At 51.7% G+C, this 45921-nt stretch carries 42 protein-coding genes and 1 riboswitch; of the genes, 27 read left to right on the forward strand and 15 right to left on the reverse strand.

Annotated elements, in window-relative coordinates; all coding sequences use genetic code 11:
- Positions 1–430: 430 nt before the first annotated feature.
- Positions 431–1072: a ribosome biogenesis GTP-binding protein YihA/YsxC gene (yihA, locus tag BZG20_RS14785; RefSeq protein ID WP_046074455.1), complete on the reverse strand. Its 642-nt coding sequence runs from the start codon at positions 1070–1072 to the stop codon at positions 431–433.
- A gap of 149 nt (positions 1073–1221) precedes the next feature.
- Between yihA and BZG20_RS14790 the strand changes: the two genes are divergently transcribed.
- The 5 genes from BZG20_RS14790 (at position 1222) to hemN (ending at position 5714) form a co-directional block, all read left to right on the forward strand.
- A complete protein-coding gene (locus BZG20_RS14790; RefSeq protein WP_046074454.1) occupies positions 1222–1839 on the forward strand; it encodes a c-type cytochrome in 618 nt (205 codons plus the stop codon).
- A 669-nt stretch (positions 1840–2508) separates the two neighbouring features.
- Positions 2509–3150 (forward strand): class I SAM-dependent methyltransferase, encoded by a 642-nt coding sequence (locus tag BZG20_RS14795; protein WP_046074453.1) that lies wholly within the window; start codon positions 2509–2511, stop codon positions 3148–3150.
- Complete coding sequence (gene yihI, locus BZG20_RS14800) at positions 3147–3632, forward strand: Der GTPase-activating protein YihI (RefSeq protein ID WP_077579489.1); 486 nt, start codon at positions 3147–3149, stop codon at positions 3630–3632. The genes BZG20_RS14795 and yihI overlap by 4 nt, the downstream gene beginning before the upstream one ends.
- Before the next feature lie 13 nt (positions 3633–3645).
- On the forward strand, positions 3646–4140 hold the full coding sequence (locus BZG20_RS14805; RefSeq protein WP_046074451.1) for a DUF2489 domain-containing protein: 495 nt from the start codon (positions 3646–3648) through the stop codon (positions 4138–4140).
- Positions 4141–4340: 200 nt separating this feature from the next.
- On the forward strand, positions 4341–5714 hold the full coding sequence (gene hemN / locus BZG20_RS14810) for an oxygen-independent coproporphyrinogen III oxidase (protein ID WP_046074450.1): 1374 nt from the start codon (positions 4341–4343) through the stop codon (positions 5712–5714).
- 68 nt (positions 5715–5782) lie between these two features.
- On the opposite strand, the gene add is transcribed toward hemN, so the two are convergent.
- From add to glnA, 6 genes are all read right to left on the reverse strand, one after another.
- Positions 5783–6784, reverse strand: coding sequence for an adenosine deaminase (gene add / locus BZG20_RS14815; RefSeq protein WP_077579490.1), 1002 nt, complete (start codon positions 6782–6784; stop codon positions 5783–5785).
- Between the two features lie 85 nt (positions 6785–6869).
- Positions 6870–9422, reverse strand: coding sequence for an EAL domain-containing protein (locus BZG20_RS14820; protein ID WP_077579491.1), 2553 nt, complete (start codon positions 9420–9422; stop codon positions 6870–6872).
- A 111-nt stretch (positions 9423–9533) separates the two neighbouring features.
- A complete protein-coding gene (gene glnG, locus BZG20_RS14825; RefSeq protein ID WP_077579492.1) occupies positions 9534–10943 on the reverse strand; it encodes a nitrogen regulation protein NR(I) in 1410 nt (469 codons plus the stop codon).
- Complete coding sequence (gene glnL / locus BZG20_RS14830) at positions 10936–12000, reverse strand: nitrogen regulation protein NR(II) (protein WP_046074446.1); 1065 nt, start codon at positions 11998–12000, stop codon at positions 10936–10938. The genes glnG and glnL overlap by 8 nt, the downstream gene beginning before the upstream one ends.
- A gap of 109 nt (positions 12001–12109) precedes the next feature.
- On the reverse strand, positions 12110–12649 hold the full coding sequence (locus BZG20_RS14835) for a DUF4124 domain-containing protein (protein WP_077579493.1): 540 nt from the start codon (positions 12647–12649) through the stop codon (positions 12110–12112).
- Between the two features lie 112 nt (positions 12650–12761).
- The gene (gene glnA, locus BZG20_RS14840) at positions 12762–14171 is read right to left on the reverse strand and encodes a glutamate--ammonia ligase (RefSeq protein WP_046074445.1); all 1410 of its coding nucleotides are present in this window, start codon (positions 14169–14171) and stop codon (positions 12762–12764) included.
- Positions 14172–14684: 513 nt separating this feature from the next.
- Between glnA and typA the strand changes: the two genes are divergently transcribed.
- Complete coding sequence (gene typA, locus BZG20_RS14845; RefSeq protein WP_046074444.1) at positions 14685–16511, forward strand: translational GTPase TypA; 1827 nt, start codon at positions 14685–14687, stop codon at positions 16509–16511.
- Positions 16512–16578: 67 nt separating this feature from the next.
- On the opposite strand, the gene BZG20_RS14850 is transcribed toward typA, so the two are convergent.
- Positions 16579–17232, reverse strand: coding sequence for a DUF2959 family protein (locus tag BZG20_RS14850; RefSeq protein WP_077579494.1), 654 nt, complete (start codon positions 17230–17232; stop codon positions 16579–16581).
- A gap of 52 nt (positions 17233–17284) precedes the next feature.
- Between BZG20_RS14850 and BZG20_RS14855 the strand changes: the two genes are divergently transcribed.
- Genes BZG20_RS14855 through BZG20_RS14865 form a run of 3 tightly spaced genes read left to right on the forward strand, consistent with a single transcriptional unit; the run spans position 17285 to position 19631 of the window.
- Positions 17285–18253 (forward strand): virulence factor BrkB family protein, encoded by a 969-nt coding sequence (locus tag BZG20_RS14855; RefSeq protein WP_077579495.1) that lies wholly within the window; start codon positions 17285–17287, stop codon positions 18251–18253.
- On the forward strand, positions 18225–18659 hold the full coding sequence (gene dtd / locus BZG20_RS14860; RefSeq protein WP_046074442.1) for a D-aminoacyl-tRNA deacylase: 435 nt from the start codon (positions 18225–18227) through the stop codon (positions 18657–18659). The genes BZG20_RS14855 and dtd overlap by 29 nt, the downstream gene beginning before the upstream one ends.
- A gap of 27 nt (positions 18660–18686) precedes the next feature.
- A complete protein-coding gene (locus tag BZG20_RS14865) occupies positions 18687–19631 on the forward strand; it encodes a bifunctional GNAT family N-acetyltransferase/hotdog fold thioesterase (RefSeq protein ID WP_046074441.1) in 945 nt (314 codons plus the stop codon).
- On the opposite strand, the gene BZG20_RS14870 is transcribed toward BZG20_RS14865, so the two are convergent.
- The 4 genes from BZG20_RS14870 to hslR form a co-directional block, all read right to left on the reverse strand.
- Positions 19628–21472 carry an AsmA family protein gene (locus BZG20_RS14870; protein WP_077579496.1) on the reverse strand — a complete coding sequence of 615 codons (1845 nt, stop codon included), beginning with the start codon at positions 21470–21472 and terminating at the stop codon, positions 19628–19630. The two genes, BZG20_RS14865 and BZG20_RS14870, sit on opposite strands and share 4 nt — an antisense overlap.
- A gap of 128 nt (positions 21473–21600) precedes the next feature.
- Complete coding sequence (gene pckA, locus BZG20_RS14875; protein WP_046074439.1) at positions 21601–23229, reverse strand: phosphoenolpyruvate carboxykinase (ATP); 1629 nt, start codon at positions 23227–23229, stop codon at positions 21601–21603.
- 322 nt (positions 23230–23551) lie between these two features.
- Positions 23552–24427: an Hsp33 family molecular chaperone HslO gene (gene hslO / locus BZG20_RS14880; protein WP_046074438.1), complete on the reverse strand. Its 876-nt coding sequence runs from the start codon at positions 24425–24427 to the stop codon at positions 23552–23554.
- Between the two features lie 34 nt (positions 24428–24461).
- Positions 24462–24866 (reverse strand): ribosome-associated heat shock protein Hsp15, encoded by a 405-nt coding sequence (hslR, locus tag BZG20_RS14885; protein ID WP_101494489.1) that lies wholly within the window; start codon positions 24864–24866, stop codon positions 24462–24464.
- A 226-nt stretch (positions 24867–25092) separates the two neighbouring features.
- On the opposite strand from hslR, the gene gspC reads away from it, so the two are divergent.
- From gspC to cysQ, 14 genes are read left to right on the forward strand one after another with little or no spacing between them, the layout of a single operon-like run.
- Positions 25093–26019 (forward strand): type II secretion system protein GspC, encoded by a 927-nt coding sequence (gspC, locus tag BZG20_RS14890; RefSeq protein ID WP_077579498.1) that lies wholly within the window; start codon positions 25093–25095, stop codon positions 26017–26019.
- A 56-nt stretch (positions 26020–26075) separates the two neighbouring features.
- Positions 26076–28073 (forward strand): type II secretion system secretin GspD, encoded by a 1998-nt coding sequence (gspD, locus tag BZG20_RS14895; protein WP_198531504.1) that lies wholly within the window; start codon positions 26076–26078, stop codon positions 28071–28073.
- Positions 28070–29596 (forward strand): type II secretion system ATPase GspE, encoded by a 1527-nt coding sequence (gspE, locus tag BZG20_RS14900; RefSeq protein ID WP_077579500.1) that lies wholly within the window; start codon positions 28070–28072, stop codon positions 29594–29596. The genes gspD and gspE overlap by 4 nt, the downstream gene beginning before the upstream one ends.
- The gene (gene gspF / locus BZG20_RS14905) at positions 29596–30831 is read left to right on the forward strand and encodes a type II secretion system inner membrane protein GspF (protein WP_077579501.1); all 1236 of its coding nucleotides are present in this window, start codon (positions 29596–29598) and stop codon (positions 30829–30831) included. The genes gspE and gspF overlap by 1 nt, the downstream gene beginning before the upstream one ends.
- Before the next feature lie 27 nt (positions 30832–30858).
- Positions 30859–31293, forward strand: coding sequence for a type II secretion system major pseudopilin GspG (gene gspG / locus BZG20_RS14910; protein WP_077579502.1), 435 nt, complete (start codon positions 30859–30861; stop codon positions 31291–31293).
- Position 31294: 1 nt separating this feature from the next.
- Positions 31295–31861, forward strand: a complete 567-nt coding sequence (gene gspH, locus BZG20_RS14915) for a type II secretion system minor pseudopilin GspH (protein WP_158010048.1) — start codon at positions 31295–31297, stop codon at positions 31859–31861.
- Positions 31842–32219, forward strand: coding sequence for a type II secretion system minor pseudopilin GspI (gene gspI, locus BZG20_RS14920; RefSeq protein ID WP_227486554.1), 378 nt, complete (start codon positions 31842–31844; stop codon positions 32217–32219). The genes gspH and gspI overlap by 20 nt, the downstream gene beginning before the upstream one ends.
- Positions 32203–32841 carry a type II secretion system minor pseudopilin GspJ gene (gene gspJ / locus BZG20_RS14925; RefSeq protein WP_046074432.1) on the forward strand — a complete coding sequence of 213 codons (639 nt, stop codon included), beginning with the start codon at positions 32203–32205 and terminating at the stop codon, positions 32839–32841. The genes gspI and gspJ overlap by 17 nt, the downstream gene beginning before the upstream one ends.
- A complete protein-coding gene (gene gspK / locus BZG20_RS14930; RefSeq protein ID WP_077579504.1) occupies positions 32838–33842 on the forward strand; it encodes a type II secretion system minor pseudopilin GspK in 1005 nt (334 codons plus the stop codon). The genes gspJ and gspK overlap by 4 nt, the downstream gene beginning before the upstream one ends.
- Positions 33811–35055 (forward strand): type II secretion system protein GspL, encoded by a 1245-nt coding sequence (gspL, locus tag BZG20_RS14935; RefSeq protein WP_158010049.1) that lies wholly within the window; start codon positions 33811–33813, stop codon positions 35053–35055. The genes gspK and gspL overlap by 32 nt, the downstream gene beginning before the upstream one ends.
- Complete coding sequence (locus BZG20_RS14940; protein ID WP_077579506.1) at positions 35052–35546, forward strand: type II secretion system protein M; 495 nt, start codon at positions 35052–35054, stop codon at positions 35544–35546. The genes gspL and BZG20_RS14940 overlap by 4 nt, the downstream gene beginning before the upstream one ends.
- Before the next feature lie 3 nt (positions 35547–35549).
- Positions 35550–36296 (forward strand): type II secretion system protein N, encoded by a 747-nt coding sequence (locus tag BZG20_RS14945; protein WP_052708041.1) that lies wholly within the window; start codon positions 35550–35552, stop codon positions 36294–36296.
- A 42-nt stretch (positions 36297–36338) separates the two neighbouring features.
- The gene (gene nudE / locus BZG20_RS14950; RefSeq protein ID WP_046074428.1) at positions 36339–36893 is read left to right on the forward strand and encodes an ADP compounds hydrolase NudE; all 555 of its coding nucleotides are present in this window, start codon (positions 36339–36341) and stop codon (positions 36891–36893) included.
- Positions 36894–36896: 3 nt separating this feature from the next.
- Positions 36897–37709: a 3'(2'),5'-bisphosphate nucleotidase CysQ gene (cysQ, locus tag BZG20_RS14955; RefSeq protein WP_046074427.1), complete on the forward strand. Its 813-nt coding sequence runs from the start codon at positions 36897–36899 to the stop codon at positions 37707–37709.
- A 43-nt stretch (positions 37710–37752) separates the two neighbouring features.
- Here the strand turns inward: cysQ and sthA are convergent, their stop codons facing one another.
- A complete protein-coding gene (gene sthA / locus BZG20_RS14960) occupies positions 37753–39171 on the reverse strand; it encodes a Si-specific NAD(P)(+) transhydrogenase (protein WP_077579507.1) in 1419 nt (472 codons plus the stop codon).
- Positions 39172–39366: 195 nt separating this feature from the next.
- Here sthA and fabR point away from each other — a divergent pair, with 195 nt between their 5' ends.
- Entirely contained in the window at positions 39367–40002 is a 636-nt protein-coding gene (gene fabR, locus BZG20_RS14965; RefSeq protein ID WP_046074425.1) for an HTH-type transcriptional repressor FabR, read from the forward strand.
- A 13-nt stretch (positions 40003–40015) separates the two neighbouring features.
- Entirely contained in the window at positions 40016–40399 is a 384-nt protein-coding gene (locus BZG20_RS14970; protein ID WP_046074424.1) for a YijD family membrane protein, read from the forward strand.
- Between the two features lie 85 nt (positions 40400–40484).
- Here BZG20_RS14970 and trmA read toward each other — a convergent pair whose 3' ends face one another.
- Positions 40485–41588 (reverse strand): tRNA (uridine(54)-C5)-methyltransferase TrmA, encoded by a 1104-nt coding sequence (gene trmA / locus BZG20_RS14975; RefSeq protein WP_077579510.1) that lies wholly within the window; start codon positions 41586–41588, stop codon positions 40485–40487.
- Between the two features lie 125 nt (positions 41589–41713).
- Positions 41714–41942, forward strand: a riboswitch (cobalamin riboswitch).
- A gap of 33 nt (positions 41943–41975) precedes the next feature.
- On the opposite strand from trmA, the gene BZG20_RS14980 reads away from it, so the two are divergent.
- Positions 41976–43922: a TonB-dependent receptor gene (locus BZG20_RS14980; RefSeq protein WP_077579508.1), complete on the forward strand. Its 1947-nt coding sequence runs from the start codon at positions 41976–41978 to the stop codon at positions 43920–43922.
- Between the two features lie 61 nt (positions 43923–43983).
- Positions 43984–44811 (forward strand): glutamate racemase, encoded by an 828-nt coding sequence (murI, locus tag BZG20_RS14985; RefSeq protein ID WP_077579509.1) that lies wholly within the window; start codon positions 43984–43986, stop codon positions 44809–44811.
- Here the strand turns inward: murI and BZG20_RS14990 are convergent.
- The gene (locus BZG20_RS14990; RefSeq protein ID WP_046074421.1) at positions 44765–45247 is read right to left on the reverse strand and encodes an RNA-binding protein; all 483 of its coding nucleotides are present in this window, start codon (positions 45245–45247) and stop codon (positions 44765–44767) included. The genes murI and BZG20_RS14990 overlap by 47 nt on opposite strands.
- Positions 45248–45921 lie beyond the last annotated feature (674 nt).

A 45921-nucleotide genomic window follows, 5' to 3' on the forward strand; every position in this document is an offset into this window, starting at 1 on the left:
AAATTACGTAAGATACTTTTCAATACTGAGTGATTGATATACAGTTAACAACGTAGGGTACAGAGGTAAGATGTTCTATCTTTCAGACCTTTTGTTTCACGTTATTGGATTTGGCTGATTCAGCAGCCCCAGTCAGGATACTGACTGGGGCTTTTTTTATTGGCTAATCGTCAACGCGATGAGTCGACCCTGCCACTGCCTTTTTTGTGTTTTGCTGATTCGCATCATCCCATTCTTTTCAAAAAAATTAGAGTAATTACTTTAATTATGACTGGAGGCTTGGTTATAATGCGCACAGCTTCTTGTTCTTTATGTGTCTATGGGGGCTGATTGAGCTCGCTTACGCACAAAGATTCGCCGACTCTCGTATTGAGGGTCGGCTTTTTTTTATCTGCGTAAGCGACAGGTGGGCCCTACCCGTCCAAGAGGGTTAATCGGTTGGCTGTGGGTCGTCTGCGATCACCGGGGGTGTTTGTTGATACCAAGCGTCTAGTTTACGGCGCAATTTATCGACGCCCATCCCTTTGAGCGATGAGTACAACTCGACCTCAACATCCCCGCAAAAGGCCAGTGACGCTTCGCGGATTTTCATCAGTTGCTGCTTACGTGCCCCTGATTTCAATTTGTCGGCTTTGGTCAGTAGCACTAACACCGGTAAGTGAGATTCAACCGCCCAGTAAATAAGTTGCTGATCCAAGTCTTTCATCGGATGACGAATATCCATCAAGACCACTAATCCGCCAAGTTGATCACGTTTTTGTAAATATTCCCCCAGCGAACGCTGCCACTTCTCTTTCATTTCCAACGGGACTTGGGCATAACCATAACCAGGTAGGTCGACAATGTGACACCCTTCGTCCACTTTAAAGAGGTTAATTAATTGTGTGCGCCCGGGTGTCTTACTGGTCTTTGCTAGGCTCTTTTGGTCACAAAGACGGTTAAGGGAGCTAGACTTACCGGCGTTGGAACGGCCAGCAAACGCAATCTCTATCCCCGTATTATCAGGAAGATGGCGAATGTCGGGTGCGCTGGTAACAAACTGGGTGTTACGGTAATTAAGTGATTGCTCCACTGTTAACTCCGTCTCGTCTTGGTGTAGTAGACTGATTACTTTTGTGTGAATTTGTGTAAAATAACCGTGCTCGGTTTTTGATCGGTAATTGTACCATGACGGTAACTAAGTAGTGGTACTGGAAGCTTGATAATTATAAACGGAATGTCATGAAGAAATTAGCGCTAATATTGACTCTCCTCGCCAGCACTTCAGTCTGGGCCCAAGGAGATGCTGAAGCGGGCAAAGCAAAATCCAATACCTGTGTCGCCTGTCACGGTGCTGACGGTAACAGTGTTTTGCCTGATTACCCAAACTTGGCGGGTCAGCACGCCAACTATCTAGAGAAACAACTGAAAGAATTTAAGCTCGGCGCGCAAAGCGGCGGTGAGCAGGGGCGTTATAACGCTGTGATGGCTGGTATGGTGGCACCGCTCTCTGAGCAGGACATGGCAGACTTAGCGGCTTACTATGCAACCTTAACACCCAAGCCTGGCACCACACCCGAAACGGCTATCGAAGTAGGCCGTCAGCTCTACATGGCGGGCGATCCGGAGCGCGGTATTGCAGCCTGTACAGCCTGCCATGGTCCTCGCGGGAATGGCACCCCTTCTTCTGGTTTCCCGAAAATTTCTGGCCAGCCTGCGAAGTATCTAGCCAGTCAGTTGAAAATGTTCCGTGCCGGAGAGCGTCATAATGATATGAACAAAATGATGCGCTCGGTTGCGGCGAAACTGACGGACAAGGAAATTGATGCACTGTCTAACTACTTAGGCGGGCTCCACTAATAACCGAGCTGTCCAACGAAAACGGTGGCGTAATGTACGCCACCGTTTTTTTTATCTCTTCCATTTATGCGACAGTCTATGACGCTTGGCACGCATTTTGTCAGCACATCACTGATAGCGACAACGGCGACCTTCTGCGTAAGAGATTGGCTATTCTCTTGCAAGAAAAACACGTCATTTTTTGAAAGACATATTTTATGTTCATTTAAAATCAGTCAGTTACCTCTGTGTCTTGTTTCCTGATTCAATGTTTTATGGCTGGCATTCTAGGCAGTCGCGCTCATTGCGATATGCTACCACTATCAACAGGACGTTGGTCTTAAGGACAAGTGATTGAGCCAAGCAAGGCACATGAGCACCAGGACGGTCTGACCACAGGATGTGGATGTTGCCAAGGTAGGCGCACAAGGACGACGTGACACAGGATGTGTGGTGGGTGTCGAACGACAAGGACGCAGGAAGCGACTGACACGCAGGTATGCGACCCACGATAACAGGACGTTGATACTAAGGCGCCAAGCGCCATGAGTCAGGGATGAACAAGGTACCAGGACGGACACTATCCGCTTATTATCGCAAGCGCGATACGCGACAGGCTTTATGCCTGTCGCTTTTTTATTGACCCACTTTCTGCTACATTCGCGCCAGCTTTTGGCATAGATGAATGATATGCAGCATTGCCCTTTATGTGAGCACACAACAACCCATCTTTATCATACCGACAAACGCAGAGCGTACCTTCAGTGCGCGGCGTGCGCGTTGGTGTTTGTTGAGCGCCAGGCATTGCTCGCGCCTGAAAATGAGAAAGCTATCTATGACTTACACCAAAATCACCCTGAGGATGACGGTTATCAGCGTTTTTTATCGCGCGTGATCAACCCTTTACTCGACCGCTTATCGGTGCCAGCAAAGGGATTAGATTTTGGTTGTGGTCCTGGGCCTGTCTTGGCCAGTATGCTGCGAAACGCAGGGCATGATGTCGCCTGCTATGATCCCTTCTATGCGCCACAAACCGACGTACTGGATGCACATTATGACTTTATTACCTGTACGGAGGCCATCGAGCATTTCTATTGGCCAAAGGTGCAATGGCAGCAGTGGTTGTCGATGCTCAAGCCGGGGGGTTACTTGGGCATCATGACCAAGCTGGTTAAAGATCCAGACGCTTTTTCACGCTGGCACTATAAGAATGATCTGACGCATGTCAGCTTTTTTAGCCGATATACATTCCAGTTTTTAGCTCACCAAGCGGGGTTGGAACTGACGTTTATCGGCAACGACGTAATTTTAATGAGGAAACCAGAGTCATGACGCGTAAAAAGAAAACGCGCCGCGTAGGATCGGAAGGCCCGGCGCAATACGTAGATAAGAATCAGAACGAGCAAGACCGCATTGCGCGAATGCTGAAAAAGCAAAAAAAGCGTAAAGGCAAAAAAGCCGGCTCGCGTCATTCAGAAGAAGACAACAAGCAAGTGCATCGCAGCGGTGGAAAAAAGGACCCGCGCATTGGCAGTAAAAAGCCGATCCCATTGGGTACGGATGCAGAAAAACCTAAGCAACCCAAGCTCACACCAGAGCAAGAGCTCGCCAAGCTTGAGCAAGATCCACAATTGAACGTGTTGTTGGATAGAATTGAAAATGGCGAGAAATTAGGGGCGGGTTTACAAGCTTATGTGGATGAGAAGTTGGATCGGATTGAGGTGCTGATGGATAAACTGGGCCTGCTTGCCGACGATAACGAGTTGGATGATGACGACGACCTGCTGGCTAAATTTGAGCAACAGGACGATTAACAAGGAGTAACCGGTGCAGGAGTGGATCTGGATATTGGCAGGACTTGGGGCGCTCATTATTTTAGCGCTATCGGTTTACGCAGGCGTATTGCTGGCGAAGTTAAAGCGACAAACCAAGTGGCAAGCCGAGATGAAAGAGGCAGCGATCAACCAACGCAATGACAAAATCATTGAGAGTGTTGATGTGATTGCGTTTGCCGCACTACAGAATCAATGCGATTTATCGGAGGCTGCGATCCGTCTTTACATGATCATGGATCATCTACAAGGCGATAAACGGGTTGCGTTTGATAGCCGCTACCCGGCCTTGTTTGAACTGTATGAGGCGGTAAAAGATACCCCTCGCGGTGAGGCAAGGAAGGGATTGAAAAAGAATGAGCGCATGCGACTCGACTTAGACCGAGCCAAACATGAAGCGCGTTTGGAAGAGGCGATAAAAGTTGAGCTTGCGGAAATCCTCGCCTTCACCGGCGCGCGTCACATCCCTGATCATATCCTCACGCACTAAGTGTGACTGCCTGGAATGCAGCCTATCGTGGCTGCTTTCCTCTGTCATTTTGCCTCAATACCCTTATAATTATTGGGCGAAAATCGATCTCACCGACACTTTCGCAACACCAGTGCGGGTAGTGCTAAACACCTTACTCAAGGCTGTGGCACACTAGACGCTGTTACTCCTTTCCTAAGCGCTTTTGCGGAATGTAAGCCATGTCATCACCACAAATCATTTGGGATCAAGCCCTTATCAATAAGTACAACTATTCAGGGCCCCGTTATACGTCGTATCCGACGGCACTCGAATTTCATGAGGCGTTTGCGCCTGCGGAATTTGATATGGCGTGTAGTCAGTACCCTGAGCGCCCGTTGTCGTTGTATGTGCATATCCCGTTTTGCCACAAACTTTGTTATTACTGTGGCTGCAATAAAGTGGTGACACGGCACCAACACAAGGCGGATGAGTATCTAGATGCGCTTGAGCACGAAATCCGTCAGCGTGCTTTCTTGCTGGGTTCACGTCGAGTGACTCAGCTGCATTGGGGCGGTGGCACGCCCACCTTTCTCACCAAGGCGCAAATCTCCCGCTTAATGGGATTGTTGCGTCAAGAGTTTGGTTTTGAGCGCGATGCGGAAATCAGCATTGAAGTCGACCCGCGCGAAATTCCACTCGATATGCTCGATCACCTGCGGAGCGAAGGTTTCAATCGCATCAGTATCGGGGTGCAAGACTTTGATAAAAAAGTGCAGCAGCTGGTCAATCGCGAGCAAGATGAAGACTTTATTCACGCCTTGGTTGAACGTGCCCGTGAACTGGGCTTCCGCTCCACCAACCTCGATTTGATTTATGGCTTGCCCAGCCAATCTCCAGAGGGGTTTGCCAAAACCTTAGCGCAAGTTTTGACGATGCGTCCGGGTCGACTCTCAGTGTTTAATTACGCGCACTTGCCTAATTTGTTCGCGGCGCAGCGCAAAATCAAAGAAGAGGATTTACCGTCTCCGGACGCCAAGCTCACCATGTTGCAAGACACCATTAATACGTTAACAGGGGCAGGCTATCAGTTTATCGGGATGGATCACTTTGCTCTGCCTGATGATGAGCTGGCGGTGGCGCAGAGAGAAGGGCGTTTACATCGCAACTTCCAAGGCTATACCACGCAAGGTGACTGTGATCTGCTCGGACTCGGCGTATCGGCGATTTCGATGATTGGTGATTGTTACGCGCAGAACCAAAAAGAGATGAAAGCGTATTATCAGCAAGTGGATGCTGAACGCCATGCACTGTTTAAAGGCGTGATGCTTGAGCCGGATGATCGCATTCGTCGTGATGTCATAAAAGCGCTGATGTGTAACTTCACCTTAGAAAAAGCGGACATTGCGACACGTTACCAGATAGATTTTGATCAGTATTTTGCTGAAGATCTGGCGTTACTGCAGTGCTTTATTGATGACGAGTTGGTGCAAGTGACCGATCAAACGATTACGGTGACCAAAACAGGCCGTATGCTGATCCGCAATATCTGTATGAGCTTTGATGTTTATTTGCGAGATAGAGCGCGTCAGCAACAGTTTTCGCGGGTGATTTAGCCTAAAAAAACCGCCAAATGGCGGTTTTTTTACGGCGCGAGGCTCGTGTGGAGAGGCTCTACGGCGACCTATCGTGTTGCCGCGTGGGCTGTCAGTGCGGCTTTCTCGCTATCAGACAAGAAAGCAATCGAAAGACCATTTTCTTGCAATGTGGTGATTTGCGCAGGGGTTAAGCCTGCGGCAGGGGCAGCCACTTCATACTCATAGGGCAGCTCAATGCCTTCTACCGCTGGGTCGTCGGTATTCAAGGACGCCAAAATGCCATGGTCGAGGAATTGACGCACAGGATGTTGTGCGAGATCGGCAATGGTGCTGGTTTGGATGTTTGACGTCAGGCAAGTTTCGATACCTATCTGGTGTTTGGCCAAATAATCCATCAGCGCTGGGTCCTCTATTGCCTTGACCCCGTGACCGATTCGGGTGGCGCCGAGCTCATTGATTGCCTGCCACATACTGGCGGCGCCAGCGGCTTCGCCAGCGTGCACGGTGACTTGCAGGTCGCTGGCCCGTACTTTGGCAAAGTGCTCGGTGAATTGATCACCTGGTTGGCCCAGCTCATCACCGGCCAGATCGATGGCGACTAAGTGTGATTTTTGCGTCAGTAGCGCATCGAGCTCGGCCATACATGCTTGCGTGCCGAAAGTACGGCTCATGATACCAATCAAGTTGGTTTTCACGCCAAAGTCGCGGCTACCCGCCTGCACACCATCTACCACGGCTTCTACCACCCCTTCGAGGGGGAGCTGATGCTTCAGCGCCATGTAGTAGGGCGAAAAGCGCAACTCGGCATAATCAATTTGAGCGTTTAAGGCATCTTCTACGTTTTCGTAGGCGACGCGACGAACGGCATCTAAATCACCTAATACTGCCACGCCCCAATCGAGCTTAGACAGAAACGCGACCAAATCGGGTTCGGTCTCAACCACTTGCACATGTGGGCGCAATGACTCGATATCAGTAGCGGGTAGCGGCATCGCAAATTTTTGCCCTAATGCCAAAATGGTTTCGATACGAATATTGCCGTCTAGGTGGCGGTGTAAATCCGTCACGGGTAAGTCTTTTCTTATCATCATCGGTTCCCAGCAGGTGAGTTGGGGCTCAGTATAGCGAGTGACCTGCTCATCGTCAGTAGTCAGTGTGTCGATGGCGTGACAGCTATCGCGTGGGGAGCTTGTCCGTTACCCGTTCTGTTGGTTGCTCGGTGAGGGGCAGCGGTTTGGCAAACAAGAAACCTTGTGCAAAATGGCAACCGATGTCGCGCAGCCGCTCGGCTTCTTCCTGGGTCTCTATCCCTTCGGCCACCAGGTGCACATCCATGCCACGTGTCATGGCAACCACGGCTTCAATGATGCGTTGGTTGGTGCTGTTTTCAGTCATCGAGTGAACGAAGCTGCGATCAATCTTAAGGCTATCAAACGCCATTTGGTGAAGGTATGCCAGCGATGAATAGCCGGTGCCAAAGTCATCGATAGCAATTTTAATTCCCAGCGCACGGATTTTGGTTAACCCTGAAGTTGCCAAGTGTTCGTGGCTCATCAGCTGTGACTCAGTGATCTCCAAGGTTAAATTATCCGCTGGCAGTTGAGTACGATCCAGCACGCTTTGCAGTTTGTCGATAAAGTCGGCCGACAGTAGCTGACGAGCGGATAAGTTCACGTGTAGCTGATAATTGGCTGGCCATAAGCCTTTTTGAATCTGCGCCACGGTGTCATAGGCGGCTTGCTCAAGTACCTGCATGCCGATTTGATTAATCAAGCCACTTTGTTCGGCGACGGGAATGAATTCAGCCGGGGAGACCATGCCGCGTGTAGGGTGGCGCCAGCGCACCAAGGCTTCTGCGCCGCAGAACCGGCCATCAAGCAAGCGGACAAAGGGTTGGTAATAGACCTCAAACTGGTGATGCTGAACGGCGTGATGAAGCTCGAGGAGAAGCCGTGATTGCTCTTGAATCCGTGCCTGCATATTGGCTTCAAAGTACACGTACATCGCTGTTTCACTGCGTTTGGCTTCACTCAATGCGAGACCAGCGTGATCAAGGCCTTCATAGATGGCATTGCCAAAGGTGTAGCCAAAGACTACGCCCGCACATGCGTCGACCAGGACATCATCGTTGCCAATGGTGACGGGGCGCTTAAATAAACTCAATAACTGATCGACCAATGCCTCTGATTGCGTTCGGTTAGTGGTATTGGGCGCGAGAACGGCGAACTCATCGCCACGTACGCGTGCCAGTAGCATCCCAGAGCCATCGGAGAGGGCGCTGAGTCGATCGGCAATCGCGCATAAAAGCGTGTCCCCGCCTTCTTGTCCCAGGCTGTCATTAATATTACGAAAGCCATTGATCCCCAAAATCACCAAGGTATTGGGAGCGTGATAGCGTAAGCCCGTGGCCTGTTCAATCAAGCCTTCCCGCGTATAAAGTTGCGTGAGGTTATCTTGGCGGACTTGTTGGCGCAGCGCATCGAAAGAGTGCTGCAATTTGACCGACATATTGTTAAACGCTTCTTTGAGTATCGCGATTTCCCGCAGGCTTGCGGGTGTATTAATGCGGTAAGTCAAATTGCCGGATGCCAGTTTGGCTGCCGCTTCAGCGGTGTCTCTCAATGGGCGAGTCAGTTGGCGTATAATGAAATACACCACCGCAAGCCCGACCAGTGCCATGGCTACCACCAGATAAATACTGATTTCTTGCTGGCTAAGAAGGTTTTTTAACAGTAGCTGATCGGGCAGTGCGACCACCACATACCACTGATGCTGAAAGGGAGCGGGCATCGCCACTTTTTTAATGGTGCCATAAAAATGGCCCTTATCGGCAATATCGAAATTAAAGGGCTTGCCTAAACGGCTGGGGTCGGGCGGCCACGCATTTGCGACCTGGCTAATCGTATTGTCGAGGACTGGATTATGGGTAATATCAGGAAAATGTAAGATATTGCTGGGGCTCTCTTGGCCACTGTGGGCGACCATTCGGCCCTCATCGTCGACAATAAATAATGCCCCGCCGAGCTTTTGTTGACGTTCGCTGAGGAAGCGGTTAAACGCATTGAGCTTGATGTCGCTGGCGACCACGCCCCACACATTATCATCGACCATCACCGGGGCGATGGCCGATAAGGAGACTTCACCAACTTCATCGGCATCACGGTAAATGTCGGTCCAGCGCGGTTGCTCGCGATTAAAAGCAGGAATGTACCATGGTCGGATGCGTGGATCGTAATCGCTGTCTTGGTAAACGACGTTAGCGTTTGGCGTGCGGCCATCAAAAATACGCAGCGTGCCTTGGGTTGCGTCACTCTGCTCCATCAAAATATATTGACCCGCTTGGCTTTTGCGGTAGCCAAAATACGTCCCTTCGGCATCCACCCCAATACTGAGTACCTGCATGTAAGGCATGGCTTGGTAGAGGGAGGTGTAGCTATTGAGAAGATAATCACGCAGCCCTGAGTCAGTCATTGGCGCATCGCCAAGCCGGGCGGCTAGGCTGTCGGCGACAAAGATGTTGGCATTAAAGGGGTGAGCAAGATACTGGCGCAAGTCTCGCTCAATACCGACGGAGTAGTCTTCGAGTAACAATTTGCCGACAAATTGCGAGCTGGCGCGATAGTGGTTGTTGATGGTAATAATGATCACGACCAACGTCAGTGTTAGGACGAGAAACACGGGAAGCATAACGGCAGCGCGTATTGACAATGGGCGTACGTTTCTCATCAGGACAACAACTTCACTCTTATCAGAAAAATAACACGATTGTTGGATTTTACCTCAATCTCTTTACTTAAATTTAGCAGAGGTTCAAAGAGTGTCAGTTTCAATAATGAGTTACGACTCAATATTTAGCTCTTTGAGTTTGCGTGTTAGGGTATTACGTCCCCATCCTAAAATTTTAGCCGCCTCTTGTTTGTGGCCATGAGTGTGCTTGAGCGCCGACTGCAACAAGATGCGTTCGACGCTGGGTAGCGCTTGTTGCAAAATGCCGTGTTGCCCTTGTGTTATCGCATCTTGAGCCCATTGGGTGAGGGCTTGCTGCCAATCATGTGCTTCACTGTCGGCCACCGTGCTGGGCTGGTTGAGCAGTTCCCTTGGGAGATCGGAGGGAAGCACTTCCTTACTGCTGGCCATCACGGTCAGCCATCGGCAGGTGTTTTCTAGCTGGCGGACGTTACCCGGCCAAGGTAACTGGCTCATCATGGTTTCTGTGTCTGGGTGGAGTTGCTTGGCTTCGACATCCAGCTCTTTGGCGGCGCGGGCAAGAAAATGCTGACATAGCTGGGGAATATCTTGGCGCCTATCTTTGAGTGAGGGTAGATGAACGCGGATCACGTTCAAGCGGTGAAACAGGTCGTCTCGGAAACTGCCTTCTGTCACCAAGCGTTCGAGATCTTGGTGGGTAGCCGCGATAATGCGCACATCCACATCGACCGCCGCGTGACCGCCGACCCGATAGAATTGACCATCCGCTAGCACACGCAGTAAACGCGTTTGCACATCCAATGGCATATCGCCAATTTCATCGAGAAATAACGTCCCCCCATTGGCTTGCTCAAAGCGTCCTTGCCTGACCGCGTTGGCCCCAGTAAATGCGCCTTTTTCATGACCGAACAGCTCGGACTCAATCAAGTCTTTGGGGATGGCGGCCATATTCAGGGCGATAAAGGCTTGATTGGCCCGCGGACTATGACGATGTAGCGCTTGGGCGACTAGCTCCTTACCCGTGCCCGACTCACCATTGATTAACACCGAAATCGAGGAGCGTGACAGCCGGCCAATGGCACGAAACACCTCTTGCATCGCGGGGGCCTCGCCGATGATCTCTGGTGTCTGCGTTTGCGGCTGTTGTGACGTTTGTTGCTTTTGCTGCTCTTTATAGTGGGCCAGTGCGCGCTCAACCAGAGCCAGCGCTTCATCAATATCAAACGGCTTGGGCAGGTATTCAAACGCGCCTTTTTGGTAGGCGTTAACCGCGGCATCTAAATCCGAGTGCGCGGTCATGATGATCACGGGTAAGTCAGGGTGTTGCTCTTGTACCGCTTTTAGCAGCGCCAGCCCATCGCTACCTGGCATGCGAATATCGGAGACCAACACATCAGGGCGACGTTCATGCAGGGCACTGAGTACATTTTCAGCATTGCTAAACGTATCGCAGGTGAGGCCGGCGGCACTGAGGGTGCGTTCCATCACCCAACGAATGGAGCTGTCATCATCAACAATCCAAATGGTCCCTTTACTCATGTGGCGTGTCCTTTTCAATGATTGGCAATTGGATGGTGAAGCAGGTATGGCCTGGCCAGCTATTCACGTCAATTTTGCCTTGATGCTGATCGATTAAATGATGGGTGATAGCGAGTCCAAGCCCATTGCCGTCAGCCTTGCTCGTCACCATGGGGTAGAACAAGGTGTCCTGCAGATGCGGCGCGATCCCGGGCCCATTGTCGATGATTTCAATTTGCGCGACCACTCGGTGACGCTCGCCATGGATCACGGTTTGAAAGCCTGTGCGCGTGCGGAGCGTCAAACAGGCGTCAGGCTGACCGCGTATGGCATCGGCAGCATTGGTGGCGACGTTGAGAATCGCTTGCTCAAGCTGCTCAGGATCCATCTCAAAATCGGGTAAGCTGGGGTCGTAATCGCGAATGATCTGGATGCCTTCGTGGTTATCGAGGCTGATCAATTGGCGGACTTTTTCCAACACAACGTGAATGTTTTGTCGTTGGCGCAACCCAGGACGCTGTGGCCCCAGTAAACGGTCGACCAAGTTTCGCAATCGGTCGGCTTGCTCGATAATAATTTGCGTATATTCAGCCAAGCTCGCATCAGGCAGCATCTTTTCTAGCAACTGTGCCGCCCCGCGTAAGCCGCCGAGCGGGTTTTTTATTTCATGTGCCAAGCCGCGTACCAACTCTTTTGCCGCTTGTTGTTGCGCTTTTTGGGTAAGCTCCTTACTGATCCTTTGTTGTTGGCTGACCACATTCACTTCCAGTAACAGCCGTCCCTCATCTGCTTGATCAAACAACGGACTGGCGCTGAGTTGCACCTTTTGTGGCTGGCCGTCCACCACCCAGGTCACATCACTGTCCGTCAAGCTTTGCCCGGCACGTGTGGTGTTGGCAATTTGTCCCCAGTCGACGCTGGCGTGCTGAATCTGCGCGGTGAGCGGTTGTGTCAGCAGGCGCCTGGCACTTTGGTGCATCAGCTGCTCGGCGGCCGCGTTGACGTACTGAATACGCCATTGGCTATCCACCACAATGATCGCGGTGAGAAGATGATCGAACAGTTGAGCGGGGGTCATCCGTGTTGCGTCCTTGTTTGCACTGTTTTGGTGCATTGAGTGTAATCGAGATCCTTGCTTGATGCAGCTTGCACTGCCGGGTTTGTGAATTCATCGGCGTTGTCGCGGATTAATCATGCGTTCGATGTGGCTGATTCACATGGGCGCGATGCAAATACACCTGATGCTCAGAGGATGATGCAATTACCTTGCCGCTTTCTAAATAGCGGACTTGAAAACGATGGGTGCCCCTGTCTATCGGGCTGAGGTGCCATTCTAGTGTGAGCTGTGAGGCGCTGCGCGTCTGCTTAGGGTGAGCCTGAACGGGGTTACCGTCCATCACCAGCTGGACCTGGTCGCTTGGGGAAGCCGCCGGAGCAAGGGTGGCTTTTACTGAAACCTTACCGGGATTACTACGTAACGTCGCGCCATCACTGGGGTGAACCAGTGTGATCGCCACGTTTGATTGACTGGCGGGCTGGGTGGTTGTCTGCGGCGGTTGCGTTAACGATGGCGACACCGACGAGGGAGCATAATACCGCACTTGGTGGGGCGCATTGGGAGGCTGATCGCTGATATGCCACTGTCCGTTTTGATCCCGCCATTGGTAAATCGTGCCAGCCTGGCAGGTGACAGTGAGGCTGAACACGATGATGGCTATCCAGCGCATCGCTTACCCTTCTTTTTCTGCAGATATGGACCATGATAAGCCACATCGTGCGGGTAAAAAGCACAAAAAAGCCCACCTGCGAGGTGGGCAACAATTTGCGTTGTTTGCGCGCTTATACCGAGTAGTACAGCTCGAATTCTACGGGATGCGTGGTCATTTGGATGCGCTCAACATCTTCGCCTTTCAGCGTGATGTAAGAATCAATGAAGTCATCCGAGAATACGCCACCTGTGGTCAAGAATTCACGATCCGCGTCAAGCGCTTGCAGGGCCTCTTTCAGTGACTCGGCAACGGTTGGGATTTCCGCTGCTTCTTCCGCTGGCAAGTCGTACAAGTCTTTGTCCATGGCATCGCCAGGATGGATCTTGTTCTTAATCCCGTCTAGGCCAGCCATTAGCATGGCAGCGAAGCAGAGATACGGGTTGGCTGTTGGATCGGCAAAGCGAAGCTCAATACGGCGTGCTTTCGGGCTCGGTACCACAGGGATACGGATTGACGCTGAGCGGTTACGTGCTGAGTAAGCCAACATGACCGGCGCTTCAAAGCCTGGGACCAGACGCTTATACGAGTTGGTTGAGGCGTTGGCGAATGCGTTGATCGCACGCGCGTGCTTGATGACACCGCCAATGTAGTACAGTGCGGTTTCAGACAAACCACCGTATTTGTCACCGGCAAACAGGTTTTGACCATCTTTGGCAAGCGACTGGTGGACGTGCATCCCTGAACCATTGTCACCAACCAGTGGCTTAGGCATAAAGGTTGCCGTTTTACCAAAGGCGTGCGCGACATTGTGAACCACGTATTTGTAGATTTGAATTTCGTCGGCTTTGGTGGTCAAGGTGTTAAAACGGGTGGCAATTTCATTCTGACCCGCGGTCGCTACCTCGTGGTGATGTGCTTCAACCACTAGACCCATTTCCTCCATCACTAATGACATGGCAGAACGGATGTCTTGTGATGAATCAACCGGTGCAACTGGGAAATAACCGCCTTTCACACCAGGGCGGTGACCTTTGTTACCCCCTTCGAGAGCGGTGCCTGAGTTCCAGCTTGCTTCGACGTCGTCAATTTTGTAAAACGAGCCAGCCATATCGGTGGCAAACTTGACGTCGTCGAATAAGAAGAACTCTGGCTCAGGACCGATGAGAACGGTATCGGCGATGCCGGTTGCACGCATGTAATCTTCTGCGCGTTTAGCAATTGAGCGTGGGTCACGGTCGTAGCCTTGCATGGTTGAAGGCTCAAGAATGTCACAACGGATATTCAGGGTGCTTTCCTCGGTAAAAGGGTCAAGCACGGCAGAGCTTGGGTCAGGCATCATCACCATGTCTGACTCATTAATGCCTTTCCAGCCCGCAACCGATGAGCCATCAAACATTTTGCCTTCTTCAAAGAAGTCATCATCAATCTGATGTGAGGGAATAGAAACATGCTGCTCTTTACCCTTGGTATCGGTAAAGCGCAGGTCGATGAATTTCACCTCGTTTTCTTGGATCAGTGCGAGCACGTTTTCTACTGACATGTGAAATAACCTCCGGTGTCAAATTGAGTAAATAGCGAGTTGGCTCCTTGCTTCATGACAAAGCGAAAACCGTGCCAACAATTTTAAGCCGCGCCAAACCGCGTTTAACGCGATAAAACCGTGTGCAGCCTGGGTCAAAAGCGTGCAGTGTGCACCATTATAGTGCAAACATGATCGCATATGGTGCAAAGGGCAAAGACGGTGCGCCGCTTTGCACGAGATGCGTGCAGGTCCCCTCTCTTTGTAGCAGACAATGCATGACAAGAGTGTGGACGGTCTTTAAAAATTCATTTTTTCTCTCATCACGATGAATCCTTGTATTTGCACAATAAATAACCAACTGTGACAGGATGAACCCTGAGTGACGGTGAGCCAATTCACATAATAAGGTGGGTTTTGCGACAAAATCTGGTACATTACGGCCGTTTTTTTAATCAGGTGGCGGTGCCGTCGTGTTAGCATAGCTCGCCAACTTCGGCGCGCGCCCCGTCTATCGAGTGAAAAAGAGAGTCCATGACCAAAATACAGACAGATAAACTAAGAAATATCGCCATTATTGCCCACGTTGACCACGGTAAAACCACGCTAGTGGATAAGCTGCTGCAGCAATCCGGTACGCTGGCTTCCCGCGGTGAGGTGGAAGAGCGTGTCATGGACTCAAACGACATTGAGAAAGAACGTGGCATTACCATCTTGGCCAAGAACACTGCCATTAACTGGAATGACTACCGCATCAACATCGTTGATACCCCAGGACACGCCGACTTTGGTGGTGAGGTTGAGCGTATCATGTCGATGGTTGACTCCGTACTACTGGTCGTCGATGCGGTAGACGGCCCGATGCCGCAAACCCGTTTTGTGACCCAAAAAGCCTTTGCCCATGGTTTGAAACCGATTGTGGTGATCAACAAGATTGACCGCCCTGGGGCGCGTCCTGACTGGGTGATGGATCAAGTCTTTGACTTGTTTGACACTCTCGGTGCGTCGGATGAGCAATTGGATTTCCAAGTGGTTTACGCGTCAGCCCTTAACGGCTGGGCGAGCCTAGAAGAAACCACAGAAGGCGAGGATATGGAGCCGCTGTTCAACGCGATCGTTGATAACGTTGATGCACCGGATGTCGATATCACCACGCCGCTGCAAATGCAGGTGTCTCAGCTGGATTATAACTCTTATGTGGGTGTGATCGGCGTGGGTCGTATTACACGTGGCTCGGTTAAGCCGAACCAGCAAGTCACGATTGTGAGTGCAGATGGCAGCAAGCGTAACGGTAAAGTCGGCAGTGTTTTGGGCTACATGGGCCTAGAGCGTCATGACGTTGATGAAGCCTCTGCGGGCGATATTATTGCCATTACGGGATTGGGTGAGCTGAAAATCTCAGACACGATTTGCGATCCAAGTAATGTGGAAGCCTTGCCTGCACTGACGGTGGATGAGCCCACTGTGACCATGACCTTCCAGGTGAATACCTCGCCGTTTGCAGGTCTCGAAGGTAAATACGTTACGTCACGTAATATCCTTGAGCGTCTGCAAAAAGAGCTGGTCCACAATGTGGCACTGCGCGTGGAAGAGACCGATAACCCAGATAAATTCCGCGTGTCTGGCCGTGGTGAACTCCATCTGTCTATTTTGATCGAAAACATGCGTCGCGAAGGCTTTGAGCTGGCGGTATCGCGCCCAGAAGTGATCATCAAAGAAGAAAACGGCGAGAAATTCGAACCGTTTGAGACAGTGACCATTGACGTGCTCGAAGAGCATCAAGGTGGCGTGATGGAAAGCATCGGTCTGCGTAAAGGCGAGCTGACGAACATGCTTCCAGATGGTAAAGGCCGTGTACGCATGGACTTTGTGATGCCATCACGTGGTCTGATTGGTTTCCAAACAGAGTTTTTAACACTGACCTCTGGCTCGGGGCTGATTTATCATACCTTTGACCATTACGGTAAGTACAAAGGTGGCGATATTGGCCAGCGCATTAATGGTGTGTTGATCTCAAATGCGGCAGGTAAAGCACTGACTTACGCACTGTTTAACTTGCAAGACCGCGGACGCTTGTTTGCCGAGCACGGTGACGAAGTATACGAAGGTCAGGTGATTGGTATTCATAATCGTGCCAACGATCTGACCGTTAACTGCTTGAAAGGTAAGCAGCTGACCAACGTTCGTGCATCAGGTACCGATGACGCGCAGGTATTGAGCCCAGCGATCAAGTACACCTTGGAGCAGGCGCTTGAGTTTATCGATGATGATGAACTGGTTGAAGCGACGCCGGAGAGCATTCGTATCCGTAAGAAGCTATTGACCGAAACCGAGCGTAAGCGCGCAGGTCGTAAAGGTTAATCACGCGGGCATCACCGCGCGATGTGGACAAAGGGCACCCTCGGGTGCCTTTTTTATTGGCTAGCGTTTAATTGAGGGTTTGGATAAAGCGATTTGACGCTTGGATTGCGCGTTGCATGTCAGCGACTGCGCGGTCTATCTCGCCAGAGAGCGCATCTAACTCGCCTTGTAATGCACCAATCGCGCGGGCATTGAGGTTGTGTTTGAGATAAAGGCGGTTATCTTGCAAGGTGTTCAGTACCGGTGTCATGGTTTGTTCGGCACGACGCATGGCATCACGTAATCGCTCGTATTCCTCACGAGTCTGGCGTAAGCGCTGTTCACTATCACGCTGTAGGCGTCGATTCGTGTACAAATCTAATTCTTCTTCCCACTCATCAAACAGCGCGTCAGAGACAGATTCAAGGGCGTCGATGCGTTCACGCACGCGGGTGACGGCATCATGGCTTTGCTGGTACTGACTATCGACTGCCTCATAGGCGGCTTGTAGCTCTCCCCCCTCAAACTCAGTGAGCTGGCTTAAAGCTTGTCGTGCGTCTTTAAATTTTGACTGCGCCGCTTGCTGCGCATCAGCGGCGTCTTCCACTCTGTCGACCATGATATCGCGTTTATGGATGCCCACTTGCTCCATCGCCGAGTAATAGGCAGACTGACAGCCGGTGAGTAGGGTTAAACAGGTCGCAAGCATAAAGATAACCCGCACAGGCAACTCCTTAATCATAAATCATGTACACTCATTACGCTTAAGGCTAACACAAGGTTAAGGTGGAAGGATGCGCAAAATTGGGATCCTGGATGAGAAGAGGTGGTGTCATTATCGTCATTGGTTGATGGCGATGCTGACCCATTTATGGCGGCGTATGGGCGAAGATCGGCTCACGGTGAGTGCGGGCCATATGGCGTATGTGACCCTATTATCTTTGGTCCCCTTGGTGACCGTGGTTTTATCCGCCTTTTCGAGTTTTCCTGGTTTTTCAGAGGTGGGTGAGACGTTACAGCAGTTTGTGATTAACAACTTTGTGCCGGCTGCTGGCGAGGTGGTGGCACGCTACCTCAATGAGTTTGTTGCTAATGCCGGTAAAATGACGGCAGTGGGGGTGAGTTTCTTGTTTGTGGTGGCCATCATGCTGATTTCCGCCATCGACAAAAGCCTGAATCACACCTTTAAAATTCAGACCAAGCGACCCACAATGATCGCCTTTTCCATCTATTGGATGGTGCTCACCTTAGGGCCAATCCTTATTGGCACCAGTATTGCGTTGAGCTCCTATTTAACCTCGCTGTCGTTATTACAAAGCGGGATTGCCAATGATTTGTTTACCACCTTATTGCGCGTTTTGCCCTTTATCCTGACCACATTGACCTTCATGGGGCTTTATACGTTGGTCCCCAATACGCGCGTGCGTCTGCGCCATGCCTTTGCCGGGGCGGCGGTGGCGAGTATCCTGTTTGAATTAAGCAAGAAAGTCTTCGCCCTCTATGTGACGCACTTTCCCTCGTATCAACTGATTTATGGCGCGTTGGCGGTGATACCCATTCTCTTTGTCTGGGTGTATTTTAGTTGGTGTATCGTCTTGTTTGGTGCCCAAGTGACGGCGACGCTGAGAGAGTCTGAACGTTGGTGGCCGCGCGCGGAGGGCGACGCTTCTCATTTTGGGTCGAGCGCTCTGGATGCGTCATCTCCCCCTTTAACCATTGAAAAAGAGGAAACCCATGATCGCCCTCATTCAACGCGTGAGTGAAGCCAATGTGACCGTAGAAGGCACTCGCGTCGGCTGTATAGGAAAAGGCTTGGTCGTGCTGCTAGGTGTCGAGAAAGGCGACACCGAGACTCAGGCAGCCAAGCTGGCGCATAAAGTGCGCGGTTATCGCGTCTTTGAAGATGACGAAGGAAAAATGAATCTCAATGTGTCACAGGCAGGGGGATCGTTACTGGTGGTCTCTCAGTTCACCCTCGCGGCTGACACGAAAAAAGGAATGCGTCCAAGTTTTTCAGGGGCCTCACCCGCCGAAGCGGAACGCCTGTATGAGGTGTTTTGCCATGATTGCCAACAGGCTGGCGTGAAGACGCAAACCGGTCAGTTTGCTGCAGATATGAAGGTGAGCTTGGTCAATGATGGGCCGGTGACTTTCTGGCTTCAGGTATAAATGTGCGCCTAACAGGGAGAGATAGGCATGTTTAAAATCGTCACGCCACGCACAGAGCAAGAGCTTGCGCGTTATTATGACTTTCGCTATCGCATGTTGCGCGAGCCTTGGCATGCGCCGCGCGGCTCAGAGCGCGATGCCTACGATGGCAATGCCTGTCATCGCATGATTGTCGATAGTGATGATGACCCCGTCGCCATCGGGCGTCTTTACTTAACCCCAGACAACGATGGTCAGATCCGTTATATGGCGGTCTCTCCCGATTTTCGTAATCGTGGCCTCGGGGCGCTAATATTAATGGCACTAGAGTCATTGGCCCGGCAAGAGGGGGCCAAGCGTCTTGTGTGCAGTGCGCGAGAAGAGGCGGTAAGCTTTTATGCTCAACATGACTTCATTCGTCAGGGGGATCTCAGTGATGAGCGCGGGCCGATTCGTCATCAACAGATGGTGAAACCCTTAGACCCTTTGTCTGATGTGGTACGTCATCCTGAGTGGTGTACCGAGCTGCAGCAGCGCTGGCAAGAACAAATCCCTATCAGCGATAAAATGGGGGTGCAGATCAGCCAATTCACCGGCTATCACTTTGAAGTGTGTGCCAATTTAAATGCCAATTTGAACCCGCGTCACACCATGTTTGCGGGCAGCATTTTTAGTCTTGCCACGCTCGCGGGTTGGGGAATGGTGTGGCTGTTAATGAAAGAGCGTCAACTCAGTGCGGATATTGTCCTCGCAGACAGCCACATTCGTTATCGTCGCCCGGTGGCGGAGCGGCCAAGGGCGAGTGTATCGCTGGATAACTTGAGCGGTGAGCTTGATAGGCTGGAAAACGGTCGTCGGGCGCGTGTCACGCTCGAAGTCGAGTTTTTTAGTGGCGACGATAAGGCCGGAGTGTTTACCGGCACGTATGTGTTGCTGCCATCAGACGATGGCGCCACCGCACAGCCTGCCCCTCAGTTGGCACTACTGCGTTAACGTACACTTGGGGTGGCGGTTTGATAAATCGGCCAATCAATCGACACGGATGTGTCCCCCTGAAGAATACCCGTGATATGGCCACGGTCGGCTTTTAGAGAAAGTTGTTCAAACGGGAACGACCGCGACTGACGTTGCTGGGTCGGCGTTTTTTGAAACCACCCAGACATTCGTTCTGGCCAGCCTTTATCTGGCGTGACATCCGCGTGGCCATTCAGCAGGGTAACCGCAAGGGTGCCATTTAACCCCACGTTGAAACTTTCGGTATCAGACGCCAGCCCAGACCATTGCCCTTGAAGATCGTGAAACCCGCTTAAAGGCAGCGGCCAGTCAAACCATGATTGATAAAGGGATAAGGGGACGTGTAGGCCGTCAATTTGGAATGACCATGGTAGGCTCGGCGTGTTGTAATTCCACTGGCCGGAGGCAGCAAGCTGACCATCGGAAAAACCCAGTAATAATTGACGTAGATTGACGAGCCCATCGCTCGCTTCTACGCGTAAGTAGGGTTCAGCCAGCCACTGCTGATTGATGCTGGCATAGCTGGCGCTCGCGGTCAGTGTTCCATGGCGTAATTGCCACTGCGTGTCATGCCGCAGACGCAGATCGCGCCCATCGATATCAATGCCATCCACCTTGACCGGGAACCCTGGCGATAACGCTAACCACTCATTGTGTTTCAGCGACAGATCGGTAATGACGATATGTGGCGGCCAATCTGGCAATGCGCCTATCAGCGGCCTAAGCCGTTCGCGGCTGAGGGTGAGGCCATTGGCGCGTAGCCTGTCTATCTGCCAAGCTTGGGGCGAAAATTGGCCGGAAAGCGCGATAAACCCTTCATGCCACTGGCTGGTGAATTGATTGACTATCCACGTATCACCGCGACGCTCCAGCTCCCCTAACGGTTGCTCCCACGTTTGCCCTTGCCAACGGATATAGTCGGCATTAAACGAGGCGCGTAGCTGAGGTTGATGCCACCAAGGCGACTGAGGGGTAAACGCTAATTGTTCCGCTGAAAAGGTCAGGGCATTGACCGACAGATGATCCGTTTCGGCACTGAGTTGACGGACGTCCGCTCGAGCGATGGTGACCTGGGTGTTTGACGGCCAATGTGACAAGGCTTCGCGGAGCCGCTGTTGTGTTTGCTCACTATCCACAATGGCATTGCTAATGGTCAATTGGCTCAAGGCGAGTGCACCAGGTTGCCATTGCCCTTGGGCGCTAAAGGCAGCACGTTGCCATTGAAATGAGACGCCATTAAGTTGCCAGCCTTTTGGCGAGGGTTGGGCATCTAGGAGGGCATCAGAGACCGTTAGGTCGTGCCAATCGATCTGTTTGGCTTCCCATTGTGCGCGACCACGAACCGATCCCCATGGTGAGTCGCCCTTTTGCCACTTATCAAGCTGGGCACTCACTTGGTGCGCTTGCCAATCTCGTCCAATGAGATTTAGGTCGTTGAACAAGATACGACCGATTTTCAGGGACGCAGGCAACATCTCTAGGCTAGGTGGTGGCGTGCGGCCCGTCAGATCGATAGACAGGCCATCAATCCGCAGCCAGTGAATGTGTGGCAATCGCGTAGCATCAAGTTGTACGCGCAGCCGGTCGGCCTGCCAGTGTTGCGGACCGACGTGATAGTTAGGCTTGGTGAGGGTCAAACTCAGTGGCTGACGCCAATGATAGACCACCTGTTTGGCGGAGAGATCGCCCGGCAGCAAAGGTGACACGACATGATGAAACAGCGCGGTGCTGTAGCGCGTGTGAAAGAGGACTGCTAACACCAATAATGCGGTGACACAGAGAATGAAAAAGCTGGCGAACAGTTTGGCCAGGATGCGCATGAACCAACCCTATCAAGGCAATCAGTAGCAATAAGACTGGCGCAAAAGTGTCGTCACTTCAACTATTAGCCAGTATCTCGGTCGGGGAAGAGGCCCCCATATCGCACGCGCGATACGGGGGTAGGGGGTTAGTCTAGCTTAGGTCCGGCTGAGACCAGCGCGGCTCCTTCGGGGGTGTCGGTATATTTTTCAAAGTTATCGATAAAGCGTTGTGCCAGATCGTTGGCTTTGCTTTCCCACTGAAGAGGATCGACATAGGTGTCACGCGGGTCAAGAATGCCGTCGCTCACTTCGTCGAGTGAGACGGGCACTTCCAAATTAAAGATTGGAATTGACTTGGTCTCCGCTTTTTCGATGGAGCCATCTAAAATCGCATCAATGATCGCACGCGTATCCTTGATGGAGATCCGCTTGCCTGAGCCGTTCCAGCCAGTGTTGACCAAATAGGCTTCCGCGCCGGCGGCTTCCATGCGTTTGACCAACACCTCTGCGTACTTGGTCGGATGCAAGGTCAAGAAAGCGGCACCGAAGGCGGCGGAAAACGCTGGTGTGGGCTCGGTAATACCACGCTCAGTGCCCGCGAGCTTAGCCGTGAAGCCAGATAAAAAGTGGTACTTGGTTTGCTCTGGCGTCAGCTTAGACACCGGGGGCAGCACACCAAAGGCATCCGCCGACAAGAAAATCACCTTGTTGGCATGCCCCCCTTTTGATACCGGCTTAACGATGTTATCGATGTGGTAAATTGGGTAGGAGACACGGGTGTTTTCTGTTTTGGTGTTGTCGTCAAAGTCGATGGTGCCATTGCCACGAACGGTAACGTTTTCCAGCAATGCATCACGGCGAATGGCGTTGTAAATATCGGGTTCTGCTTCTTTCGAGAGCTTGATGGTTTTCGCGTAGCACCCGCCTTCGAAGTTAAACACACCATGGTCGTCCCAGCCGTGTTCATCATCACCAATCAGCTGGCGTTTGGGATCGGTAGAGAGGGTGGTTTTGCCGGTGCCGGATAAACCAAAGAAGATGGCGACATCACCGTCTTTACCCATGTTCGCCGAGCAGTGCATCGAGGCGATATCTTGCAGTGGCAAGAAGTAATTCATCATCGCGAACATGCCTTTTTTCATCTCGCCGCCGTACCAGGTACCGCCGATGAGCTGCATGCGTTCGGTGAGGTTGAATACGGTGAAGTTTTCCGAGTTCAAACCTTGCTCGCGCCATTTGGTATTGACACACTTGGCACCGTTCATCACCACAAAGTCGGGCTCAAAGTCTTTCAGCTCTTCATCGGTTGGGCGGATAAACATGTTTTTCACGAAGTGTGCTTGCCACGCTACCTCGGTGATCACGCGAATACGTAATCGGGTATTTGGGTTGGCGCCACAATAGCCATCAATCACAAACAGGCGCTTGCCTGATAATTGATCAGTGACGAGGGCTTTCAGATCTTTCCATACCGCTTGGTCAATCGGCTTGTTGTCATTTTTACCTTGATCAGACCACCAAATGGTATCGCGGGTGGTATCATCGCGGACGATGTACTTATCTTTTGGTGAGCGGCCGGTAAAAATACCCGTATCTACCGCCACCGCGCCGAGCTCGGTCACCACGCCTTTTTCGTAGCCTTCCAGCCCAGGTTTGGTTTCTTCCTCGAACAGTTGCTCATAAGAGGGGTTACGGATGACTTCTTTGACATTTTCCAGACCATGACGGGAAAGATCGATGTCAGCGACCTCGGGTTCGACGTTCAGGACAGTCATAGGTGCTCCTTGGGGTAAGATGTTGTTAACTGTCTTTGTGCTAGCAACCTGAATATGTGATTTCAGGGACTGACTCCATATAAGACTGCACACTGGGGTTATTTTGATTGTAGGGTACGGACCACCAGGTGCCATGTCATAGACATGGTAACGCTTAGTTAATCGTTTGCGCTACCCAAAGACCTATTATTGTTTGTACAAAAATAATGCGAGAAAAAATGTGAGTTAAGTCGGGTAGGAATAAGAAAAAAGCCAGCATAATGCTGGCTTTTGAACTCCGTCAGGTGGATTTGCTTCGGAGCGCTAAAAATGTAGCACGCTGTTACTGCATTTGTGAGGAAGAATCCGCGTTTTGCTCGAAAATAGCTGCAACATCAACACTATCGAAAGCGTAGTCTGTGCCACAATAATCACAATGCAAATGAATCGTTCCCATTTCAGCCACCATTTTATCCACTTCGCTACGCTCAATAGCGGCGATCGCGCTGGCACTGCGCTCACGTGAGCAGCTGCATTTGAATACCACCTCTTGCGCTGGATACAGCGTGACTTTTTCTTGGTGGTACAAACGATACAGCACATCTTTAGCAGACAGGCTAAATAGCTCTTCGTTTTTAATGGTTTCAGTCAACTGAGCCAGATGCTCGAAGTCGCTGTTGTCGCCTTTGCCATCTGGCAGGATTTGCAGCATCATCCCAGCCGCATGGGGCTTACCGTCGTGCTCACCCGTGCGCAACCAAAGGCGAGTCATCAGTTGCTCGGAACGGGCGAAGTAATCTTCAAGACAGGCTTGTAAGTTGTCAGACTCAAGACCGACAATCCCTTGATAGCGTTCACCATCGACAGGCTCAATGGTGATGATGAGTTGGCCTTTGCCCATCATCTCCGGCAGGGTTGCATCGTCTTTGACTTCGCCCTTGACGCGAGCCGTTCCCCGCAGCTGCTGGTGGTGATCTCCATTAATCACCGCGAGAGAGACAGGCCCATCGCCTTGCAGTTGCACTGTGATTGAGCCGTTAAACTTGAGCGTAGCGGTCAATAAGCTGGTCGCGGCGAGCATCTCTCCCAGCAAGGCATTGACCGGCGCCGGGAAATCTTGGTTTTCCAGTATGCGCTGATAGGTGTCATCGAGCTTGACCAGCTCACCACGAACAGACACATCTTCAAATAGGTAACGGTGTAGTTGATCGTTTGACATGCAATCTCTCTCCGGCAATGGCGCGAATGCGACCTTAATCTATGCCTTGTTTAAATTTACGAATATCTCGGCGTTGCTTTTTATCCGGCCGCCCATCAGGACGTGGGTTGTGTGCATTTAAGCGACGCATTTCTGACTCGTGCTCGCGCTTGGCGAGGCTGCTCTCGGTTTCTTGATACAAGGTTTGCGCGATCGGCGCCCCCTGCCGCTGCTCCGAAAGCGCCATGACAGTGACGGTTTTTTCATCATTGCCTTGGCGAAGGCGGATTTCTGCTCCGACTTCTACCATTTTACTCGGCTTAGCACGTTGGCCATTGTACTGTACTTTGCCCCCGTCAATCATATTGCGCGCAATGGAGCGCGTTTTGTAAAAACGGGCAGCCCATAGCCATTTATCTAACCTGACCGCCGTCAAGGGCGTTGATGCGTGGTTTTTCATCATCCAACTCCTGCGCAATCTGGATCGGCGACATTAGCACAAAATTTACTTTAGAGCAGTATCACAGCATCGCAGTTCCACCTCCCGTCAGGGCAATGACTTCGATAAAATAAAGCCCTATGACTGAAAAAGTCTCACTATCACAAAGCGTTTTTGCTAGCATGCCCAGCTTTTCGTAATCTAATGATGGAATTTGCTGGCAAAAAAAGCCATCAATGGATAAACGGTGACCCAAATTGGTTTAAAAGGAATGATCTCTCAGGCAGGACGCCAACATAATCGCTTCTCTTTTTCGCCACAAACCCTGCGTCGCGCAGCCCCTTGGCTTAATATTGGCTTGGTCTGCGTGCTCGCATGGTTGGCAGGTCGTCTGGTGTGGGCTTTCTATCAACCCGCACCATCGGCTTTTACACCTGTAGTACACGAGGCGGGGACATCGCAGTCATCGACCGCAACCTTGTCGATCGCCCCTGTGATGGATGCCCAGCTTTTCGGGCGTTATCAGGCGTCGAAGGCCCAACGTCGCCAAGCGGTTAGTCAGGTGCCGGAAACCCGGTTGCAATTGACATTGGTGGGCGTGGTTGCCAGTGATCAGCCGTCGCGTGCGCTAGCGGTGATTGCCAATCGCGGTCAACAGGCGACCTATGGGGTGGGTGAGCAGGTGAAAGGCACCCAAGTTAGCATCGAACAGGTGTTGCCTGATCGGGTGATTTTGCGCCAGGGGACACGTCGAGAGGCACTGCTGATGCCGGGTGTTGAGGCTAATAGTACCCCGCAAACCGTCTTTTCACCGTCAAAAGGGAAGGTGACGCCCCCAAAGTCCGCTCCCCATGAGACAGCCAGCGCTGACTGGCCGGCCAATCTTGCGCAGCAGCTTAATCAAAACCCCCAGCGTCTCCTTGATTATGTGCAGCTCGCGCAAGTGGGTGATGCCAAGGCGCTGAAAGGCTTTCGTCTCACCCCAGGAAAAAATCCGGTGTTGTTTGAACAATCTGGGTTGCAGTCCGGGGACATCGCGATTGCGATTAATGGCCTCAAACTCAGTCGTTCAGTGGCACTGCCCGACATTCTCAGTCGCATTCAACAACAGGGCACGCTTGATCTGGTCGTCGAGCGGCAAGGACAGCAACATGACATTTCGATTCAATTATAAATTACAACCACCGCTGCGCGCGGCAGTAGGAGCGTGACGTGAATTTAAGGCAACGACTGATCCCCTATTTCATCGCTGTGACTTTTCTTTTTTCTGGACTGTCGGCGAGCGCGGCTGAATTCAGTGCATCGTTTAAAGGCACTGATATTCAGGAATTTATTGAAATTGTGGGTCGTAACCTAGAAAAGACCATCATTGTTGACCCCTCCGTGAGAGGCACAGTTAACGTACGTAGCTACAACACGTTGACCGAAGCGCAGTACTACCAATTTTTCCTCAATGTCTTGGAAGTATATGGCTTTGCCGTGGTGGAAATGGATAACGGTGTCGTCAAGGTGGTACGCGACAAAGATGCCAAAACGTCGCCCGTGCCTGTGGTGGGTGAAGCCGATAACGTGGTGGGCGATGAAGTTGTCACGCGTGTGGTCGCGGTAAAAAACGTTTCGGTGCGTGAGCTGTCCCCTCTTTTACGCCAGCTTATCAACAATGCCGGCGCCGGCAATGTGGTGCACTACGATCCGGCTAATGTGATCATGATTACCGGACGTGCAGCGGTGGTGAATCGCTTAACCGATATTATTCAACGTGTTGACCAAGCCGGTGATAAAGAGGTTGAGGTTGTGCGCCTAGAGCACGCCTCTGCCGCTGAAATGGTGCGTATTGTCGATGCACTGAATGAGCGGGACAATGCCAACACGCGCCCTGAATTGCTTGAGCCGCGTATTGTCGCCGATGAGCGTCTAAATGCGGTCTTGGTTTCGGGCGAGCCAAAAGTGCGTGAGCGGGTGAAAAAACTGATCCGACAGTTGGACAAAGAGATGGCGACGACCGGGAATAGCCGAGTGATTTACTTGCGCTATGCCAAAGCCGATGATGTGGTCGATGTGCTCAAAGGGGTGTCGGATAATCTGCTGGAAGAAAAAGAGAAAAAGAGCAAGCCAGGCTCGACACAACAGGCGGTGCAGATTTCTGCCCACCAAGGGACCAATGCGCTGGTGATCACCGCGCCGCCCGATATATTGAAAACCCTAGAGAGCGTGATTTCTCAGCTTGATATTCGCCGTGCGCAAGTCTTGATTGAAGCATTGATTGTGGAAATGTCCGAATCCGATGGGGCCAATTTAGGGGTGCAATGGGGGTCGCTCGAAAACGGGGGCATTCAGTTCAACAACACTGGCGTCGGTGTGACCAATTATCTGACGGGACAAAAAGCGACCGAAGATACCACGCGCACGGAAACGCGATTTGATAGCAATGGCGATAGCTACGAAGTGCCTATCACGGAATCGGGTGATTACTCGGCGCTCAATGAAGTCTTGGGGGGGCTAAATGGCCTCGCGGCTGGGGTGATCATGGGCGATTGGACGGCATTGGTGACAGCAGTGGCCTCGAACAATGAATCCAATATTCTGTCTTCGCCCAATCTGATGGTACTGGATAATCAAGAAGCCTCGTTTGTGGTGGGGGAAGAGGTACCCGTCATCACCGGCTCGCAAACTGGCTCGAATAACGATAACCCGTTCCAAACGGTCGAGCGTAAAGATGTTGGCATCAAGCTGAAGGTGACCCCTCAAATCAATGAAGGATCGGCGGTGCTATTGGATATCGAGCAGGAGGTGTCTAACGTACTTGGCGCGAGTGGTGCTGTGGATGTGCGCTTTGGCAAGCGCCAGTTGACCACTTCCGTGATGGTAGGCGACCAACAGATGATTGTGCTAAGTGGTTTGATTGATGAACGCACGGTAGAGAGTGAGTCCAAGGTCCCTGTACTGGGAGATATTCCCGTGCTAGGTCACTTGTTTAAGTCGACCTCGACTCAGACTGAAAAGAAGAACCTGATGCTGTTTATCAAGCCGACCATTATTCGTACAGGCTTAACGGCGGATGGCGTGACGCAGCGTAAGTACAACTATATTCGAGCTGAGCAGCTGTTACGGGCACAAGACGGCGTGAAGCTGATGCCGGATGCCGAAAAGCCGGTGCTGCCAGACTACAACAGCGAGGCAGTGATGCCTGCCGAGGTACGCGCGCTAAAAGCGGAGCTAGCAGGATGAGTGATCGCGCGACAGAGCTCAGCCGAGATCCGGACGCTCGTTGGCAGTTGCCTTTTGGCTTTGCCCGCCGTCATGGGGTGATATTACTCAATGACACTGAGCCTGCACGCCTATTGTGCTTGTCGTCTGTGACACCGAACACCCTTGCCGAGGTTCAACGGGTGTTAGGAAAAAGTTGTGCCCCTGAAATTGTGTCAGACAGTGATTTTGACCAACATCTCACCCGTTTGTATCAACGCGATAGCGCAGATGCTCAACAGCTAATGGCCGATATTGGCGCGGATGCAGACAGTGATGATTTTTTCTCTCTCGCGGAGGAGTTGCCTCAAAGTGAAGATCTGCTGGAATCGGAAGATGATGCCCCGATCATCAAGCTCATAAACGCGATGATGGGGGAAGCGATCAAAGAAAGTGCGTCTGATATCCACATTGAAACCTTTGAGCATGCGTTATCGATTCGTTTCCGTGTTGATGGTGTGTTACGAGAAGTCCTCTCTCCGAGTCGTAAACTGGCGCCGCTGTTAGTCTCTCGAGTGAAAGTCATGGCCAAGCTGGATATTGCCGAAAAGCGCGTGCCGCAAGATGGTCGTATTTCAGTCCGTATAGGTGGCCGTGCGGTCGATGTGCGGGTGTCGACCATGCCTTCATCACACGGTGAGCGTGTGGTGATGCGTTTACTCGATAAGAATGCCGTACAACTTGATTTAGCCCAACTTGGCATGGCACCAGCGCTTCACCAAGGCTTCCGAACCCTTATTCACAAGCCTCATGGTATCTTACTGGTCACCGGGCCGACCGGGTCGGGGAAATCCACCACCTTATACGCAGGGTTACAAACCATTAACAGTGAGGATCGGAATATCCTCACCGTTGAAGATCCGATCGAGTTCGATCTGGCCGGTATTGGCCAGACCCAAGTCAACCCGAAAGTCGATATGACCTTCGCCCGCGGTTTGCGTGCGATGTTGCGTCAAGATCCTGACGTGGTGATGGTGGGGGAAATTCGCGACTTAGAAACCGCGCAAATTGCGGTTCAAGCCTCCCTGACTGGCCATTTGGTGATGTCCACATTACATACCAACACTGCCATTGGTGCGGTGACGCGCTTGCGCGATATGGGGATTGAGCCTTTCTTGCTTTCATCATCGCTACTTGGTGTATTGGCGCAGCGCTTGGTCCGTACCCTGTGCGAACACTGCCGAGTGCCCTATCAAGCCGACGCAACGCAGCAACAATTGTTTGCAGATGTGGGGCTTGCCAATCAAGGCGAAACCATCACCTTATATAAACCAAGTGGTTGCGAGCATTGTCACCAAAAAGGCTACCGCGGCCGCACAGGGATCCATGAGTTGTTGACCGTGGATGAGAAGGTACAAGCACTGATTCACCATGATGCCGGTGAGCATGCCATCGAGGAGGCGGTGCGGGCGCAAAGCCCCAGTATCCGCTATGACGGCTTGGCCAAAGTGCTGAACGGGGAAACCACCCTGGAAGAAGTGATGCGAGTGACCAAGGAGAGTTAATGGCTGCCTTTGACTACCAAGCACTGGATGCGCGAGGGCGCAAACGCAAGGGCGTGATTGAAGCCGATACGGCACGCCAAGCGCGGCAACAATTGCGCGACAAGGGCTTTACTCCCCTCGATGTCCAGGCCACTACCCGTAAGCGTGCGACACAAAAAAGTTCGGCTTCTCAGCCGCTTTTTCGTCAGCGCGGGCGCGGTATTAGCACCCAGGAGCTGTCACTGATCACCCGTCAGTTGGCGACCTTGATTGAGGCGGCGATGCCTCTGGAGGAGTGCTTAAAAGCGGTGGCAGAGCAGGCCGAGAAGCCGCGAATTGGCAGCATGATGACCAGTGTGCGCGCGCGAGTGATGGAAGGGTATACACTCGCCGATGCGTTAGCGGATTACCCCAATGTCTTTGACGAACTCTACCGGGCGATGATTTCAGCCGGTGAAAAAGCGGGCCACTTGGGCACCGTCCTCGAACGCCTTGCGGACTATGTGGAAAACCGTCAACGCATTCAAGCCACTTTGTTGCAAGCCATGCTGTATCCGGCGATTTTGACATTTTTCTCGGTACTGATTGTCGCCTTCCTGTTGGCAACGGTAGTGCCTGATATCGTTGGTCAATTTGTCCAAACCGGGCAATCACTGCCCGCATCAACCCAATTTCTCTTAAACGCCAGTGACTTTATCACTCAGTGGGGCGTGTGGGTGCTCGGTGGGCTGGTTCTTGTCAGTATGGGGATTCGTCTATTGCTGAAAGACACCCAGCGTCGTCTTGCCTGGGATAAGCAAAAGCTCTCGTTACCGATACTGGGTCGAGTGGCGCGCGGATTGAACACATCACGCTTTGCTCGGACATTGGCGATTTGTACCGCCAGCGCAATCCCATTGTTGGATGGGATCAAGGTCGCTGCGCAAGTGATCACTAACCAATATGTGCGCAAGCGGGTATTAGAAGCGGCCGATAAAGTGCGCGAGGGGGCCAGCTTACGTGTTGCGCTCGACCAGTCAGGGCTGTTCCCTCCCATGATGCTACATATGATTGCTAGCGGTGAGCGCAGTGGCGAGCTGGAGCCGATGCTCTCACGCGCAGCCGATAACCAAGACAAAGATTTTGAGGCGCAAGTCAATGTTGCCTTGGGAGTATTTGGCCCGTTAATGATTGTAATGATGGCCGGGTTAGTGCTTTTTATCGTGGTGGCCACCTTGATGCCAATTATTGCCATGAATGACATGGTCGGTTTGTGATTTTATGAATTTAACAAGGAGAAAGAAATGCGTCGTCAACAAGGTTTCACGTTGCTCGAAGTCATGGTGGTGGTGGTGATTATTGGCCTGCTAGCCAGCTTTGTTGCCCCAAACTTGCTGGGCAACAAAGACAAAGCCGCGGTGAAAAAAGCGGTGGCGGATGTCAGTGCGCTTGAAAATGCGCTGGATATGTACAAATTGGATAACAATCAGTACCCCACCACCGATCAAGGCTTAGACGCGCTAGTGACCCAGCCACAAAGTGATCCGGTCCCCCGTAACTACCCCGCGCAAGGTTACATCAAACGTCTGCCGCAAGACCCGTGGAACAATGACTATCGCTATGTCAGCCCAGGCGAGCACGGTGTTGTTGATATCTTTTCTTTAGGCGCTGATGGCCAAGAAGGTGGGGAAGGGGTCAACCAAGACATTGGTAACTGGAACCTCAACGAGCTGCAATAACATGCGTCAAGCGGCCGGCTTTACCTTATTAGAGATCCTGCTGGTGGTCGTCATCGTCGCGGTGAGCACCTCAGGCGTGATAATGGTGATGCCTGAGTCGGCGGACACCCGCACACAAGAAGCCGGGCAAGCACTGTATCAGCGGATGAAGCTGTGGGCAGAGCAAAGTTGGTTGGAAGGACGCACCTATGGCGTGCGTATCGAACAACAGCGCTATCAACTTTTAGTGTTGGGACAAGAGCAATGGCAACCTGTTAGCAGTGACCGCTGGGCGACCCAAGGCCGCTTGCCAGAGCAAAGCCGCTTTGTCTTAACCATGGATGGCTTTGGCTGGCAGCAACAAGACAGGTTGTTCGAGGATAAGCCGCTGTTTGAGGATTTGTTTGACGAAGACGATGAGCAGGCGGTGGCGCCACCGCAAATCTGGCTACTGCCCAATGGTGAGCTGACACCGTTTACCCTGATGGTTGAAACAGATGGCCGTGCGGCCTGGCAGCTCAAAGCGAATGAACTGGCGCAGTTTACCTGGCAGCGTGCAGGAGAGGGTGATGATGTTAGTACGCGCTAACTCGCAGCAGGGAATGACCTTGCTTGAGGTCTTAGTCGCGGTGGCGATCTTTGCCGTGGCGGCGCTGAGTGTGATGAAAGCCACTGGACAGCACACCCGCTCACTGAGTCGCTTAGAACAAAAAACCTTAGCCGCTATGGTGGCGGATAATCAACTCGCCGAGGTGGTGCTCAGCGCTAAGGTGCCAGATAAAGCCACACAAGGCACCACCGAGATGGCGGGGCAACAATGGCAATGGCAGTTGGTGCCAGTCGCCACAGAAACGGGCCAGTTACGTGCGGTTGATATGTCAGTGGCTGCCGCCGCAGAGACCGATAACCCGTTAGTGACCGTGAGGACCTATGTCGCCACGCGTTGAACGAGGATTTACCTTATTGGAAGTGCTGTTGGCGTTGGTGGTATTCGCCAGCATTAGTCTGACCGCATACCAAGTACTGCAAACCGTGCAGCGCAGTGACGAGCAGTCTCAGCAGGTGGGTGAGACCTTACAGGAACTGCAGCGCGCGTTGGTGATCATGGACAGTGACTTTCGTCAAATGGCGGCAAGACGTCAGCGGGTCGAAGGACAAGCGCCAACAGAGCAGTTGCTGATCGCGGGTTCAGAGGTATTACAAAGTGATGGGATGGGCGTGCGCTTTACCCGCACGGGCTGGATTAACCCACAAATGCGCTTTCCACGCGGAGAAGTGGTAGCGGTCGGGTACCGTCAGAGAGATGGCAAGCTGGAACGCTTGCGCTGGCGTTACCCAGACCAAGCCGCGAGTGATGAACCCGCGGTGGCGACGCTGCTCAGTGATATTGATGATTTGACCTTTCGCTTCTACGTCAAACAGGATTGGCAAGACAGTTTTGATACCAAACATGCATTGCCGAAAGCCGTTCAAGTGCGCTTTACCCATCCTCGCTATGGCCAGTTAGTGCGCACTTATCTCGTGGCGGGGCAAACCTTGCCGGCACCACTGCAGCGGGAGGCACAATGAATCGTCAGCAGGGCGCCGCCCTTTTGGTGGTGATGATGATCATGGCGCTGATGACCGCGATTGCCGGAAGCATGGCGGCGCGGTTATACACCAACTACCACCGCGCCGAAAACCAGCTGCATTTTCAGCAAGCGTATTGGTTTGGCAATGCGGTTGAAGGCTTGGCGGCATCGGTATTGCGCGAGAGCTTAGCAGGCAGTGAAACGGTGAACTTAAGTCAAACCTGGGCAGAGCCCGCTCGAACCTTCCCGCTGGATGGTGGAAAAGTAAGTGGACACTTACAAGATGCGAGCGCCTGTTTTAACCTCAATAGTTTACAGTTACGTGGCGCCAAAGTGGGTGGGGCGACCCCTTATGAGGTCACCGTATTACGGGCGCTAGTGGGGCAGTATGTGGAAGAGGATTATCAAGCGGATGTGATTGCTCAGGCAAGCCGTGATTTTATTGATGAAAACAATCAGCTGGATCAGTCTCTCGGGGCGGAAGATGCGCATTATGAAAGCGTGCAGCCTGCGTATGTGACGGCGGATGCTTTGCTGGCCGATGTGAGTGAGTGGCGTGCGGTGCGCGGGGTTAATGGTGATGTGTTTCGGCGCGCCTCGCCTCAGCTTTGCGCCTTGCCTAGCGCTGAGCTTAAGGTCAATGTGAATACCTTAACCGAGAAGCAAGCGCCTTTGCTTTCAGCCCTATTTACCTCCGCGTTACCGGTGGAACAAGCCCAGCAGGTGATTGCCCAGCGCCCGGAGGAAGGGTGGAAAAGTGTGGCCGCGTTTATCGACACCTTGAACCTCACCGAGTTTGATGACGCCGAGCGAGAGAGAGTCGTGTCCCATCTCAGCGTGACCAGCGAGTTCTTTTTATTACAAGCCGATGTGCAGGTGGCCTCTGCCCAACGTCACATCCAGGCACTATTGCACTATCAAGACGATGGCGAGGTTTCTGTTTTGCGCCGTCGGTTCGGAGGAATGCGTGAGCGAGCGACTGATAATAAGGATCAGTGATGCCAGCCAGCCCATTTATTGGGCGCAGGTTCGTGCCAATGATAACCAAGTGGTTGAGAGCGGCAGTTGTCAGCAACTGTCAGCGTTAACCGAGCAAGCACAAACGCGGCGAGTAGTGGTGCTGGTGGACAGCACGTGGCTGACATTAACCTCGGTAACATTGCCCCCAGGCTCACGGCGCCAACGCGACAAGGTGGTGCCTTACTTGCTCGAGGAAGCCTTGGCGGAAGAGGTGGAAGCAGTACACGTGAGTATTGTTGACACCCAGGCAGACACCGCACATGTCGCCGTGGTAGCGCACCAGCAAATGCAAGCTTGGCAACACGCGCTGGATGAGGCAGGCATTGATGCCCGCCAGTGGATCCCCGATGTGCTTTGTGTACCTTGGTCGTCTGACTCGCTCTCACTCTTGGCATTGGATGAACAGTGGCTGTGTCGTTTTAGTGCAAATCAAGGCGTGGTAGGCTCGGCGGACTGGCTCGCCTTTTGGGGGCAGGCTTGGTGGCAACACCGCCAAGACAGTGAGGAAACCCTGTCACCTGAGCAAGCCGACTCTCTCACTATCAAAGGCTATGGCGACGACAAGCTGCAGGCTGACAATCCCTTGAGCGCGTTACCGCTCCCTGTCGAGTGGCAGTCAGATCACGCAATGCATCTATTAGCGGTGCAGAGTCATGGCGTGACGGCAAACCTACTGACCGGCGGATATCGTCCTCAAAGTCAAACCAAGCAGACACTTAGACCCTTTTTGCCCGCAGCCTGTCTGTTGATCGCCATGGCTGGATTGCTTGGCGTCGAGCAGTGGCTGTCGATTCGTGACACCCAGCAACAAGCCCGTGCATTACGGGGACAAAGTGAAGCCCTTTTTCGCCAAACCTTGCCCGAGTACGAGCGGATCCCGACTCGCTCATACATGGTGCGGCAAATGGATGCAGAGATAGCTCGGCTAGAAAACCAACAACATGATGCGGCGCTTTTACCCTGGCTGGTCGAACTGGCTCCTCTACTGGAAGATGTACCTGGTATCGAGCTCGAGGCGCTGCGCTACCAAGCCAATCGAGAAGCCTTGATACTGCGAGCAACCGGCAATGATTTCGCGCAGTTTGAGCGCTTACGTGCCACCTTGAGTAAGCATTATGCGACAGACTTGGGGCAGCTTAATCGCAGTGGTGAGACGGTCAGCGGTGAATTTACCCTAAGGAGCCAATCATGATCGCACGTATTCAGTCTCAGTGGCAGTCGATCAGCTTGCGCGAGCAACGGCTCGTGTTGATTGCGGTGGGAGTGCTGTTGTTAAGTTTGCTGTATTGGGGCATCGTGGTGCCGATACAGGCACAGGCGGAGCAAGCGCGCGCCGCATTGGTCAGTGAGCGAAAGGTTTACAATGAGCTACAACAAAAGCGCAATCACATCATGCAATTGCGCTCACAGTCTGGACGCAGTCGCCAAGCAGTGGCCAGTCGAAGCCAACCGCTCAACCAAGTGATCGCGGCCAGTGCGGGTGAGTTTAATCTTACCATTACACGGTTGCAGCCTGGGGAGGACAGCGTGCAATTGGGGCTCGAACCTCTACCGTTTAACCAATTACTACGGTGGATCGAGCAACTCTCTCAGCTGCATGGCATTCAAGTCGCTCGCCTGAGCACTGAAGCGACCGATACGGCCGGTGTGGTGCAAGTAACCCGACTGCAGCTGGAGCGGTAAACGATGTGGAAGAAAACGCTGATAGGGGTGGGGTGTGTATTGGTTTTCGTTGTGAGTGCGATAGTGCACGCCCCAGCAACACTACTGCGCTTAGCGCCTTTGCCGGCCGAGCTACAGCTGAGTGGGATCAACGGCACCGTGTGGCAGGGGCAAGTCAGGCAACTGCGTTGGCAAGATCAGGCTGTCGGCCCAATACAATGGGATCTCCATTGGCACCGGCTATTGACCAGCGCCACGCTGGAAGCCGCGATAAAGGTCCAAAGCCCTCAAGGTGTCAGTGGTAAAAGCGTGGTGGGCTTTAATGGCACCGAGCTAACGCTTTCTCAAACCTTGCTCTCTGCTCCCGCGCATCTGCTGACTCGTTCGGTGGCGTTACCGCCGAGTGTGGCGATTGATGGCCGGCTTGATGTGATTGTACGCGAGGCGGTGTTGGCCGAGTCAGGGTGTCAGCAGTTAGCGGGACAGATTCAGTGGCAGCAGGCCGGACTCACCCTGCCCTCAGGGCGGCTCAATGATATTCCATTGCGTGCTTCTCTCGCCTGTGATGGCCAAGGTGTCGCTGCGCAGGGTCAAGGCGATTCTCCCTCGTTGAGTAATAAGTTTTCATTGTCAATTACACCGTCTGGGCGATACTCTGTGTCAGGATGGCTGAAGCCGGGGCCGGCCTATCCTGAGCCGATGAAAGCACCTCTCTCTTGGTTGGGTGCGCCGGATAATCAAGGACGCTATCGCTTTTCTTTTCGCGGCTAACAAGGCCTGATAGGCTTATCAAAAAGGGTGGCAAATCACGATATGACGCAGCGTAAACTTCCTTACATTCAGTCTAAGCAGGTGGTCGCCACTTCTCGCTTGTTTAAAGTGGAGTCGCTGGAGCTGATTTTTAGTAATGGCGTCGAGCGTACCTATGAGCGGATGAAACCGTCGGGGCGTAATGCTGTGATGATGGTGCCGGTGACCGAATCGGGCGATCTCTTACTGGTACGCGAATATGCCGCAGGCACAGAACAGTATGAGCTAGGCTTTCCCAAAGGACTGATTGACCCGGGTGAAGCGCCCGAGCAAGCGGCAGTGCGGGAGCTGAAAGAGGAAATTGGGCAAGGTGCCCGTGAGCTAGTGCCACTGAAAGAGGTTGTTCTGGCACCGTCGTACTTTTCTAGCCGCATGACGCTGATGTTGGCACGTGATTTGTATCCAGAAAGCTTGGAAGGGGATGAGCCTGAACCGCTTGAAATCATTCGTTGGCCACTTGCCCAAGCGGAAGAGTTACTCACCCACGGTGATTTTTGTGAAGCGCGCAGTATCACCGCATTAATGATGGCGCTGAAGTACTTACAATCTGAGAGGTGAGGCATGGCATTGCCTGAGTTGTTACCCGAGGTGATTGATATTGCTCGCTCTGCGGGTCAGGTTATTTTAGATATTTACCAAGACGGTGATTTTGAAGCGATCACTAAAAGTGACCAAACCCCGGTAACCAGTGCTGATTTGGCGGCACATAAGCTGATCACGGAAAAGCTCACCGCGTTGACGCCAGACATCCCCGTATTATCAGAAGAAGACTGTGGTGTGCCATTAAGCGACCGTCAGCAATGGCAGCGCTATTGGTTGATTGATCCCCTCGACGGTACCCAAGAGTTCATTGCAGGCAGTGGTGACTTCGCCACTATTATCGCGCTGGTGGAGGACAACCATCCCGTCATGGGCGTGGTCTATGCCCCCGTCTCCGGGGTGACCTACTATGCTTGCCAAGACAAAGGGGCCTGGAAAATCACCCCAGATGGCGAAATGCATCGCATCTCGACAATGAAGCGAGAAGAGACGATTACCTCACTCTCTATCGCCATCAGTCGCCGTCAAGATATTCATGCGGTCACCGAAAAGCTGGCACCTGAAATTAATTATGATTTGGTGCCATTAGGCTCCGCGGCACTCAAAGCCTGCTTGGTCGCAGAAGGCGCGGTCGACTGTTATTTACGCCTAGGGCCGACGGGGGAATGGGACACTGCCGCTACCCAATGCATTGTTGAGCAAGCGGGTGGACGTATTCTGAGCACAGAGCTGGGGGCCTTGTCGTACAACGAACGGGACTCATTACAGAACCCTAACTTTATTGTGTTGGGGGATGAGTCGCTCGCGTGGTCGTCGATACTGCAGGCATCGTAATGATTGACGGCACCGCCAGGTGCCGTTTTCTTTTATGACCGGTTCAGAACAAACGATTTAAGCCATTGAGGGCTGCCACCCGGTAAGCTTCGGCCATGGTCGGGTAGTTGAAGGTGGTATTCACAAAATAATCGATGGTATTCCCTTCGCCTTTTTGCTCAAAAATCGCTTGGCCGATATGAATGATTTCCGAGGCGCGCTCGCCAAAGCAGTGAATGCCTAATATTTCGCGGGTATCGCGGTGGAAAAGGATTTTTAAACTGCCGACATCCATCCCCGCGATTTGCGCGCGTGCTAAGTGCTTGAATAGCGATCGGCCAACTTCATACGGGACTTTTTCTGCGGTGAGCTCTTGCTCGGTTTTACCCACTGAGCTGATTTCTGGAATGGTATAGATCCCCGTGGGGATGTGTTCAATCAAGCGCACGTTGGCGTTGCCTTGGCAAATGGCTTCGGCCACCACGCGCCCTTGATCATAAGCGGCACTAGCAAGGCTAGGATAACCAATCACATCACCGACGGCATAGATATGCCCCACTTCTGTTGCGTAGCTTTCGCTATCAACGTCGAGCTGCCCACGCGAGTTAGGTGTAAGGCCGACCGAGGACAAATTGAGTTTATCGGTATTGCCTGCACGGCCATTGGCATACAGCAGGCAATCTGCTTTCATTTTTTTGCCTGACTCCAGATGCACAATCACGCCATCGTCGGTGCCCTCAATGCGCTCATAGGTCTCATCATTGCGGATCATGACACCACTGCTGCCAAAGTGATAAGACAAAGCATCAGAGATTTCGTTGTCCAAAAACGACAGCAAGCGATCACGGGTGTTGATTAAATCCACTTTGACCCCGAGCCCACGGAAAATAGACGCATATTCACTGCCAATCACGCCTGCGCCATAAATAATCACGTGGCGCGGGTCATGGGCTAACGACAAAATGGAGTCACTGTCGTAGATGCGTGGGTGGGAAAAATCCACATCAGCGGGTTGATAAGGGCGAGAGCCGGTAGCAACCACAAAGTGATCGGCTGTATAGGTATCAGCGCTGCCATCACTATGATGCACGGTTAAGGTATGCGCATCGACAAATTCGGCGCTACCATGGAGCAGGGTACATTGGTTTCGGTCATAGAACCCTTGGCGCATACGGGTTTGTTTGCCTATGACCGATTCAGCATGGCTGAGAATGTGTGAGAAGGTACTGTGGATACTCTTGCTGTTCTGGGTGTAGATAGGGCTTTGATTGAATTCAATGATCCGGCTGACAGTGTGGCGTAGTGCTTTAGACGGGATGGTGCCCCAATGGGTACAGCCACCGCCAACGGTGCTTTCTCGCTCAATCACTGCCACCCGCTTACCCGCTTTGGATAAGCCCATGGCGGCACCTTCACCACCGGGGCCACTACCTATCACGATCGCATCAAAATGATCTTGCGGGCGAGGGCTCGACTTGCTCATAGGGTTCAGACCTTATTTTCATTATTGCAACATCTATTTATGACCAGTTTAACGCTTATTATCCGTAAGGTTAACTTTCGCGAGCAAATCTGTGTTCAAATCCGCGCCGCCGCGATGGGGAACACTGCCTGGATTGGCTGATTTAAACGCTAAAATTGCGTATAGTGGCAGCATGGTGACCATGGATAGAGTGCGATGGGTATTCGAGCACAACAAAAAGAAAAAACGCGCCGTTCTGTCATTGATGCGGCGTTCAGCCAGCTCAGTGCTGAGCGCAGTTTTTCCAGCCTCAGCTTGCGCGAAGTGGCGCGAGAGGCGGGAATCGCGCCCACCTCTTTTTACCGCCACTTTAAAGACATGGATGAGCTGGGGTTAACCATGGTTGATGAGGGCGGGCTATTGCTCCGTCAATTGATGCGTCAAGCGCGTCAGCGGATAGCCGCGGAAGGCAGTGTGGTGCGTACTTCGGTAGAAACCTTTATGGAGTTTATCGAGAGCAGCCCAAATGTGTTTCGGTTGCTTTTGCGCGAGCGTTCAGGCACCTCTTCGGCGTTTCGTGCCGCTGTGGCAAGGGAAATACAACATTTTGTTGCTGAGTTGACCGAGTATTTACAATCTCGTACGCAGCTCACCTATGAAGAAGCGTACAATCAGTCAGAAGCGTGTGTGATTTTGGTCTTCAATATGGGTGCGGAAGCGCTTGATCTTGACCCTCACGCCCGCGCAGAATTGGCAGAGCGAATGGTGTTACAATTGCGCATGATAGCCAAGGGAGCTTACTGGTATCGAAAAGACCGTGAGCGGCGAGCCTTACAGGAAAAACTGTCATAAAACAGGTGAAGACATGGAACACGAGCAAGTGAAATCAGAACGTAAATTTTTGCTGCTGGCACTGGTTACCGGCATTTGTGGAAGTGCAACACTCGCGACACTGTTCGTCAGTGGTGTGGCATTTTCTATTTTTCCCATTCTTGCGTTTGTACTGGCCGTGCACGCTTGCTACCAACTTCACGAACGCCAGCCACTGACGGAAGGCACGCCGCTGATTGCGTTTGCCTGCTTCTTGGTGGGGGCATTTGGCTACTCAGCGTTTATCCGTATGCAAATGCCAGAGCTGGGCGGCAACTTCTTCTCGATTTTGGTTGCGATGGCACTGGCGTTCTGGGTCGGCCACAAACTGGGCTTTTTCAGCCGCAAAGCGAAAAACGATACCGCCTCTGACGTCTAATTGTCTCTAAAACAGCTGTGATTGAAACCCAAAAAAGGCGTCGAGAAGACGCCTTTTTACGTTTATCCGAGCTTGCTTGCCGTGACTATTTGCGCTCTAACCACACCCCGGCTTCGGTATGGTGGGTGAACGGGAATTGATCAAACAGCGCACAGCGACTAATGCGGTGTGTTTGGCTTAGGCGCTCTAAGTTCTCGACCAAGGTCTCAGGGTTACAGGAGATATATAAAATCCGATCGTAACCTTGCACCATTTTGCAGGTTTCATCATCCATGCCCGCACGCGGGGGATCGACAAAAATGGTATTGCACTGATAGTCACTCAGTGTCACCCCTTGATCTTTTAAGCGGCGAAACTCGCGCTCGCCATTGATCGCCTGAGTGAATTCTTCGGCAGACATGCGAATAATCTGCACATTGTCGATGTTGTTAGCGGCAATATTGTACTGCGCCGATTGCACTGAGGGTTTCGCCAGCTCGGTGGCGAGGACGCGGCGAAAGTTTTTCGCTAAGGCGAGGGAAAAGTTGCCGTTCCCGCAATACAGCTCCAGCAAATCACCTTGGCTATCGCGAGTGCAATCAATGGCCCATTCCAGCATTTTCTCCGCCACCGGCCCGTTAGGTTGGGTAAAGCTGTTTTCAATTTGCTGGTAGATCAGCGTTTGACCATCGGCATTGAGCTTTTCTAAAACGTAGTCGCGGTCTAGCACTTTCTTTTGCTTGCGCGCACGGCCAATCAAATTGAGATTAAAGCCCTCATCGTTCAAACGTTGTTTAAGCGCTTGCGCGGCGCTGTCCCACTCTTCGTCTAGCTGGCGATGATAGAGCAACGATACCAAGATCTCACCGCTTAAGGTGGAGAGGAAATCAACCTGGAACAGTTTACGTCGCAAGGCGTCGTTGGGCTTGATGGCCTCCATTAATAGCGGCATGAGGTCATTGATCAAGCGGCTCGCGGCAGGAAAGGTATCGACCCGGTACTTCTGCTTGGTCGCAGGATCAAACATGATGTAATACAAGTCGTCGCCTTCATGCCATACCCGAAACTCTGCGCGCATCCGATAGTGGGTTTCCGGTGAGCGAAAGATCTCTAGCTCAGGTGCGTGAAACGGCGCGAGTTGTGCATTGAGTCGTTGGACTTTCTCAGCAAGCTGTGTGTCGTAGTCAACGGCGGTGTGAGCCTTGGTCATGATGGCTGCCTCAGCGATTGGAAAATGAGCGCAGATTTTAGACAAATCCCCAGCCATGTCCACCCTTGCTCACGATTCTCCCTTATTCAATAAGGTTATCAATGGACAATATCCATCTAGACGGCTAATATCCGAGCGTGGGGAGTGATCCTGTCTTGCAATATGTGACGGATCACAGGAATGCGGTGAGAGCCCGCAACTGACGCGCAGCGGTATTAGAGAACGACCCTAACCGGCCTTAGGCCAGACACTGTCGCCAATACTGATTGATGGTATGCGATGGGAAGTCGTTAGCAGTAGGCGGCGAAAGCCATGCTCTTAAGTCCGAATACAGCCCACACTCGCAGCACAGTGCTGCCTATTCTCGCGATTAGGAAGGAAGATCCAATGAACAAACAGATTGTGGCGAGCCTGGTGGCGACGTCACTACTCCCTGCGGCCGCGTGGGCCGAGCAAAACACTGAAACGGTGGTGGTGATAGGGCGTAGTCATCATGCTGATACGCTGACGCAAATACCCGCAAACGTCGCTGTAATTACTCAAGAAGATATTCGCAAGAGTGGAGCTCAAGATATAACGACTCTACTTAGAGGAAAGTCAGGTATTCAGGTTTCGGATACTAACTCTGGCGCTTCTTTTGCAATGCGCGGATTTTCTGGTGGCCAAAGCGCGCATAACACACTTATCTTGGTTGATGGTCGGCGATTAAATAAGGCTGATCTATCTGGGCCACAACTAGGTGCTATTGCCATGAGCCAAGTAGAGCGTATTGAAATCCTCTCTGGTAGTGCCGGTGTTTTATATGGTGACCAAGCGGTAGGTGGTGTCATCAATATCATTCTAAAAAGTACAGCCAGAGAGGGAGGCCATGTAGGTGTTCGTCTAGGAGACTTCGATACCCGTGGCACTTATGCTAGCAAATCAGGAAAGCTGAGTGATTATTGGCATTATCAAATCTCGGCAGACTACGAGAAAACAGACAACTATCGTGAGCACAATGCGCAAGATTCTGGGATGTTGAGTAGCCGAGTCGAATATCAGCGAGGTAGCGAGCGCTTCCACGCTGTACTAAGTTACTTTGACGATGATCGTCAATGGCCAAGTTCACTAACTGAAAATGATTATCGCGCCAATCCTCGCCAGTCTAAAAGTACTCACGCTGAAGATTATGGTCATGAAATATCTCGCTCGCTTGATGTGGGTTATCAGAAAGGTGTAGGAGAAACATGGCAGTTATCTACCTCTTTACAGTATTCGGATACCAGCACAAGCGCTAAAAGTTGGGGAACACCAAGCCAAGCCGAGTTGGATCAGCTAACGATTTCAGCATCAGGAGAGAAATCATTTTCGACCAATAGAGGAGAAGGAGCGTGGATAGTTGGCGTAGATTATGCCAATAACGCATTTGACTACTATTCTCAGAGTGCTTTCAGCACAACGGATAGAGATAACCGTCAGCAAAGAATGAGCGTGTTTAGCCAGCTTCATTACCCATTGTCTTCACAGACTACTCTTGTTCTGGGAGGAAGAAAGTCACGTGTTACCGATGACTTGACGGATGCTGCGACATATCCAAATGGCGAGCAATTAAAAGCACATGCTAGCGCGTTAGAGATAGGGGTGAACCACTTTATTGATGATATAAACCGTCTTTATATTCGTGGTGAGCAGAACTTTCGTTTTGCAAAAGTGGATGAGCAAGCATACACCTCTCCAGGTGTGTTTGGTTTAGATCCGCAGCGAGGCAATTCTCTGGAACTAGGTTGGCGACAAGAGGCTGAGAGCTATCAAATTGGTGCGGATCTTTATCGTTTAGAAATTGATGATGAGATTATATTTGACTCCAGCGCAACGAAGCCTGTGGGTGGTTCTTTTAATGGGGCAAATGTTAACGCAGATCGCTCGGTGCGATACGGGGGAAGTATATCTGGTCAGTTGCAGGTTACTTCCGCATGGCTTGTTGCGGGTGAGTACCATTATATTGATGCTGAATTCACCGAAGGGGATAGCAAAGGTAATGCATTGCCGTGGGTAGCGAAGCACACCGCTACATTACAAAGTACAGTGCATATTACTCAAGATATCCTTATGCACTTGGAAGGAATCTACACTGGATCACGCTATAAAGATGGTGATACTGCTAACAGTAAAGGAAAACTATCCCCTTATTGGCTATCTAATTTTGCGTTGCAGTACGAACTAGATCAGTGGCTAACGACATTTCGGATCGATAACCTCTTTGATAAACAATATCCCGCCAATGTTAACCAGTGGGATTCATACTATCCAGGTGATGGACGCCAATTGACACTAGAAGCGAGATATTCTTTCTAAACTAGCTTTCTTCACGCCCTTGTCGTTATGATAAGGGCGTTATTGATTGCATGAGTGTCCCATGGTGCAGCCCAATATTTTGATTTTTGACTCTGGTGTGGGTGGCTTATCGATTTACCAGTCGGTACGAGAGCAGCTTCCTGACGCTAACTACACCTATTTGTTCGATAACGAAGCTTTTCCATACGGTGAGTTAGATGACACGCGCTTGGTCACACGGGTGGCGGCTCAAGTGCGCGCTGTGTGTGCGCATCATGATCATGATATTGATATCGTCGTCATTGCATGCAATACAGCATCGACGCTGGTATTACCGACGCTCCGTCAGCAGTTAGCGCTTCCGGTCGTGGGGGTTGTGCCTGCGATCAAGCCTGCAGCAGCGATCAGTCAGAAAAAAATCATTGGCTTACTCGCTACGCCAGCCACCGTCGCCCGCCCTTATACCGAACAATTAGTGGCGGACTTTGCCAAAGAGTGCCAGGTAGTCTCAGTCGGTACCACGGCGCTCGTGCACATGGCAGAACGCAAACTCCGGGGTGAGGCGGTGAATCAGCAAGATCTCGCGGCTATATTGCGACCGTTTAAAGGAACCGTCGATACCCTCGTTCTCGGCTGTACTCACTTCCCTTTACTGCGTGATGAAATTCAATCAGTGGTGGGTGATGAAGTCCAATTAATTGATTCGGGAGAGGCGATTGCGCGTCGCGTGGTCTCGCTGGTGAGTCTAGATAGCGACGCAAGGGCTACCGCAGCGACGTCGAAGCATTGCGCTTATGCGACGGCAACCCCTATTAAAGCCGATGCCTTGGCGGACTTTATCCGATCGATAGGTTTTACGGATGTCAGCTATTCGCCTGCTTTTTTGGCTCATTCGCTTCACGGACTTTAAGTGTCCGCTCGCCATAAACATTATTATTGAGCGCATTGATAGCATCGTCGGCATGCCCGGCGGCCATCACCACAAAACCAAACCCTCGGCGTTTCCCCGTCCGTTTGTCTTTCATTAGACGAACGGCAAACACTTCTCCATGTTCGCTAAACAGCGTGCGTACATCATTTTCATTCGCACGATAAGGCAAGTTTCCAACGTATAGCGTTTTACTTTGCGGAGACTCTTCTTCTTTTTCGCTCGACGAGGTAGATGTAGATGGTGCTTGCTCTGGCTGAATAAAGTTGGGCAAAGGAAGATATAGGCAAGCCAGGCCACTAAGTATCGCACCCACAGCAAACGTGAGTGCGGGTGAGCTGACGTCCATCAGGCTGACAATAATTGCGCCAAGGACGGCGATGCAGATGACTAAAGCAAAATTAACTGGTGATTTCATAAGCGTAATTAAATAGAACGATTAAAGTGATGACATGACAACATTTCGGCAATGCATGTCGTGAAAAAGACCAAGAAAACAAGCCAGCGTTACCTTGCGGTAAAGGTCTCGTATCAATAATGTTTCAAATCGCTGGTTATTCATCATTTTAGGTGGATTATTGCTCAGTCGAAATAAAAAACGTAAAAATCCCTTGTCAGTGTGATCCGCGTCGCTATACTACGCCCCACATCGACACGGCAAGCGATTTACTGCCATGTCGAGGAAAAAAATCAAATAAAAATAAACGCTTGACGTGAGTTTTTAAAAGATTAAGATGGCCGACCTACTTAACGCCAAGCGTTAGGGGAGTCAAAAAGAGGTTTTATTTTCACCCGGCGGGTTGAAAATAAAAGATAAAATTTCTTCTTGACTTTAACGGCAAGGCGCGTAAGATACGCAGCCCTGACCAAGCGAAGCGCAGCTTCGCATCGTCAACGCTCTTTAACAATTTGACCTATGCAATCTGTGTGGGCACTCGTTGAGAATAGACAAAAAGATTTATTCGATGAACTGAGTGACCAAACGACAACTTTAATAGTTGTTCGGCACAGTCAATTCGTTTTTCTCTTCGGAGAGAAACAGTAATCAGTATTCATTGAGCTGAAACTTCGGTTTCGAAAAACTTAAATTGA

This window comes from Salinivibrio sp. IB868 (genome assembly GCF_001995655.1).
Lineage (GTDB): Bacteria > Pseudomonadota > Gammaproteobacteria > Enterobacterales > Vibrionaceae > Salinivibrio > Salinivibrio siamensis.

What these genes read in the sequence shown, in the direction of transcription:
- BZG20_RS14790 (WP_046074454.1), top strand. Translation starts at nt 1,222, where the DNA reads ATGAAGAAATTAGCGCTAATATTGACTCTCCTCGCCAGCACTTCAGTC.
- BZG20_RS14795 (WP_046074453.1), top strand. Translation starts at nt 2,509, where the DNA reads ATGCAGCATTGCCCTTTATGTGAGCACACAACAACCCATCTTTATCAT.
- yihI (WP_077579489.1), top strand. Translation starts at nt 3,147, where the DNA reads ATGACGCGTAAAAAGAAAACGCGCCGCGTAGGATCGGAAGGCCCGGCG.
- hemN (WP_046074450.1), top strand. Translation starts at nt 4,341, where the DNA reads ATGTCATCACCACAAATCATTTGGGATCAAGCCCTTATCAATAAGTAC.
- add (WP_077579490.1), bottom strand. Translation starts at nt 6,784, where the DNA reads ATGATAAGAAAAGACTTACCCGTGACGGATTTACACCGCCACCTAGAC.
- BZG20_RS14820 (WP_077579491.1), bottom strand. Translation starts at nt 9,422, where the DNA reads ATGAGAAACGTACGCCCATTGTCAATACGCGCTGCCGTTATGCTTCCC.
- glnG (WP_077579492.1), bottom strand. Translation starts at nt 10,943, where the DNA reads ATGAGTAAAGGGACCATTTGGATTGTTGATGATGACAGCTCCATTCGT.
- glnL (WP_046074446.1), bottom strand. Translation starts at nt 12,000, where the DNA reads ATGACCCCCGCTCAACTGTTCGATCATCTTCTCACCGCGATCATTGTG.
- BZG20_RS14835 (WP_077579493.1), bottom strand. Translation starts at nt 12,649, where the DNA reads ATGCGCTGGATAGCCATCATCGTGTTCAGCCTCACTGTCACCTGCCAG.
- glnA (WP_046074445.1), bottom strand. Translation starts at nt 14,171, where the DNA reads ATGTCAGTAGAAAACGTGCTCGCACTGATCCAAGAAAACGAGGTGAAA.
- typA (WP_046074444.1), top strand. Translation starts at nt 14,685, where the DNA reads ATGACCAAAATACAGACAGATAAACTAAGAAATATCGCCATTATTGCC.
- BZG20_RS14850 (WP_077579494.1), bottom strand. Translation starts at nt 17,232, where the DNA reads ATGATTAAGGAGTTGCCTGTGCGGGTTATCTTTATGCTTGCGACCTGT.
- BZG20_RS14855 (WP_077579495.1), top strand. Translation starts at nt 17,285, where the DNA reads ATGCGCAAAATTGGGATCCTGGATGAGAAGAGGTGGTGTCATTATCGT.
- dtd (WP_046074442.1), top strand. Translation starts at nt 18,225, where the DNA reads ATGATCGCCCTCATTCAACGCGTGAGTGAAGCCAATGTGACCGTAGAA.
- BZG20_RS14865 (WP_046074441.1), top strand. Translation starts at nt 18,687, where the DNA reads ATGTTTAAAATCGTCACGCCACGCACAGAGCAAGAGCTTGCGCGTTAT.
- BZG20_RS14870 (WP_077579496.1), bottom strand. Translation starts at nt 21,472, where the DNA reads ATGCGCATCCTGGCCAAACTGTTCGCCAGCTTTTTCATTCTCTGTGTC.
- pckA (WP_046074439.1), bottom strand. Translation starts at nt 23,229, where the DNA reads ATGACTGTCCTGAACGTCGAACCCGAGGTCGCTGACATCGATCTTTCC.
- hslO (WP_046074438.1), bottom strand. Translation starts at nt 24,427, where the DNA reads ATGTCAAACGATCAACTACACCGTTACCTATTTGAAGATGTGTCTGTT.
- hslR (WP_101494489.1), bottom strand. Translation starts at nt 24,866, where the DNA reads ATGAAAAACCACGCATCAACGCCCTTGACGGCGGTCAGGTTAGATAAA.
- gspE (WP_077579500.1), top strand. Translation starts at nt 28,070, where the DNA reads ATGAGTGATCGCGCGACAGAGCTCAGCCGAGATCCGGACGCTCGTTGG.
- gspF (WP_077579501.1), top strand. Translation starts at nt 29,596, where the DNA reads ATGGCTGCCTTTGACTACCAAGCACTGGATGCGCGAGGGCGCAAACGC.
- gspG (WP_077579502.1), top strand. Translation starts at nt 30,859, where the DNA reads ATGCGTCGTCAACAAGGTTTCACGTTGCTCGAAGTCATGGTGGTGGTG.
- gspH (WP_158010048.1), top strand. Translation starts at nt 31,295, where the DNA reads ATGCGTCAAGCGGCCGGCTTTACCTTATTAGAGATCCTGCTGGTGGTC.
- gspI (WP_227486554.1), top strand. Translation starts at nt 31,842, where the DNA reads ATGATGTTAGTACGCGCTAACTCGCAGCAGGGAATGACCTTGCTTGAG.
- gspJ (WP_046074432.1), top strand. Translation starts at nt 32,203, where the DNA reads ATGTCGCCACGCGTTGAACGAGGATTTACCTTATTGGAAGTGCTGTTG.
- gspK (WP_077579504.1), top strand. Translation starts at nt 32,838, where the DNA reads ATGAATCGTCAGCAGGGCGCCGCCCTTTTGGTGGTGATGATGATCATG.
- BZG20_RS14940 (WP_077579506.1), top strand. Translation starts at nt 35,052, where the DNA reads ATGATCGCACGTATTCAGTCTCAGTGGCAGTCGATCAGCTTGCGCGAG.
- BZG20_RS14945 (WP_052708041.1), top strand. Translation starts at nt 35,550, where the DNA reads ATGTGGAAGAAAACGCTGATAGGGGTGGGGTGTGTATTGGTTTTCGTT.
- nudE (WP_046074428.1), top strand. Translation starts at nt 36,339, where the DNA reads ATGACGCAGCGTAAACTTCCTTACATTCAGTCTAAGCAGGTGGTCGCC.
- cysQ (WP_046074427.1), top strand. Translation starts at nt 36,897, where the DNA reads ATGGCATTGCCTGAGTTGTTACCCGAGGTGATTGATATTGCTCGCTCT.
- sthA (WP_077579507.1), bottom strand. Translation starts at nt 39,171, where the DNA reads ATGAGCAAGTCGAGCCCTCGCCCGCAAGATCATTTTGATGCGATCGTG.
- fabR (WP_046074425.1), top strand. Translation starts at nt 39,367, where the DNA reads ATGGGTATTCGAGCACAACAAAAAGAAAAAACGCGCCGTTCTGTCATT.
- BZG20_RS14970 (WP_046074424.1), top strand. Translation starts at nt 40,016, where the DNA reads ATGGAACACGAGCAAGTGAAATCAGAACGTAAATTTTTGCTGCTGGCA.
- trmA (WP_077579510.1), bottom strand. Translation starts at nt 41,588, where the DNA reads ATGACCAAGGCTCACACCGCCGTTGACTACGACACACAGCTTGCTGAG.
- BZG20_RS14980 (WP_077579508.1), top strand. Translation starts at nt 41,976, where the DNA reads ATGAACAAACAGATTGTGGCGAGCCTGGTGGCGACGTCACTACTCCCT.
- murI (WP_077579509.1), top strand. Translation starts at nt 43,984, where the DNA reads ATGGTGCAGCCCAATATTTTGATTTTTGACTCTGGTGTGGGTGGCTTA.
- BZG20_RS14990 (WP_046074421.1), bottom strand. Translation starts at nt 45,247, where the DNA reads ATGAAATCACCAGTTAATTTTGCTTTAGTCATCTGCATCGCCGTCCTT.